This window comes from Ruegeria sp. B10, assembly GCF_056539825.1.
The window spans coordinates 57,672-113,621 of record NZ_JBQFVP010000008.1; the positions used below are offsets into that span (position 1 = coordinate 57,672).

Sequence of the window (55,950 nt, forward strand, 5' to 3'; positions counted from 1 at the left end):
CGAAATCTGTCTCAATAATGCGGCGGGCGTTCGTCTCCGAACACGACCCCGCCCGAGCCTTCCTGCGCCCGTTCGGCCTCGCGCTGCAGCAGCATTTCGACGCGGCGCGTCAGGCGGTCGATCTCGGATTGCTGGCGTGTGACGACGGTGTTCAGCTCTTCGACCGTGCGGGTCAGATGGGCGATCTGTTCTTCTAGATGCTGCATGTTGATTTCCTGTGGGGTCTGCTTCAGGGACGGTCATAGCGGGCCTGCAAAGCCAAGACCAGCGAAAGCGCGCCTTGCCCCGATGCGGGCCATGGGATAGACCGCGCGCGGAACATGACCCGTGAAGGACGCCCCCGATGGCCAAGCCCAAGAAACAGCCCCGCCCCAAGGCCGTAACGCCGAAAGGGTTCCGTGACTATTTCGGCGAGGAAGTCACGCAGCGCACCGAGATGCTGCGGACGATTGCAGGCGTGTATCATCGGTATGGGTTCGACGCTTTAGAAAGCAGCGCGGTCGAGACTGTCGAGGCGCTGGGCAAGTTCCTGCCCGACGTGGACCGCCCGAACGAAGGCGTCTTTGCTTGGCAGGAGTTTGACGAAGGCGGCAACGGCGATTGGATGGCCCTGCGCTATGACCTAACCGCGCCTTTGGCCCGAGTCTACGCGCAGCACCGCAACGACCTGCCGACGCCCTATCGCCGTTATGCGATGGGACCTGTATGGCGGAACGAAAAGCCGGGGCCGGGGCGCTATCGTCAGTTTTATCAGTGCGATGCGGATACGGTCGGCACCGCCTCGATGGCGGCGGACGCCGAGATCTGCGCGATGCTGTCGGACACGCTGGAGACGGTGGGCATTCCGCGCGGCGACTATCTGGTGCGGGTCAATAACCGCAAGGTTCTGAACGGCGTGCTTGAGGCAATGGGGCTGGGTGAAGACGCCGCCGCCCGCGACAACGTTCTGCGCACCATCGACAAGTTCGACAAGGTCGGTGAGGCCGGTGTCCGAGAGCTGCTGACCAAGGGCCGTCTGGACGCCTCTGGCGCGTTTATCGATGGTGTGGGTCTGAGCGACGATCAGGCCGAGCCTGTGCTTGCCTTCCTGACCTCCAAAGCTGCGGATACCGCCGGAACGCTCGCGAACCTGCGTGCGGCGGTTGGCGACAGCAAGATCGGTGCGGATGGCATTGCTGAACTGGAACAGATCGGTTCGCTGCTGGATGCGGGCGGCTACGGTTCGGACCGGATCGAGATCGACCCGTCGGTAGTACGCGGTCTCGGCTACTACACCGGCCCGGTCTATGAAGCCGAGCTAACTTTTGAGATTTTCGACGAAAAAGGCCGCAAGCGTCAGTTCGGTTCCGTCTCAGGTGGTGGTCGTTACGACGATCTGGTCAAGCGCTTCACCGGGCAGGAGGTGCCTGCAACTGGTGTCTCCATCGGTGTCGATCGCCTGCTGGCCGCTTTGCGCGAAAAGGGTCGTCTCAGCGCGCAGGCGACAGGGCCTGTGGTCGTCACCGTTATGGATCGCGACCGTATGGCCGATTATCAGGCGATGGTGGCTGAGCTGCGGAATGCCGGCATTCGGGCCGAAGTCTACTTGGGCAATCCGAAGAACTTCGGCAATCAGCTGAAATATGCAGACAAACGGAATTCTCCCATCGCGGTGATCGAAGGCGGTGACGAAAAGGCCAATGGCATCGTTCAGATCAAAGACTTGATCCTTGGTGCCAAAATCGCCGAAAGTGCCACGCTGGAGGAATGGAAAGAACGCCCCAGCCAGTTCGAAGTGCCGCGCGGTGATCTGGTCGCCAAGGTGCGTGAAATTCTGGACAGTCAGGACTGAGCCATGGCCAACCGTTCCCAGATACAGGCCCGCGCCGCGATGATGCGCGTCCGGTTCGAGGCCGCAGGTGCGCAGGTGGTTGATACACCATTGCTGCAACCGGCCGAGACACTGTTGGACCTCTATGGCGAAGACATCCGCGGACGTGCTTATGTCACGACTGACGCCCTGCGGGGCGAGCAGATGCTGCGCCCGGATTTCACTCTACCAGTGGTGCAGATGCACATGAGCGACGGCGCAGAACCCGCGCGTTATACCTATTCCGGAGAGGTCTTTCGCCGTCAGGAGCATGACCCGGACCGGTCGAATGAATATATCCAGGTGGGCTATGAGGTCTTTGATCGCGACGACCCATCCGGCGCGGATGCCGAGGTGTTTTCGCTGTTTGCGTTGCAGTTGCGGGGCCTGCCTCTGCGGGCGGCGACCGGGGATATCGGAATTCTGACCGCAGCCGTCGAGGGCCTTCGCACGACCGAGCGTCGCAAGACCGCCCTGATGCGGCACCTCTGGCGCCCGCGCCGATTCCGTATTCTTCTGGATCGGTTTGCAGGTCGCAAACCGGGCCCCGAAGGGCGCGACGAGTTGCTGAATGCCGCAGATCCTCTGGACAATGACATTCCGATGATCGGCAAGCGCCGTGCCTCCGAGATCGAGGCGCGGATCGAAGCTTTACGTGAAGATCGCGACACGCCGCCCATCTCAGACAACGAACTGGCCGGGTTGGAGACGCTTTTGAATGTGCGTGAGACCATGCCATTTGCACTGGAACAGCTGCGCGATGTGGCGGTCGACCTGCCTCAGATCACGCAGGCGCTTGATCGTCTTGAAGCCCGGATCGCAGCGATGCAGGCGCGGGGCGTCGATGTTGAAAGGTTGGATTTTGAGGCTGCGTATGGCCGGACCTCGATGGAGTATTACGACGGGTTTGTCTTTGGCTTCTACGCCGAAGGTCGCCCCGACTTGCCTCCGATCGCCACTGGCGGGCGCTATGATGCGCTGACCCGGCAGTTGGGCAGTGGCGAAGAAATTCCGGCTGTTGGCGGCGTCATCCGTCCCGACCTGATGCTCGAGATCGAGGAGGACGCGCAATGAGCCTTAAACTGGGCGTGCCCTCGAAGGGCCGGTTGATGGAAAAGACCTTCTCGTGGTTCGAAAAGCGCGGCATCACTCTGTCGCGCAGCGGGTCGGACCGGGAATATGCGGGCAAGGTCGAGGGGATCGAGGATGTCTCGCTGATCCTGCTGTCGGCGGGGGAAATCCCGCGTGAGCTGGCAGCAGGTCGTATCCAACTAGGGGTCACGGGCGTTGACCTTGTGCAAGAAAAGCTGCCGCGCTGGGAACAGCAGGTTGAAGAAATCGCCGCGCTTGGCTTTGGCAAGGCTGACCTGATCATCGCCACGCCTGCCTGTTGGGTCGACGTGGATACGCTGGACGATCTGGATGCAGCCGCCGCTGCGTTCCGCAGAACACATGGTCACCGGCTGCGGATTGCGACCAAATACCACCGTTTGGTGCGTGAGTTTCTGACCGATGCCGGGGTGGCCGACTATGCTCTGGTCGATAGCCAGGGCGCGACCGAAGGCACCGTGATGAACGAAACGGCTGAGGCCGTTGCCGATATCACCTCGACCGGTGAAACATTGCGGGCCAATCACCTGAAGATTCTGTCGGACGGTCTCATCCTGCAATCGCAAGCGACCCTGTGGCGCAGTCGTGTGGCGAGCTATGAGGCGGGCGACAAAGCGGTTTTGTCCGAGCTGTTGGATCGCCTGCGCTGACTACAATATGCCAATTTCGGCCAGAGCGCGGTTCAGATCGTCTGGCAGGGCGTCGTCCTGCTCACGCGATTTTGGAAGATCGGCTGGGGTGTCTTCGGGTTTCAGATAACGCCAGCCTTGAAAGGGGCGTTTCAACGCGTTCTGGGTGCGATGAACCTCAGGATCGAGAACAATGGCGCAGCGGCGGATGCCGTCCTCACCGCGTACCTCATCAAGGCGCAGGATGCGCTGGCGGCATTGGATCACGCCTTTGATCACCCAATAGATCGAACCTCCGTTCAGGATCTCGGCCTCGCGCTTTGGCCACATGCGCGTCACGTGGCGCGGGCAACCATCCGCGTAAAGCGGCTTGCGGCTGTCCTGCCATGCCATCAGTGTGTCGACGCTCTCCGACCCGACCGAAAGTTTGACGAGATTCACGAATTTATCCACAGTTTACCCACAGAGTCGCCCCAAAGGAATTGGTTAAGAAGGTAGGGTTAACGGGTTATTGCATCAAGTCATAGTAGCGCTACGTGGCCAATTTGGTCTATCTTGTATGCCTCGCAGCTGAATAGGAATCACCAATGAGCCGCTTTGCCGCCCCCATCGCCGAGCAGATCTGGGACATGAAATACCGCTTCAAACAGGCGGATGGCACGCCCATCGACCAGACGGTCGAGGACAGCTGGCGACGTATCGCGCGCGATCTGGCGCGGGTCGAGAAAGACCCAGCCCATTGGGAAGAAAAGTTCTACGCCGCGCTAGAGGATTTCAAATACCTGCCTGCCGGCCGCATAACCGCAGGCGCTGGGACCGCGCGACAGGTGACCCTGTTTAACTGCTTCGTCATGGGCACCGTGCCCGATAGCATGGGCGGCATCTTCGATATGCTGAAAGAGGCCGCGCTGACCATGCAGCAAGGTGGGGGAATCGGCTATGATTTCTCGACCATCCGTCCCCGCGGGGCGGATGTGAAAGGGGTCGCTGCGGATGCATCGGGGCCTTTGTCGTTCATGGATGTCTGGGACGCAATGTGCCGGACGATCATGTCCGCAGGCTCGCGCCGGGGCGCGATGATGGCGACGATGCGTTGCGATCATCCCGATATTGAACAGTTCATCACGGCCAAGTCCGACCCGGCCCGTCTGCGCATGTTCAACATGTCGGTGCTGGTAACCGACCCGTTCATGGAGGCCGTCAAGGCTGAGGGCCCGTGGGAACTGGTGTTCGGTGGCAAGGTCTATCACACCGTTCAGGCGCGGGACCTGTGGAACAAGATCATGCAGGCCACCTATGACTATGCCGAGCCGGGCGTGATCTTCATCGACCGCATCAACGCGGCCAACAACCTGAGCTATGTCGAAACGATTGCCGCGACCAACCCCTGTGGCGAGCAACCTCTGCCACCTTATGGCGCGTGCCTGTTGGGCTCGATCAATCTGGCCCGGTTGGTGGTTGAGCCTTTCGAAGACGCGGCGCATCTGGACGAGGATGCTCTGAAAGAGCTGGTCGCCACTGCTGTGCGCATGATGGACAATGTGGTGGACGCGTCGAAGTTTCCTCTGCCCGAACAGGAGGCCGAGGCGCAGGCTAAGCGCCGCATCGGGCTGGGTGTGACAGGTCTGGCGGATGCGCTTTTAATGTTGGGCCTGCGCTATGGCTCTGACGAGGCGGCGCGTCAGACCGAGCGCTGGTTGCACGCGATCGCCCGCGCCGCGTATCTGGCCTCGGTGCAATTGGCGAAGGAGAAGGGGGCGTTCCCCTTGTTCGATGCCGAGAAGTTCCTTGCCAGCGGCACGATGCAGCAGATGGATGACGATGTGCGCGATGAAATCCGCTCGCATGGGATCCGTAACGCTTTGCTGACCTCGATCGCTCCAACGGGCACGATCTCTCTCTATGCTGGGAACGTGTCGTCGGGGATCGAACCGGTCTTTGCCTATGCCTACACGCGCAAGGTGTTGCAAAAGGATGGCTCGCGCACCGAAGAAGAGGTGGTGGACTATGCCGTGCAGATGTGGCGCGACAAGTTTGGCGAAAAGGACCTGCCGGAGTTTTTTGTGAATGCGCAGACGCTTTCTCCGTCGGATCACGTCAAGATGCAGGCCGCGGCGCAGAAATGGATCGACAGTTCGATTTCGAAGACAATCAACTGCCCCGAGGACATCAGTTTTGATGCCTTCAAGGATGTCTACATGCAGGCCTGGGATCAGGGCTGCAAAGGCTGTACGACCTATCGCCCCAATGATGTGACCGGCTCGGTTCTGACCGTATCGGAAAGTGCAGACACGGCGCCTGGTGAAAGCGCGGCTGCACCGCATGAGGTCGATGGCGGTGACGTCGTATACATGTCCGAGCCGCTGGACCGCCCGCAGTCGCTAGAGGGGTCGACCTACAAGTTGAAATGGCCCGACAGTGAGCATGCGATCTATCTGACGATCAACGATATTGTCATCGGAGGCCGCCGCCGTCCGTTCGAGGTGTTCATCAACTCGAAGAACATGGAGCATTACGCCTGGACGCTGGCGCTGACCCGCATGATCTCGGCCGTTTTCCGGCGGGGTGGGGATGTGTCCTTCGTTGTCGAAGAGCTCAAGGCCGTGTTCGACCCGCGCGGTGGAGCTTGGGTGAAGGGCAAATATATCCCCTCGATCCTGGCAGCGATTGGCGGGGTGATCGAGCAGCACATGGTCAATATCGGCTTTCTCGAGGGAGAGGGGATGGGGCTGAAGTCTGACCCTCAGGCGCAGGTCGTCAACATGGATGCACCGCGCGGCAAGGCATGCCCGTCTTGTGGGCAGTATGACATGGTGATGATAGAAGGCTGCATGACGTGCAGAAGCTGCGGTCACTCGAAATGTGGCTGAGGTGAGGCGCAGAACCCGTTTGTGTGAACGGCAAGGAAAAACGAACCCATACTCGTCAGTATTGCCGCCCATACGCAAGGTCATTTGCGCCCGCAATCCGAAACTCTTGGGTTTGTAGGGATGAAAAAGCGCCGGGTTTTTTGATCGCCGAGACCTTTTTTTGTGAGCTGGGAAGTACACACCGAAATCTCGCGTGGTTTGTACCAACAACAGAACATTGGCCAGCTGCTCGGATCGCATCTGTAGGCATCATTCCCTGACGGACTAGCACGCCAACTTGCGGCAGCTTCTGAACTATTTCCTCTTGCTTGTGTCTCTTGTTCGACATTCGCGGCCGACCGTTTCTCAAACAGAACGGTGGACCAAATCAAACGAAGCACTCCATCGCGTTAATTGTTGAAGAACTCTGCCACTGCATCGGTCGACGCTTTCACGGCCTCGGGCTTGTAGTAAAAGTCTACGTGGCTGAATTCATCGAATGCCAACTCTTTGTGGTCATTGGTCAGTTTTTCGACAAATGCGGTCGAGCAGATCGCTGTGGAGGCATTTGTGCCGTAGATGGTCAGCGACGGCTGCACGATTTTGTCCGCATAGGCTTCACAAATTGAGAACAAAGACTGCATGGGCTGATCAGCAATGTGCATGTTGGTATAGTTGGGAACTGCAACCGGCCCCTTAGCACCATCACGGCCGTAATAGTCATAGGTTTCGCCAGCCATGTCCGGGTAGGCCGCCGCTTCCGTGAACTCTTCACGAGACATTTCGTCGTTCAAGCCGAACGGTGCAACGTAGTCTGGTTCGCCGGTTTCATATTGCTTCTGCATCGAGGCATTTGCTGCGTCGATCATCTGATTGGCCATATCGCGGTCGGTCCACTGGAACGCGTCCGAGGCCATCATGCCCGACACCATAGCAATTTTCTTGATACGGTGGTCTGTCACCGCTGCCGATGCGATGGTCTGACCGCCCTGACAGACGCCCAGGCCATAGATTTCTTCGACGAAGGGTAGCGTACCCAGGTACGAAACCGCGTCCCAGGTGTTTTCGATCAGGCGGAAATTGTAGCGCGATTGTTTGAATTCGCCGGGCAGTGCGGGGCTATCGCCCATCCCCAGATAGTCGAAGCCAAGATAGATGAAGCCACGTGCCGCCATTTCAGGGCCGTAGGTCGCAGGTATTTGATCCTTGACCTGCGGGAACGGGCTGGCTCCCACGATGGCCTTGTAGGCCTTGGTCTCATCAAAACCTTCGGGCAGGTAGAGATCACCGGCCAAATCCACGCCAAAAGATTTAAAGGTCACTGCGTTTTTGCCAGCGATGAAAGTTTGGGGGGTCATGGTTTGGGTCCTTTCGAGGTCAAGCAGGATTGCACCTTGCTAAAGTAAATCGCTTTGTTTACTTATGTTGAGGAGGTGAAGGTTGTAAACACACTTTTTTACTTTTTGAGGCGAAATCCGTGAAACGTACTGAAAAGAAAAGAAAAGATATTATCGATGCAGCAATCGATGAGTTTCGGGAACAAGGATTTCTGGGGGCCAGGACGACCTCAATCGCCCAAAAAGCAAATGTTTCGAGTCGCACGCTCTACAACCACTTCGAAAGCAAAGAGGCCCTCTTCGAAGCAATCTCAGAAATCATGTTGGAGCAGAACAGGAGTATGCAGCCGGTTGCCTATGACCCAAGTCGTGACTTCGTTGAGCAGCTGAAAGACGCTCTTTGGGGGTACATCTCGATCATAACGGAAGAGACAGCAATTGGTCTAAACCGCATGGTCCTTTCTGAGCTGATCCGCGACCTCGATCGTTCTCGGAAATTCTTCACGGAGACAGAAGCGCACGACTACCCGATGACGCAGTTGATCGGCGAAGCCATGGACGCTGGCGTGATCCGAAAAGCCGATCCGGTCTTCGCGACCAACCAACTCTTGGGGCTCGTCAAAAACTTCTTCTTCTGGCCGGAGTTTTTCCTTGGTGAGAACCCGACCCCCGAGGGCGTAATGGACGATTGCATCGCCATGTTTATGGCGCACTACAAAACGGGCAGTTGAACCGCTGGTGAGACGCTTTGCGCTGGTCGTCACAATGGCGAAAGAACCGAAGCCGAAGGTCACCTACTGAAAAGATCGCTTATGTTCCGACTTATTTTGAACGACTGACTGCTTCCGGCATCGACGGCATACCTCCGGTACTCAGAAGTTGCCGCATTCTTCAGTCCAGAACGGTCTTTGGAAAGTAGAATGAGACCGTCCAGTTAGGGATATCCACGATCTCACTGATCCGTAGGTCGCCGCAGACCGAGCAGAGCATGTAGGCATCAAGCGCTGACATCCCCGTCGTGGCCGAGATCCAGTCGACCATGCCCGCCACTGCATCGCGGGCGGCTTGCATGAGATCCTCGCCGATGCCTGTCGTCGCCTTGTAGCCGGAGGTATCGAAATGGCGGGTGACGGGGCCGTTGGTTTCAAACCGGGGGTAGGGCAGGTTTTCGCCTTTAAGAAGGTCGATTTTGATGGCCACGTCCATAGGGCTTTCGATGGCGGTGCCGCAAATCTCGCCATCGCCTTGCGCCGCATGGGTGTCCCCCAGAGACAGCATCCCGCCCGCCACTTCAACCGGGAGGTAAAGCGTTGTGCCCACGCAATTGTCGCGGATGTCCAGGTTGCCCCCAACCCGGCGTGGAGGGACGACGGAGTGCAGGCCCGTCTCGGCCAGCGCCAGTCCGATTGTGCCGACGAACGGTTTGAGCGGCACCTTACCGCCGGGGCCGAACAGGGCAGGGGTCATCGCATTGGCGTCATAGTTCCAGATATGCAGGGCTGCGTCGGGAAATTGATCGGTCAGCAGGCCAAAACCGGGGATGTTGGCGGTCCAACCCCAGCCCGAAGGTTTGAAATCCAGAAAGGTCACGGCAACGGTATCACCGGGCTCGGCCCCTTTGATGTGGATCGGTCCTGTGACCGGATTGACCGCGTCAAAGGACAGCGCACCCAGGTCAGCCACGGTCGAGGAGGCGTTCAACTGCCCGCCCGAGCTGTCGATGGTTTCGACCTCGACGGTCTCGCCGGGGTCGACGCTCAGGACGGGTTCGATGGAGTTGTCCCAGCCGAAATGGTGGTTGTGTTTGTGGATGGTGTGGTTGCAACCCATGACTTACTCCTGTTTTTTCAGAACCAGGTCTTCGATTTCTTGATCACCCATGATCCCTCCGGGGCGCAGGGCCATAGTCAGCACGATGACCGTTCCCAGCGCAATGCCCGACAGGCCCAGCACTTCGGGCAGGTCGATGCCCAGCAGGAGCGGGCCGGTTTCCAGCCAGCGCACGCATTCCAACCCGAACGAGATCAGAAGCGTGCCCAGAACCGCACCTGTGACCGTTCTCATTCCCCCAAGGATCAGCATGGCGAGTGTCAGAAAGACGTGGTTGAAATAAAAGGGCCGTGCGCTGATCGTGCCAAGGAAATAGGCGTAAGCAATCCCGGCGACCGCAAGCAGGATGGCCGACAGGACCCAGGCAATCAGGCGTAACCGGCGAATATTCACACCCATTGCGGCGGCTCCGACCTCATCATCGGCGCAGGCCCTCAGTTGGATACCCCAACGGCTTTCGCGAAACAGGCGCACTACGAAGACAACGAACACGGACAAGATCACGATAGACGTCAATGAAAACACCTGCGGAATGCCGAAAAACGCCTGGTTTCCTTTGAAAATGTCGGTGCGGTACAGGAATACCGAGTGCACGATGACCAGGACGGCAAGGGAAAAGATGGTCACGCCAGACCCTGTCAGGCGCACGACAAACAGTCCTACGATCAGGGCCAGAACCGCGGTGATAGCAATGGCAAGCATGGCTGAACTGACCGGATCCAACGAGAAGGCATTCAACCCCCAAGGCGCATCCGGCAGAGAGATGGATTTGACCGTCACCGGCGTCACGCAAATCGCGGCCACATAGGCTCCGATCCCCATGAAGGCGCTATGGCTGAGGTTGGTCAGGCGCGCATTGCCCATGAACACCTGCATGGCCAGAACAACCAATAGGTTCACGTAGGCGCTGTAGACCAGCCGAAGCTGATAGCGGGAGCCGAAATAGGTCACGATCAGCCCAATCGTGATCAATACGGCGGCCAGGATCGCAGCGCCCACCAGCCCGCGTTTCTGACTGGGGTTCAGGATCATATCTTGTCCCCCTTCTCAGTCGGGGGTGACAGGATGCCATCCGGCCTCCAAACCAGAACAAGGGCTATGATTCCAAAGACAAAGGCGTCTTTCATGCCGCCATATTCCTGCGGCAGAAGGACCAGCATCGCGACCTCGATGGCGCCGAGAAGGAAGCCGCCCAGCACGGCTCCGGGCAGGCTGCCAAACCCTCCGACGACGCAGGCCACAAAGGCCTTGAGAACCGGGTTGAACCCCAGATGAGGATCGACCGACCCGCGCCGCGCCATGATGAAGATACACGCCAATCCGGCCAGCAGGCCCGACACCATGAAGGCCACCGCAAACACCCTGTTGGATTTGACGCCGACCATGCGGACCATCTCAAAATCCAGCGAGGCGGCGCGCATGGCCAGACCCAGCGTCGTGCGTTTTAGAAACAGCATCAGTCCGACGATCACAAGGACTGTCGTCACCGCCTCGAACACTTGAAGGGAGGATACCTGAACGCCGAAAAGCTGCACGGGCCAGTCGAGGAAATACAGCGACGTCACAGCGACGGGGCGTGGTGAGACCGCAAGTAGAAACACGTTCTGGAGTATGATTGAGACACCAAAGGCGGTCAGCAGACCGGTTGTCGGGTCTGCGTATCGCACGGGTCGAAACGCCACGCGTTCAAGCAGAAGGGACATCAGGATCGCAGCCGCGATGGCTCCGCCTATCACGATGAACGGGTTATTCAGCGCCAGTGCGGCAAAGGCTACCATCGTGTAGCCGCCAACCGCGATCACCTCACCATGGGCAAAGTTCACCAGCCCCATGATCGAAAAGACAATCGCCAGACCGAGTGCAATCAGCGCATATTCCGCACCAAAGGCGAGCGCGTTCATCATCTGCTGGGCCACATATTCCATGTCAGGCGATCCCCGTCAGTTCCGCCATAAGCGCGCTGCTTTGGCCCAGTGTTTCCTTGGTTCCCTCGGCCACGATCCGCCCATTATTCAGAAGGTAGGCGTAGTCCGAAAGGCGCAGCGCCTGCGTTGCGTTCTGTTCAACCAGCAGGATCGTCATTCCCTGCGCTTTCAGGTGTTCGATCATCCGGAAAATCTGGCTTACGATCTTGGGGGCCAGGCCCAGGCTCGGTTCGTCCAGTAGTAGGATCTTGGGGCGTGTCATCAAGGCGCGGGAAATAGCCAGCATCTGCTGCTCTCCGCCCGACAAGGTGCCAGCCGGTTGGTCTCTGCGTTCGCCAAGGATTGGAAAGGTCTCAAGCCAGTGGGCGATATCGGTGTCCTTGGCCGCGCGGTCAGAACGTGTGGCGCCGCCGAGAACTAGATTTTCCTCGACGCTCAGGTTCGAGAAGATGCGGCGTCCTTCGGGGGCCACGGACATACCCGCCTGCACGCGTGCTTCCACCGGCAGCGCCGAGATATCGGCCCCGTCAAAAGTGATCCGGCCCGAGGACTTGACCACCCCCATCAGCGCCGAGATGGTCGAGGTCTTGCCCGCGCCATTGGGGCCCAGCAAGGACACACAGCGGCCCTTTTCCACGGCGAAAGAGATGCCGTGCACGGCCTCGATCGGACCGTGAGAAACTATTAGTTTTTCAACATTCAGCATGGGATTTGAAACGGGGGCTGGAACCGCCCCCGTCATTTGGCTCAGTTCCAGTCTTTCGGTGTGTTTTCGGGAATTTCGTTCGAGATCAGAACCCGCTTGCCATCTTTATAGCCAATCACAGGGATCGTGCGCTGGGCATAGGTTTTCGTGTCCTTGAACGAAATGCTGTCGACTGTCAGCACCGGGATCGAGTCGGCTGTACGGATCGTCTCTGCAATCACCGCCGGGTCGCTGCTGCCCGAGGTTTCGACCGCCCAGGCAACGGCCTTGACCGTATCAGCGCCGGTGGCCGGGAACAGGCCGGGCACATCGTGGCCCAACTCCTTGCAGTCTGCCATGAACTTGACCACGGCGCTTTCGTCATGGCTGGGGGCCAGCGTGGCAAAGAACACCTTGTCGAGGATTGCAGGATCATCAGCCGCGACAGCATCCAGGGATGGATCGTCAAACCCATCCGAGCCGACCACCCAGGCGTCGATACCAGCGCTGCGCAGCTGTCGGACCAGCACACCGATATCGGGCATGATCGAGGAAATATAAACGGCGTCGATCTCTTCACCCAGTGCTTTCATGTCAGCGATCTGAGGTGACCAGTCCGATGTGCCAAAGCTGAAGTTCATCTTCGCCAGCACCTTGCCGCCACCCTCTTCGATCACTTGTCCGAACCACAGCGGGGTACGCGCGGACCACGATCCGCCTTCGTCCGAGGTCAGCAGAACCACGTTCTTGACCCCTTCGCTGAGCGCGTAGTTGGCAGCTGCCGTTGCCGTGAACGGATCAGGCGAGACGCCGGTAAAGAAGTTGTTCACGATGCCCGCGTGCATCTCGACTTGAGTGGATTGGGGTTGGAAGATGGAAACGCCGTAAGGTTGGGCGATCTGAGCCACCGGGATCATCGTGTCCGAGAACGGCGTGGTCCCCAGCATCACAACGCCTTCGTCCAGAAACTTCTGCGCCAATGAGATGGCCGCCTGTGTATCACCCGCGGAATCCTGAACCAGAACTTCGATCTTCTTGCCTCCGGCACCGCCATCGGCGTTGATCATGTCGGCCATGCAGCGCGCGCCGAGATATTCGGAATAGATCGCCAGATCTCCGGTCATCGGCACGCCCAGCCCGATCTTGATCGTGTCTTCGGCGACAGCCGGCATCGCCAAACTCATGGCGGTCAGAGTGGTAAGGGTCAACTTCTTCATACTTGTTCTCCTGTTGAAAGCCGCCTGCGTCACGCGGCACGTTCATCGGTTTCGCCAAGATAAGCGTCGATAACCTCTTGGTTCTTGGTTATTTCTTCGGGTGCGCCTTCGGCAATGATGGCGCCCATGTTCAAAACGGTGATCGTGTCGCAGAGCGACATGATGAATTTAAGATCGTGATCAATCACCAAAATCGCGCAGTCCGAATGTGTCCGCACCCATGTCAGCGACCGGCCCAGAGCGTCGGTTTCCTGTTCGTTCATCCCTGCGGCGGGTTCGTCCAGCATCAGGACACGCGGGTTCAGGGCCAGCGCGCGAACGATCTCCAATCGCCGAAGCTGCCCATATGCCAACGACCCGGCATTTTGGTTGAGCTTGTCCGACAGACCGAACTCGGGGATCGCGGCGTCGACGATTTCCGCGCCGCGGCCGGAATAGCGGGCGACGTCGATGTTTTGCGCGACGCTGAGGCTTGGAAAGACCCGCAGGTTCTGAAACGTCCGCGCCACACCGCGCGCCGCGCGTTCGTGGGCGCGCAAGTTGTCCAGCGGCTCGCCATCCAGCGACAAGCTGCCCGCCGAATGGGTCAGCAGGCCCGAAATCAGGTTGACCAACGTTGTCTTGCCCGCCCCGTTGGGGCCGATCAAACCGCGCACCTCGCCCGGTGCGACAGACATGGTCACATCCTCAACGGCGTGTACCCCGCCAAAAGTCTTGGTGATGCCGTTCAGATCAAGCACCGGCCAATTCCTCGACCAGTTCTTTTGTGGTGACCTGTCGGCAATAGCCTTTGATCGCGCGCAGAGAATTGTCGTGCCGGTCCTGCGTATGAGTCAGGCAGGCATCTTCGACCTGAGTGACAAGGTAGCCCAGATCACACGCGTCACGGATGGCGCTTTCGACGCATTGATCCGTCAAAAGACCGGACAAAACAACTTGGCGAACGCCAAGGTTGCGCAGGATGTAGTCAACATGCGTGGACACAAACACCGAAGAGGACGTCTTCGGCAGCACGATCTCATCGCCTTGGGGCGCGATCTGGTCAATGACCTTTCCGTCCCAGCTGCCCTTGGGAACATGAAAACCCGTTATCTTGTAGTCCAGTGACCGGTCCCGCCCGTCGAGCGTCAGGCTTTCGATATTGGTGTACATGACCTCGACGCCGGCAGTGCGGCAGGCGGCCTGTATGGCCTGCATGTTCGGGATCACGCGGTTGTCCAGCTGATCGAAAAACCAGCCGTATTCCTCATTGAATTCGGCCTCAGGCAGTTCTTTGAATTCGGCTCCTTCCCGGTGTGCCGAATAGTTCTGCACGTCAATGAACAACAGCGCGGATTGCGATGGGATAAGTGGAACATTTCGGGTCAAACTCACGTCTTGGTCTCCAATATCCGGGTAAAGGCTTCGGCGAGAAGCTGCGCCCAATCTTCGACGCCTTTTGTATCGCGGATCAGGTCATTGCGGATCTCGACCAGCGAATGTGCCAGTCCGCGCGGTTCGGCGAAATGCGGTATGAACCAGTCGCTTTCACTGTCGATCTGATAGGGCTGGTTCAACGTCATGTGCAGATCGGGACGTAGGGCCGAGATATGGTCGATCGCGGCCTGCCCCGTGGTCGGGTCAACGCGGGTCAGAAATCCGGCGTGCCAAGGCCGCGCCTCACCATCGACCTGTGCGGCGAAGGAATGGATCGACACCGCAAGCACGCGCGGTGCCCTGTCCAGCATATGTTCAATGGCTGCGTTCAGAGGGGCCATGATCTCACGCTGACGCGCCTTGCGATCCTCAACGGTCAAGTTCAGATTGGCTGGGATCTGCTCTCCAAAGCTGTTTGGCGGAATTGAATCCGGGGCTTCGATTGGGCGGTTGCAATCAATCACAAGCCGGGAATAGCGCTGCAAGATCAAAGGGGCCCGTAGCCGGTCAGCCAATTGCCGTGCAACGGCCTCGGCCCCTATATCCCAACCGCGATGGCTGGCCTGCACCTCTTCCGAGACGCCAAGATTGCCCAGCTTTTTCGGGATCGCGCGCCCGGCGTGTTCGCAGAGCAGCGCGATCTTCGCATCACTGTCAGGGTTCACCCATTCCACCGGGGCGGGATCCCCGGCGACCAGCAGTTCTTGGGTCGCGGCTGAAGTTTTCATGTGGTCCAAGTTAGAGAACAAGTTTTTTCAGAGTCAATGAAAAATAGATTGACTGAAATTTTTATTCCATGCGATCCATTCAGATTAGGAGGTGCCGCTTGCTGGTTAGGCAGAGAATTGAAGCGAAGGCGGAGAACATGACCGCGAGCGAGCGCAAGCTGGCCGCTGCTTTGCTCAGCGACTACCCCTATGCGGGGCTGGTCACGATTCAGGAACTCGCTCGCCGGGCCGAGGTCTCGGCCCCGTCGATCTCTCGGTTCGTCACCAAGATCGGATTGGGGGGCTATCAGGAATTCCAACGTGCTCTCTTGTCGGAATTGAAAGAGGGCCAACGTTCACCCACTGATCTGCACGGCGAAGGGCGCAGTGTTGATGGAGGGTTTTTACGTGATTTCATCGCGCGCGCCTCGTCCCAGATGGCGCTGTCGGCAGAAGGCATCACCGAGGCGCAGTTTCAGCGCATATGCTCGGTACTGAGCCAGCCTAAAAGCGATGTCTATATCTTGGGCGGTCGGATCAGTGACACCATCGCGCAGCATTTGTCCTTTCACCTGCGCCAAACCCGCAGCGGCGTGTATCATCTTCCGGCCAACAATGAGGTCTGGCCGGAATACCTGCTGCGGATGAAGCCCGCGGATATCCTGTTTCTCGTCGATTTTCGCCGCTACCAACCCGCGCTGGCGCGATTGGCCGCGACTGCCGCGCAGGACCGAGGGGTTCGCGTTGTCCTCATGACAGACAAATGGCTGTCTCCCATATCCCGCCATGCGGCAGAAATCTTGCCAGTTCCGATCGAAAGCGGCACGCTCTGGGATACGTACACAGCGGCCCTTGCCGTCACCGAGGCGCTGGTGACGCGTATTGCCGAAGACAACTGGGACCAAACGAAATCCCGCATCGAAGCCTGGGATGCCATGCGATCCCACAACCAGGACCCCAACCCATGATGCCGAAAACCCCCTTGATGTTTGTCGCCACCGCTGACCTTGCCGGTAAATTACGGGGCAAGGCCTTTCCGGCGGATCAACTGAACAAGCGGTTGCAACGCGGGGTCGGGTGGACACCAACGAACGTTCAGATCAACTGTTTTGACGGAATTGCCGAAAGCCCGTTTGGCGCGCTGGGCGATCTTCTTCTGATCCCGGACGCCACGGCCGAGGCAAAGGTCGAGTTCGGCGAAGAAACTGGCCTGCACTTTCTTATGGGCGATATCGTCACGCTGGATGGAGACCCGTGGGACTTCTGCACGCGCAGTCTTTTGAGGGCGGCGCTGGAGCGGCTGCACAAGGTCTCAGGCGCAAATTTGCTGGCTGCGTTCGAGCATGAGTTCCAACTGAAAGATCCGCCAAGCCAGGCCAACGAAGCCTATGGTCACCGGGGCTTTGGCCTGCAGCGTGATCTGTGTGAGACCTTGATCAACGCGATTTCTCAGGTCGGTCTCAAGCCGGATTCGATCATGAAGGAATATGGGCCAAACCAATATGAGGTCGTCATCGGTCCCGAGCTGGGTGTTCGCGCAGCGGACGCAGCCATAATGGTGCGCGAACTGACGTATGCGACTGCACAGGCCTATGGCGAGCGGGCTACCTATACCCCTATTCGAGATGTCGCGAGCGTTGGGAATGGGGTCCATATCCATATGAGCTTTGTGGATGATCAGGGCGCGCCGCTAACCCACGCCGAAGACGGGCCCTGCGGCATGTCAGACCTGACAAGCGCCTTCGCCGCCGGAGTTCTGAAATATCTTGATGCGATCCTGGCCCTGACTGCGCCTTCGGTGATCTCGTATGAACGCCTGACACCACATCGTTGGTCTGCGGCTTTCAACAATCTGGGCTTCCGCGACCGCGAGGCTTCCTTGCGGATTTGTCCGGTAACCGCAAAAGACCCCGCCTCTATCGCGGGGCAGTTCAACATCGAATATCGTGCGGCGGATGCTGCAGCTTCGCCTCATCTGGCGCTTGCGGCGGTTGTCATGGCTGGGACACAAGGGATCGAAGAGGGGCTACCCGCGCCCGTTCCAACCGAGGAAGATCTTTCGCTGTTGGACGTCGCAGAACTGAACCAAAGGGGGCTGGTGCGCTTGCCTCAGACCTTGGAAGACGCGCTCGACCGGTTCGTTAACAACCCGGTTGTGACCGGCTGGTTCCCAGAAGGCTTTGCCGAGGTGTACCAAGCCCACAAACAATCCGAGATCGCCACAACTGCACATTTGGACACCGACGCACGCTGCCGATTGTACGAAGAAACATATTGACCTGAGCGGCTCGTCTTGCCGAACCTCGCCCAATGCGACCTTTGGGGCGTCGTTTGGGTAATCTCGCGCGGTATGACGTGGCGCAAGCTGTTTAGCTCAGGATAGGGATGGATCATGAACCGTTCAGAAACCGATGCCATCTTGAATGTGCATAGGCTGGCTTTTGGCGAAGCAGAAGGTGACGAAATCGCTCAACTCGCCGAAGATCTCCTTGAGCATCCGGAAACGATTTCAATCAGTGTGAGGCGTGGGGGGCAGATCGCTGGCAATGTCATGTTCACCCCGTTTGTCTTCCAGGAACACCCGGACGTTAAATGCTATCTTCTGGCGCCCTGCGGTGTCTCGCCCGAGCATCAAGGTCTAGGCGTTGGCAGAGAGATGATGGAGACCAGCATCAAGCACTTGAGGTCTATTGGAACAGACGCAGTATTCGTGCTGGGCGTTCCGACTTTCTATCCCCGATTTGGGTTTGTCCCGACCGATAAAGAGACGCCATATCCGGGCCTTCTGACGATCCCCGAGGCATGGATGGCGCTTGAGCTCACTGCAGGATCGGCTGAAGAGATGGGGGGTAAAACACTTGCAATTGCGCCCTTCATGCACGCGCATTTGTGGGACACATCGCAACACGGGTAAATTTTGTTTTTATCCTTGCTCAAACCACAGCCCTGTTTCAGGTCCCCATTTTGCTGGCCATGTCTGTTTTGTTTCTGGAAATGTCGCAAGGCTTTCAGCCGCGAGTCCTTCCCCGAGTAGGTTGCGCATGTAAGGTGCTGCTGTCTGATTCTCAGGCGGCAGAGAATTGGGAAGCCGGTGCAATTCCGGCGCTGCCCCCGCAACGGTAAGGAAGGTCAGGTTCGACAGGTGACCACTGGGAGGAGGATCCCGGGAAGGTGTCGAAACCGGGCGTAAGCCCCTTTCAAGTCCGGAAACCAGCCTTGCATATATGTCAAACCGCGGGTGGCGGTGGGGGCACAAGTTTCGGACGTGATCCTCGCACGGCTCCGGACTGGCCTCTGATGTCATCTGCCCAAGCTAAGCCGCGGGGCGCGGCAGGAGAGCCAGAAGTGAGCAACGTTCAAAGCCTGTTGGCGCGTCGAAACCCGGCCTATGCCCTTGAACAGGCGTTCTACACCGATCCAGATGTCTTTCAGGCCGATCTTGAGGCCATCCACTACCGCGACTGGCTATTTGCCATTCCGGCATGTGAACTGGTGAAAACAGGCGACTATGTGACCTACACTGTAGGAGCATACCGCGTGATCATCGTGCGCGGTGCGGACAACCAGATCCGGGCCTTCCACAACACCTGCCGCCATCGCGGGTCGATCATCTGCAAGGCCGCCAAGGGTAACTCGCCCAAACTGGTCTGTCCTTATCACCAGTGGACATATGAGCTTGATGGTTCATTGCTATGGGCCCGTGATATGGGGCCTGATTTCGACCCCAAACAACACGGGCTGAAAACCGTTCACTGCCGGGAACTGGCCGGGCTGGTCTATATCTGTCTTGCAGATGAAGCGCCTGATTTCGACACCTTCGCCAACAAGGCGCGCCCCTATCTGGAGCCGCATGATCTGAGCAACGCCAAGGTCGCTTTTGAAAGCACGATCATCGAGAACGGCAACTGGAAGCTGGTTTGGGAAAACAACCGCGAGTGCTATCACTGCGGCGGCAACCACCCCTCGCTGTGCCGGACCTTCCCTGATGATCCGTCGGTAACCGGTATCGAAGGGGGTGAAACCCCGGCCTTCATGCAAACTCACTTCGACCGTTGCGAGGCTGCAGGGATGCCGTCGCAGTTCTATCTGCATGATGACGGGCAATACCGTCTGGCGCGCATGCCGTTGAAGGAAGGGGCGGAAAGCTATACTCTGGACGGTAGATCTGCCGTGCGCCGCTTTCTTGGCCGTTCGCCTTTTGCGGATGCGGGGACGTTGCTAAAGTTCCACTATCCCAGCACGTGGAACCACTTCCTGGCCGATCACTCGATTGTCTTCCGTGTCACTCCGGTCAGCCCGACCGAGACCGAAGTCACCACGAAGTGGCTGGTCAACAAGGATGCGGTCGAAGGGGTCGACTATGATGTCAAACGGCTGACCGAGGTCTGGATGGCCACCAATGACGAAGATCGCCGTGTGGTGGAAGACAACCAGATGGGCATCAACAGCCCAGCCTATGTACCGGGGCCGTATTCGGTGGTCCAGGAATCTGGGGTTCTGCAATTCACCGATTGGTATTGCAACACCCTGGCGCGCCAATTGGCACCTGAAACGATGGCGGCGGAGTGACGGCGATGAAAGACCTAAACGCTGTTGCCTCGATCTGGCAAGATAGTGAGACGCTGGAATGCGTTTCGGTTGTGCCCGAGACGCCAAACACCGCCAGCTTTACGTTCCGCGCCCCTTCAGGCGCCTTGTTTGCCTACCATCCGGGTCAGTTCCTGACGCTGGAAATTCCGGCGCCGGGTCAGTCGGGTGGCGTTGTGCATCGGACCTATACGATCTCGTCATCCCCATCGCGTCCACGGTCCATCACGATCACGGCTAAGGCGCAGTCGGACAGCATCGGTACTCGTTGGATGCTGGACAATCTGCAACAGGGTATGCGTATGCGGGCGATTGGCCCGGCGGGTCTGTTCACCAATGCCGAAAGCGTCGCCGCCAAGTATCTGTTCATCTCGGCGGGGTCGGGCATCACGCCTATGATGTCGATGACAACTTGCATGTGGGACGAAGGCCGCGATCTGGATGTAGTCTTCATCAATTGCGCCAAGCGCCCGTCCGAGATCATCTTCCGCCAACGGTTGGAGCAGATGGCAAGTCGGACGCCGGGTCTGGATCTGAAGTTTGTCGTAGAGGAAGCGGATCGTTACAGCCCCTGGACCGGCTACCAGGGTCAGTTCAACCAGCTGATGCTGGGCCTCATGGCCCCAGACTATCTGGATCGTGAGGTCTATTGCTGCGGTCCGGAGCCGTTCATGCAAGCTGTTCGGGACGCTCTGTCGGGTCTTGGCTTTGACATGGACAACTATCATCAGGAAAGCTTTGGAGCTCCGGTTGAGACCGAAGCGGATCAGCCCGATCTGGATGATACCGTTCCTGACGATGACAGCGCCGCAGAAATCGTGTTTGCGACCTCGGGTGTAACCGCCAAAGTTGCCGAGACGGATACGGTTCTGGCCGCTGCAAGTGCGGTTGGATTGAACATCGCCTCGGGCTGTACTTTTGGCGTTTGCGGCACCTGCAAGGTCAAAAAGACCTCGGGTGAGGTGCACATGGTTCACAACGGCGGTATCTCCGAGGATGACATCGCAGCAGGCTACATTCTGGCATGCTGTTCAAACCCGATCGGCAAGGTCGAAGTTGAGGTGTGAACGGGAAGTCTCATGCTGAAACTGCAGGACGGCTGCGGCCGTCAGCGGTTTCAGAATTTTAAATATTTGCATTGATTTCAGATACTTATCGCCCCAATACGCGCTTCGGGAAGTTTGGATAGCACAGGTTCGATCACGGATAGTTGATTCTATTCGGCAACATTCATGTGATTGCTCAAATTCTGTCTCTTTTCCGCCGGAATCTCCCCTGATAAAGCGGGTTGAGTACTGGGTGGGGTGTTGATAAGTGCGAGCAGGTATATGAGAGCCGGATATAACGGTCGTGTAGCCATTTTATGGAATCAAACTGAGCTTGATGGGCTTGAGGCAGCGCCTTTGGCCTTTTTGGCGGTCGGGTCCGCTTGGTCTTGGCGTGGTCAGGCTCTGGTGTTGGGCGAAGAGGCAGAACAAAGTCTTGAGCAACTGGGACATATGGGTTCTACCGCTATGCGCACCCGCGACGTGTTCTCAGCCCCGCAAGATATCTCGGGCGAGTATTGCGGTACGGTCACATTGACCAATGGGGCGCAACGCTTTGCGGCAGATTTGATCGTAGAAGATGACGAACAATGGCCGACTCTGGTGTTCAACACTGGCTGTCCGCCTCGGGATCAGGATTTCTGGATCAGCGAAGTAACACATGCCGGTGCCGACCTGCAGAGTGTACCGCAGCCAACCGCAAAGGTGGTGGCCTTTCCAGGAAAATCCGCGCCGGGTTACTTTTCATAGGTTTGGTTACCTGGCTGGCGTTGAACCCGCTGGCCTAAAAACCCTTCAAGAAATTTGAGCAGGGCCGTCGGGACGTGTTGACTCTGACAGTTCTGCAGATATAAGCGCGGCTTCATTGGTGTTGGTGGCCCCCGCAAGGGGATGCCTGTCATGGGGGAAACCTCAAGAGGACAACGCCCTTTACAACCCGGCACCACGCCTGGTCTGAACTGGAACTGCCCGGTCCGAGCGGAGACGCTATTTCGGCCCGAAAAGTGGGAACCGGTTTTCGGATCAAGCTGAAATGCCACTTTAAAGGAGATCAGCCGTGACCAAACGCACGTCTGCCAAGTACAAAATCGACCGCCGGATGGGCGAAAACATCTGGGGTCGTCCGAAATCCCCGGTCAACCGTCGTGAATATGGCCCCGGACAGCACGGCCAGCGCCGCAAGGGCAAACTGTCGGACTTCGGTCTGCAGCTGCGCGCCAAGCAGAAGCTGAAAGGCTACTATGGCGACCTGACTGAGAAGCAATTCCGTCGCATCTACGCCGAAGCTGAGCGTGTAAAAGGCGACACCGGTGAAAACCTGATCGGTCTGCTGGAGCGCCGTCTGGACGCCGTTGTCTACCGTGCCAAGTTCGTACCGACTGTTTTTGCTGCACGTCAGTTCGTGAACCACGGCCACGTCAAAGTGAACGGCAAGCGGGTCAACATCCCGTCCTACCGTGTCAAAGAAGGCGACGTAATTGAAGTACGTGACAAGTCCAAGCAACTGGCTGTTGTTCTGGAAGCTGTTGCTCTGGCCGAGCGCGATGTGCCTGACTACATCGACGCCGACCACTCGAAAATGACCGCGACCTTCGTACGCGCACCGGGCCTGAGCGATGTGCCTTACCCGGTCATGATGGAACCGAACCTGGTTGTCGAATTCTACGCGAAGAACTAATCTTCGCTAGTACCCGAGATTACAAAGGCCGCGCTTTCAGCGCGCCCTTTTTAGTTTCTAAGCTATGCATTTTGACCCGATGTCCTGACGAGGCGGCACTCCGAATTTGCGCGAGTATTCCCGACTAAACTGGGTCGGGCTTTCATAGCCAACCTCAAAAGCCGCCTGCGATACACTCAGCGAACCGTGCGACAAAAGCCTTCGGGCTTCCAGTAGCCTAAGGTCTTTTTGGTATTGTAGCGGCGAGGTGGCTGTTACCGTTTTGAAATGGGCGTGAAAGGCAGAAACGCTCATCCCAGCGCTTTGTGCCAGATCGCAGACGGGCAGGGCTGTTCGAAAATCCGCGCGAATGATGTCTATTGCGCGCGCGATACGGCTGGCGGCACTGTCGCGCCATAGCATTTGCCGTAACATGCCACCGTGATCTGCTTGTAGGAGTCGGTAGTGGATTTCACGGCTGATCATCGGTGCGAGAATTTTTGCGTCCGTAGGGTTTTGACTGGCGTGAAACAGGCGAGCCATGGCGTCAATCAGATCGGGCGAGGCTTTTGATGCGGCAAGGCTTTGGACTGTTTCGATTTCAGTAGGTTCTGAGCCGACAGAGTCGTAGAGACCACGTAAGATGGACAAGTCCAACGAGAATACGAGACCGACATAGGGCTTTTCCCGACTTGCTTCGGTGACAGCGGCCAAAACCGGAAGTGAATGGCTGACGATCAGAGAGTCGCCTGCACCGAAGTGAACAAGGCGATCGCCAATACGTGTTTCTTTCTTCCCCTGTAGAACTAGGCAGACAATAGGTTCATACACCTGGGCCTCGACTGACTTCGTCTTGACATCATGAAGCAGTCCGAAACCGTCCAGTGAAGTGGGGTAGAAAGCAGCGTCCTCCGCTTGTCCACTCACAGTCTCGCAGATTTTTTCAACTAAATCATGTTGTGTCATGGTGTCCCCACTGCCTCATTCAGCATATTTTGCGCAAGAGGTCAGTGCTAGCTAGAATCCTGACGGCCAGAGAATTAGGCAGATATTGAGGAGAATTCGGCAGGCGTATCGCAGTTTTCTAACTTATCTAGTGGTCAGGCTAACAATTGCGGAGAATGACCATGGCACAGACTATCCTCATAACTGGCGCTTCATCGGGTATTGGCAGAGTTACGGCTGAGCTGTTTCATAGGCAGGGCTGGAATGTCATTGCCACCATGCGCAACCCCAGCAAGGAAGCTGAGCTTACGCAACTTGAGAATGTTCTGGTCACACGTCTTGACGTCACCGACGAGGGTTCAATTGCAGCCGCAGTTGCCGATGGGATTAAACGCTTTGGTCAGATTGACGTTCTTTTGAACAACGCGGGATACGGCGCGTACGGCCCGCTCGAAGCTTTCCCGATGGAGCGTATCCGGCGGCAATTCGATACCAATGTGATTGGTCTGTTGGCTGTGACGAAAGCCGTTCTACCGCATATGCGCGCAAATGGTTCGGGCTGTATCGTCAATATCTCGTCCATTGGTGGACAAATTACCTTCCCCCTCGGAACGCTCTACCATGGCACAAAATTCGCGGTTGAAGGCCTATCAGAGTCGCTGCACTACGAGCTTGCTGCGGCTGGTATCAAGGTCAAGATTGTCGAGCCTGGTCTGATTGCCACCGATTTTGGTGGCCGCTCGTTTGATTTCGTCAATGACGAGAGCATGGCCGAGTATCAACCTGTCGTGCAGGCCTTGTTCAGCACGTGGGGCTCGGAAGAAATGGCAGCGCGAACGTCGCCGCCAAGTGTTGTCGCCGATGTCATTTTGACCGCGGTGACGGACGACACTGACACTTTGCGCTATCGTGCCGGCGAAGATGCCGTTGAGTACCTGGACAACCGCAAGGCTCTGGATGACGCAACTTTTATCGGCGGCATGAAGGCGATGCTTGGTTTGGCCTGAGTTCAGATCGGAAGTGGTCGCCCTTCGGCGATCGCTTCCATCGCAAAATATGAGGTCACGCTGTCCAGTTCGACCTTCTCGATCAGGCGTTGGTAGACTTTGTCATATGAGGCCATATCCTGGGTCACGACTTTCAGTTGATAGTCATAGTCACCGCCGATCCGATGGAAATCCACAACCTCGGGAATGGTCAGAACATGGCGGCGAAACGCCTGCAGCCACTCGGCTGAATGATGTCGGGTGCGCAGCATGACGAAGACAACGAGGTTCAGCCCCAAAGTCTCGCGCGCGATGCGCGCAGTTGACCCGATCAGAACCCCGTTTTCGTTCAGCGCTTTCAACCTGCGCCAACACGCGTTCTGGGACAGCCCGACCCGATCGGCCAGCTCGCGCTGCGAAAGGGTGGCGTCTTTTTGAAGTTCTCTCAGGATGTGAGTGTCTATTTGATCTAAATTTTGGCTCATACCTAATCATATGACACAAAATTTATGATTTCTACGCAAAGAACGATAATGTTTCCACACTTCGGATGGATCACATTGGACTTACAGTAAGGAGCCAATGCTATGACCCTGTCCAAATTTCGTGCGGATCTCTGTTCCACCACTCACAATTCCCACCTGCGCGACGGGCTGATCGGAGAGAATGTTCTGATCCCGGGTCTGCAGGGGGACGTGCCGCTTGTCTATGCGGATTACGTTGCTTCGGGTCGCGCGTTGCGACAGGTCGAAGACTTTGTGGCCGATCATGTGTTGCCATTTTATGCCAACAGCCACACCGAGGCCTCCTTCTGCGGGTCTTACATGACCCGTCTGCGTCGCGAAGCGCGTGACGAGATAGCCCGCCTTGTTGGCGCGAGGGGAGAAGACGCGGTGATCTTTACCGGGTCCGGTGCCACGGCGGGGCTCAACCGGTTGGTCAGTCTGCTCGGGGTGGCAGAAGCTGATCAACCGGTTGTCCTAATCGGTCCTTATGAGCATCACTCGAACATCTTGCCATGGCGCGAAAGCAAGGCTCTGGTGGTTGAGATTCCGGAAGCGACTGAAGGGGGTGTTGATCTGCGCGCGCTGCAGGAGGCGCTGAACACTTACGCTGATGCGGATCTGTTAGTCGGGTCATTTTCGGCTGCGTCCAATGTGACGGGGATTATCACCGATCCCGATCCAGTGACGCGTTTGCTCAAGTCACATGGCGCTCTGGCCGTTTGGGACTATGCCGGGGGCGGGCCTTACCTGCCGATGGACATGGGGCCCGCAGATGCGCGCAAAGATGCGATCGTGGTGTCTCCGCACAAGTTTCCGGGCGGGCCGGGGGCGTCGGGCGTACTGGTCGTGAACCAGAGTGTTGTACAGCGTCGTTGCCCCAGCTGGCCGGGCGGAGGGACGGTGAGTTTCGTCTCGCCCTGGCGCCACGACTATAGCGAAAACCTGTCAACGCGTGAGGAGGCGGGAACGCCCAATGTGATCGGTGATATCCGCGCCGCGCTCGCCTTCATCGTCAAGGATGTCGTCGGAACGGATGAGATCGCCCGCCGCGAGGCGCAATATAACCAAATGGCGCTGGATGGATGGAAGGACAATCCGAACCTGACCTTGCTGGGGATGGAAAATGCACATCGCCTGCCGATCTTTTCCTTCCTAGTGCGCGACAACGCAGGGCAACCGGTGCATCAGCAACTGTTCACGCGGATGCTCAGCGATATATACGGCATTCAGGCGCGCGGAGGGTGCGCCTGTGCCGGGCCTTACGCACATCGGCTCCTGGGCATAGATCGAGCCGCGTCAGAGGAGCTGCACGCCGCTCTGTCCGCGGGTGAGGAGATGAAGAAACCCGGATGGGTGCGCCTGAACTTCTCGTATCTGATGCGCGAGGAAACGGTCCAGTTCATAATCGACAGCGTCAATGACCTGTCCCGCCGGACCGAAGAATTCGTGCCGTTCTACAATGCCGACCCGGCGACTGCGCGCTTCAAAGCCGCATGATGGAATTGCTGCTTTTCTGAAAGCGTTGAGACAGGTATGAGAGGCCCAATAAACGGAGCCTCTCATGATAAAGATTACCCCTCAACCCGGCATTATGGACATCGCGCTGTATCAAGGCGGCCAGTCGCATGTGGCGGGTGTTGAGCATGTGATCAAGCTGAGCTCCAACGAAAACCCGTTTGGTCCAAGCCCCAAAGCGATTGAGGCGGTGCGCGACAGCGCCGCCACCTTGCATCGCTATCCCAGCACCGACCACGCCAGCCTGCGCAAAGCGGTGGGCGCTCGTCACGGTCTGGACCCGGCGCGGATCATATGCGGTGTGGGCAGTGACGAAGTGCTGCAATTCATCGCTCAGGCCTATGCAGGGCCGGGGGATGAGGTGATCTATACGGAACATGGGTTTTCCATGTATCCGATCATCGCACGGATGGCGGGCGCCACGCCGGTCATGGTGGCCGAGCGCGAGCGCAAGGTCGATGTGGATGCCATTTTGGCAGCCATTACAGCGCAGACGCGGATCGTGTTTGTTACCAACCCCGGCAATCCAACCTCAACCATGATCTCGCAGCATGAACTTGAGCGTTTGGCGCAAGGTCTGCCGGATAGTTGTCTGATGGTAATCGACGGGGCCTATGCCGAGTTTGTCGACGGGTTCGATGGCGGGGCGTCTCTTGTGGATGACCATGAGAACGTCATCATGACCCGGACCTTCTCAAAGGTTTATGGGCTGGGCGGAATGCGCGTGGGCTGGGGTTATGCGCATCAGTCGATCATCGACGTGCTGAACCGGGTGCGCCAACCGTTCAACCTGTCTTTGACCGCGCTGGCTGCGGCCGAAGCGGCTGTGAATGATGTCGAATTCCTGTCCTTCTGTCAGGCTGAGAACGCGCGCCTTAGGGTGTGGTTGTCGGATGAGCTGGCCAAGATCGGTGTCCCGTCCGACCCGTCTTATACCAACTTCATCCTCGCGCGCTTTGCCGGTCAGGCCGAGGCTGAGGCTTGCGATGACTACCTCAAGTCGCAGGGTTTGATTGTGCGGCGCGTTGCGGGCTACAACCTGCCAAACGCGTTGCGGATTACCGTGGGCGATGAAGAAGCCTGTCGCCGTGTCGTCGCGGCCATCACCGCATTCAAAGAGGGCGCAGCATGAGCCAGATTTACGACCGTGTTGCGCTGATCGGGCTGGGCCTGATCGCCTCCTCCATGTTCTGGGCCATCAAACGCGCAGGTCTAGCTGGTGAAGTCACCGGCTACGCACGCTCTGAGGTTACCCGCGACACAGCCCGCAGGATCGGCTTGTGTGACTGGGTTTGCGACACCGCGCAAGAGGCGGTCGAGGGTGCGGATCTGGTCGTCCTCTGTGTGCCGGTCGGCGCGATGGGCGCGGTCGCGCAGGACATCGCCCCAATGCTGAAGCCGGGGGCAACGGTGACGGATGTCGGCTCGGTCAAACGCAGCGTGATCGAGGCCGTTTCGCCTCATATCCCTGAAGGCGTTCATTTCATCCCGGCGCACCCTTTGGCCGGGACCGAGCATTCGGGGCCTGAGGCCGGGTTCGCCGAGCTTTTTGACAATCGCTGGTGTCTACTTGTGCCGGTCGAAGGATCGGACCCCGAGGCCATCGCCCAGTTGCGGTCCTTGTGGGAAGGCATGGGAGCCAATGTCGATGAGATGGACGCGGACCATCATGATCTGGTTCTGGCCGTGACCTCTCATGCGCCGCACCTGATTGCCTATACGATGGTCGGTGTTGCCGATGACCTGCGGCGGGTGACCGATAGCGAGGTCATCAAGTATTCGGCTGCGGGCTTTCGGGATTTCACCCGCATTGCGGCCTCGGACCCAACCATGTGGCGCGACGTGTTCCTGACCAACAAGGACGCGACGCTTGAGATTTTGGGCCGCTTCACCGAAGAACTGTTCGCCCTGCAGCGTGCGATCCGCACCGGGGACGGAGAGCATTTGTTCGACTATTTCACCCGCACCCGCGCTATCCGGCGTGGGATTATTGATGCGGGTCAGGATACCGACGCGCCGGACTTTGGCCGGGGGAAGGCAGGGTCATGAAACAGGTTTTGCGATACGCGTTTGTGGCCGCGCTTTGGGCTACATCCACCCAAGCCGCCGCGCCCGAGCAATCGCTGTATCCAATTGCGCGCCCTGGCGCAGCCGTCGAAACTGCTGGCATCGTCGCGATCTCCAGCCGGGCCGCGACGCCTCTGACCATTCCGAACCTGCGCCCCGAAACACGGCCCGAGTCGCCTCAGCTTATCGCTGTAGCAGCGCGCCCAGCGGATTTGCCGCTGCTGGGGCCTGATACCTCTTTGATGCCCTACCTCAGACCCAAATCTCTGGAGCAGGAAGTGCTGTTCAAAAAGCGCAAGCTGCGCAAGGGGTCGGTTTGCGGTGACATCGCGATACAGGGCAAACCAGTCGGGCGTGTCTCCAGCAAAACGAAGGCCTGCGGGGTCAAGGATGCGGTTCAGATCACCTCGGTCTCAGGTGTGACGCTCAGTCGAGCCTCGACGATGGATTGCGGGACAGCCATTGCGCTGAACAAATGGGTCGACAAAACCGTCAAGCCCACGTTCAAACGCCGTGGTCCTGTGGTGCAGCTGCAGGTTGCCGCGCACTATGCTTGCCGCACGCGTAACAACCAGAAAGGCGCGCGAGTCTCTGAGCATGGCAAGGGCCGCGCCATCGATATTTCCGGCTTTGTCATGGCGGACGGAGAGGTCGTGACCGTCCTGAACGGATGGCGCAAGAACCCCTCGCAAAAGCAACTCAAGAAGATCTGGCGCGGGGCCTGCGGGCCGTTTGGCACCGTGTTGGGACCCAATTCAGACAGGTATCATCGGGACCATTTTCATCTGGATACGGCGCGGTATCGCACCGGGTCCTATTGCCGTTAACGCAGGATCAGACGTGGGGCTGGGCCAAGAGGGAGCGGCCCCAGAGCCACGAACCCGTCGCGAAAATTCAATTGCAGGTCCAGCGCGTTCGGGTTGCCGCCCAGTCCGGCCAGAAAGTTGAGCGCGCGGGTCACCGGATCAACGGCTTGATCGGGCAGGGCACCGGCTGCATTCGCCATCGCGATCATGTCACGCCAATTCTCGGCCTTTATCGCAATCTCTCCGGTCGGGATACCCTGCGAGTCTACCTCCAGCTCACCGGCGGCAAACAGGCGCAACTCGCCCCATTTGACCTCGGCCAGGTTCAGGTCGATGGCGACGGGCTGAGGGCGGCTGTCCTCTAGCGCGGTTCGGTCCCAAGGCTTGTCGAAAGTGGTCAACATATCCAACTGCAACGTCTCGAACCGCTGGGGAAGCGAGGTCGCGGATTGCATCAGCGCACGCAAGTCTTCACCGGGGGTGAACCCGTCAATTTGTGCCGTGACGGCATAGGCTTCGGGCGCAGTGGTTTGCTCCATGATGACGCTGAGGGTGCCACCGCCCGCCAGCGCCTCATTCTCTTCGCTGATCAGCCAAGGGCCAGCCGTCAGTGCCATCTTCTCAAGCACCAATGCGACACCGGGTTGTAGTTCCAACTCGGCTTGCAAAGCCTTGGCCTCGATCGTCGCGGTCTGGTCGAAATAGGATAGGCGCTGAGGCGTATCGGCAAAGCTCAGGGTTTGACGACCGGGCCAGATTGCGGGGCTTTGAAACTCGATCCAATCGGCGCTCCAGGCGGTGCCGTTGACCGGATCGGCCAGCGCCGGGTTGTTCAGACGGGTGGTGTGATGTGTCGGGTAGCCCGCCGTTTCAACGCCCGAGAATTCGGCCTGCCAGCCGCGCGCCTGCTGGGCATCGAACCAGCTGGTGATCGCATTGCGCAGACCATAGCCTGCGACAAACCAATAGGCGCTCCATGCGATGGCGATAAAAATGAACACTCGTATCAGGCGACGCATGAGCATTGGCCCTTTTTCCTGCCTCGGATTTGATGTTTATAGGCCCAAACGGGCAAGGACCAGAGCAATGACGATGTGGGTTTTCGGATATGGATCGCTACTGTGGAACCCGGGCTTTCCCGTGGCACGCACCGAGCTTGCGATGCTGCACGGATATGCGCGCTCTTTCTGCATGAGTTCGATCCACCATCGCGGCACCGAGGACCACCCCGGCCTTGTGCTGGCTTTGGACGAACAGCCTGAGGCGCAGTGCAAAGGTTTGGCGCTGGCCGTGGAAGCTGGGCATGAGGACCGCACCCTACACGAACTGCGTGAGCGCGAGCTGATTTCGTCGGCCTATGTCGAAAAGATGCTGGACGTGCATTTGGACAATGGTGAGGTCGTAAATGCCGTGACCTATGTTATTGATGCAGATCACGTTCAATATTGCGGCGGCATGCCCTTGGAAGAACAGGCGCAGATCATCGCTCATGCCGTTGGCGGGCGCGGTCCCAACACTGAATATCTGTATAACACCACCGAGCATCTGGCCGAGATCGGCCTGCACGATCCCGATCTTGAGTGGTTGTCGCAACGGGTGCGCAGCATCACCGCATAAACCCTTGGCGTAATCGGCGTCTTTTCGCTAGATTCAGGCCAGAGCAGGCAGAACCAGGAATAACGCGCATGGCGCAGGCACAACAGGGCGCGAGACCGCATTTCTCGCAACCGATCAGGCAGATTCTTCTGATGCTGATCGCAATCGGCCTGTCGGGCCTCGGGGTGTTTCTTGCGCTGCCCTATGTGCTGCCGGTCTTCTTTGCGAATCCCTATCTGAACGGCTTCATCTTGCTGGTGTTCATCATCGGCGTGTTTGCCTGTTTCTATCAGGTCGCGCAGCTGATCGGCTCGGTTCGCTGGATCGAGGCCTTTGTGGGCGGCGTGGTGCATGAGGATGCGCGCACCCCTCAATTGCTTGCGCCATTGGCCTCGCTGCTGCGGGAACGCGGTGCGCGGTCGCAGATCAGTTCCACCTCGACCCGGTCCATTCTGGATTCGGTGGCGGAACGGGTAGAAGAAGAGCGTGAGATCACGCGCTACATCACCAACGTTCTGATCTATCTAGGCCTCTTGGGCACGTTCTTTGGCCTCGCTACCACGGTGCCCGCAATTGTCGACACCATCCGCAGCCTGAACCCGCAAGAAGGGGAAGAGGGGCTGGCCGTCTTCAACCGTTTGATGACGGGCCTCGAGGCGCAGCTGCAGGGGATGGGCGTTGCGTTTGGCTCCTCCTTGCTGGGCCTTGCCGGGTCATTGATTGTGGGCTTGTTGGAGGTCTTCGCCGGCCACGGACAGAACCGTTTCTACCGCGAGCTTGAGGAATGGCTGTCGGGCATCACCCGGGTCGGATTCGCCTCAGGCGAGGACGGTGGGGCTGAGGTCGCCGTTCTGGCGCCCGTTCTGGACGCAATGTCGGATCAAATGAACGCGCTACAGGATCTGTTCTCGGCTCAGGAGGAAGAGCGGGCCGACGTGTCCAACAAGCTTGGTCAATTGGTCACTGTCATCGGGCAGATGAACCAGCGTCAGGCGGACAACGAAGGCGTTGCCGCCGCGTTGGAGCGTGTTGCTTTGGGGCAGGACGCCTTGCTGGATCACATGCGCGAACACGGGGCGGGCGAGGGCATCGATGCAGAAAGTCGGATGCGCCTGCGGTCGATGGATGTTCAGTTGCTGCGCATCCTCGAAGAGATCTCCGCCGGTCGTCAGGACAGCATGAACGAATTCCGCAAGGATATCGAACTGCTAGTGAAGGCTCTGACCCTGCCACGCGGCGCGGTTCGAACCACGCACGAGGGGGAATAACCCATGGCCCTCTCCCGCCGCACCGGTCAACGGTTCCAGGGCTCTGTCTGGCCCGGTTTCGTCGATGCGATGACGGGTCTGTTGATGGTTCTGACCTTCGTGCTGACCATCTTCATGGTCATCCAATTCGTGCTGCGTGAGACGATCTCGGGTCAGGAGGATGAGCTGACGACCCTCGCGGATGAAGTTGCTGCGCTGGCTGGTGCTTTAGGGTTGGAAGAGCGTGAGAATAGCCGCCTGCAAGCGCGGTTGGGGGCCTTGAATGCCACACTGACCGAAACGGAAGATAGTCTGGCTGAGGCGCAAAGCCAGATTACCGGATTTGAGGCTCAGGTTGCGGCGCTGTTGGCTGACCAGGCGCGGGCGCAAGACGCGATTGCGGCGCTTGAGACGCAACGGGCGGATCTTTTGGGCGAACGCGAAAGCCTGAATCAGGCCTTGGCGCAAAGCCGCGAAGAAATCGACGCCCAAGCCGAAGCCGCCCGCCTTGCTGCAGCCCGCCGTGAGGCGCTGGAGGCTCTGGTCGCAGATTTGGAACAAAGCGGTGAGGAACGCGCGGCGCAGATTGCTCAACTCGAAGATCAGCTAAGTGCAGAAGAGGCTGGCAGGCTGGCAGAGGCCGCCGCTGCCGAAGCTCTTAGGGATCGCCTGCAGAACGCTGATGCGGAACTGACCGCCATGACCCTAGCGCTTGAGGCGCAGCGCAAGGAGGCTGAGGATACCCTGACCCTTTTGGCCGCAGCAAATGCAGCCCGCGCAGAACTGGAACGACAGTTTGGTGAGTTGAATGCGGAAGAGCTGGAAGCCCAATTGGAGGCCGCTCTGGCAGCGCAGGCCGAGGCGCAGGAAGACGCAGCATCCCAGCGTTCCCTGGCCGAACAGCGCGATGCGTTGCTGGCCGTGGCCCGCGAGACGCTTTCGGCGGAACAGGCGGTCTCAGAAAAGGCGCAGCGCGAGGCCGCTTTGTTGAACCAGCAAATCGCAGCATTGCGCGGGCAGTTGGGATCGTTGCAGGCGCTGCTGGATGACTACGAGGACCGCAATACGGCCGCCGAAATTCAAATCCAGTCACTGGGGCAAGACCTGAATGCGGCTCTGGCCCGCGCCGCATCCGAGGAACGCCGCCGCCGCCTGCTGGAAGAGGCCGAGCGTCAACGCCTTGAGGCTGAGGCCGAAGCACTGGCCGGACAGAATGAGGAACTCGCGGCGCAGGCCGAGGATTTGCAGCGCTATCGGTCGGAATTCTTCGGCCGCCTCCGTGACGTGTTGGGCGATCAGGATGGTGTGCGGATTGAAGGCGACAGGTTCGTGTTTTCCTCTGAGGTACTGTTTGCCACAGGCTCTGCCGTATTGTCGCTGGAAGGCCGGCAAGAGGTCGCAAAGGTCGCTGAGATCCTCCGCACAGTTGCTGCCGAAATCCCGGAAGGTTTGAACTGGGTGATCCGGGTGGATGGCCACACCGACAACGTGCCCTTGGCCGGGTCGGGCCGGTATCGCGACAACTGGGAACTGAGCCAGGGGCGGGCGCTCTCCGTCGTGCGCTATATGGTCGAAGCGCTGGGCATTCCACCCAATCGCTTGGCCGCCAACGGGTTCGGAGAGTTCCAGCCTGTCAACCCGGAAGACACGCCCGAGGCGCGAGCACAGAACCGGCGAATTGAGTTGAAATTGACCGAGCGCTAAACCCCTCGCGTGGCGAAAAACCGCCTTTGCGATCTGGATTTGCCGCCTGCACCCGATGAAACACACCCACCTCAAACCTAGATTACTGTCATAGGTTGAGAGGAGACGCGCGTGGCCCATAGGGTAGCAGACCTGTACCAAACGGTTGAAACGGTTTTGCGAGCTTCATACCGACGGGTGGTGTTGTGCCAGACCGCGGGCGGAGACAAGTTCTGGCTTAAACGGGTTGAGCGCTTTGCACCCCTTCTCTGGCTGGTCAAAGGCTGCCCTCAGGCGGCGTTTGCCAGGGATCGGACGTCGCATCGCTATTTGTGGAACAAAGGCGTGCCGGTGCCGCGCATCTTGGCCGAGGGTTCGGATTTCATCGCCGTCGAGGATGCGGGTCTCAGCCTGACCCGGTTTTGCGGTGATCGTTCCCGTAAGCTTTTCAAAAAACAAACAGCCTGTCGCGCCGCAGGCCGGGCCTTGGCGCGGCTTCATGCGTCAGATATTGCCCATGGCCGCCCTGCCTTTCGCGATATGTGCTGGGACGGGCAGCAGATCAGGTTCATCGATTTTGAGTACTTTAGGCCGACCAAAGCGGGGAGGCTGCGTAAAGCCCGCGATCTGAGCATCGCTGTGCTGTCGGCGTTGTTTCAAGGTCAGCTAGGAATGCGCTATGCGTCCAGCCTGCTATCCGGCTATTGGGCGGTTCGGGGAAAATGGGCCGTCGCCAATACTGCTTCAGCGCGTCAAATCCAAACTGGGCTGTGACAAACGGACTTTGACCACAAGGGTTTTCGACATGAAAAAACCCGCCAAACACTGGAGGGTTTTTCTGATTCGTTGAACTGCGATCAATCCGCCGTCAAAAGCGGAGGCTTGTTGCCCGGAATGCGCGGCTGATCGGGGCCGAGGATATCCAAGTGCAGATCGCCTTTCTTGACCGAGACACGAACAACACCGCCCTTGGCGAGTTTGCCAAACAGCAACTCCTCTGCCAGAGGCTTTTTGATGTGTTCCTGTATCACGCGGCCCAGAGGGCGCGCGCCCATCTTGTCGTCATAGCCTTTGTCGGCCAGCCATGCGGCAGCTTTGGGCGTCAGGTCGATGGTCACGCCGCGATCCAGAAGTTGAGCCTCAAGCTGCAGAACGAACTTTTCTACCACCTGCAGGATGATCTCTTTCGGTAGCGGCGCGAACGAGATCACCGCGTCCAGACGGTTGCGGAATTCCGGCGTAAAGGTCCGCTCGATCGCGGCGGTATCTTCGCCCTCGCGACGGTCGCGGCCAAAGCCGATCGCGGCCTTTGCCTGTTCCTGCGCGCCCGCATTCGAGGTCATGATCAGGACCACGTTGCGGAAGTTCACCGTACGGCCGTTGTGATCGGTCAGCTCGCCATGGTCCATGACCTGCAGCAGGATGTTGAACACATCCGGGTGCGCTTTCTCGATCTCATCCAACAGCAAGACGCAGTGAGGATGCTGGTCGACGCCATCGGTCAACAGACCGCCCTGATCAAACCCGACATAGCCCGGAGGTGCACCGATCAGACGGCTGACCGCGTGTTTCTCCATGTATTCCGACATGTCAAAGCGCAGCAGTTCCACGCCCAGATTGTCGGCCAGCTGTTTCGCCACCTCGGTCTTACCCACACCGGTCGGACCGGCAAATAGGTAGTTTCCGATGGGCTTTTCAGGCTCCCGCAGTCCGGCGCGCGCCAGTTTGATCGCGCTGGCCAAGGCCACAATGGCGTCATCCTGACCAAAGACCACACGCTTGAGAGAGGCTTCGAGGTCTTTCAGAACCACTGCATCGTCTTTGGTGACGTTCTTCGGCGGGATACGGGCGATCTTGGCGACAACGGCCTCAATCTCCTTCACACCGATTGTCTTGCGGCGCTTGCTTTCGGCCAGCAAATGCTGCGCGGCCCCGGCTTCGTCGATGACGTCGATCGCCTTATCCGGCAATTTGCGGTCATTGATATAGCGCGCCGACAGTTCCACAGCGGTTTTGATCGCATCCGCGGTGTATTTGATGGCGTGATGCTCTTCGAAATAGGGCTTCAGACCGCGCAGGATCTTCACGCTGTCTTCGACCGAAGGCTCGTTCACGTCGATCTTCTGGAACCGACGGCTGAGCGCGCGGTCTTTTTCGAAATGCTGACGGAATTCTTTGTAGGTGGTCGACCCCATGGTGCGCAGCTTGCCGCCCTGAAGCGCAGGCTTCAGCAGGTTGGACGCGTCCATGGCCCCGCCTGAGGTCGCTCCGGCACCAATCACGGTGTGGATTTCGTCGATGAACAGCACCGCATCTGGGTGATCTTCCAACTCGGTCACGACCGCCTTGAGACGTTCTTCGAAATCGCCGCGGTAGCGGGTTCCGGCCAGCAGAGCGCCCATGTCGAGCGAGTAAATGGTGGTGTTCGAAAGTACATCCGGGGCTTCGCCAGCAACGATCTTATGCGCCAGACCTTCGGCAATCGCCGTCTTGCCCACGCCGGGGTCGCCTACTAACAGCGGGTTGTTCTTGCGCCGGCGGCACAGCACCTGAATGCAGCGCTCGACCTCATCGGCGCGACCGATCAGCGGGTCCACATCGCCTGCGCGCGATTTGGCGTTCAGATCGACGCAATATTTGCCCAGGGCGCTTTCTTTTTGATCTTCGTCGCTGGCGGTGGCCTGCACTTCATCTTCGACCTGATCCGCGCCCGAAACTGAGCGGCTTTCGCCATAGGCCGGGTCTTTCGCGACGCCGTGCGCAATGAAATTGACCGCGTCATACCGGGTCATGTCCTGTTCCTGCAGGAAATAAGCGGCGTTGCTTTCGCGTTCGGCGAAGATGGCGACCAGTACGTTCGCGCCTGTGACCTCAGTCCGGCCCGAGCTTTGCACGTGAATGGCCGCGCGCTGGATGACGCGCTGGAATGCTGCCGTTGGTACGGCCTCGGACCCGTCGATATCGGTGACGAGGTTCGACAGATCCTCATCAATGAATTCGACCAATGTGCTGCGCAATTCGTCCAGATCGACGCTGCAGGCTTTCATGACCCGGATTGCGTCAGGCTCTTCCAATAGCGCCAGTAGTAGATGCTCTAACGTAGCAAACTCATGTCGCCGTTCATTCGCCGCTGCCAGAGCTGCGTGAATGGCTTGTTCCAAAGTGCTCGAGAATGAAGGCACGCGGGTGCTCCTCTGTCTTGGGTCAGAAGGGGGCAGGCTTGCGGCCGGATCCCCATCCCAACCATGTCCTCATACTATTAGAGTTTGGTTGATCGACGCCCGGCTTCAAGGGTTTTCTTTCACTTGACAGTCACATTTGTTGTGAGAGTGGCCGTGAGGATGGTCAAATAGGCATCAGAAATTGTCTTTTCTACCCCTGATCTCGGCAAAAACAGCAACCGGGTCCGCGCCTTCCATGCCCAAATGGGCTAGAATCGCCGGATCATCGGCGCGCAGGAACGGGTTGGTTGCCTTTTCCAGGCTCAGTTTCGACGGCACCGTGGGCTGCCCTGCGGCCCGCGCGCGGTCGATATCGACGACGCGCTGTTGTAGCGCCGTGTTGGTTGGGTCGACGGTGACGGCGAATTTGGCGTTAGACTGGGTGTACTCGTGGCCCGAACAGACCAGCGTGTCATCTGGCAGCGCCGCAAGCTTGCTGAGGGAGCGCCACATCTGCTCTGGCGTGCCTTCGAATAAGCGCCCGCATCCCAGCGCCATCAGGCTATCCGCAGTGAAGACAGCGGCACTTTGCGGCATGTAATAGGCGACGTGACCCAAAGTGTGCCCCGAGACATCTATTACCTGAACTGGCTCACCTGCGATCTCAAAGTTCTCACCGTCGCTGACTTGTTGGTCGAGCGGGGGCAGGCGGTGTGCATCAGCTGCTGCTCCGATCACCTTGGCCGGGTGTTTTTCAAGAATTCCGGGCAGCCCATCGACGTGATCCCAGTGGTGATGGGTCAGCAAGACATGGCTGAGGGCCCAGCCGCGCGCCTCCAACTCGGCCAGGATGGGCCCGGCTTCGGGTGCGTCGATCAGCGCGGTCGCGCCGCTCTGGGCATCATGCGCAAGAAACGCGTAATTATCGCTGAGACATGGGATGGTTACGATCTCAAGAGGCATGGCCTTTTGCCCTTTCGTTGCTAGACTGCGCCTCAGCTAAGCCGATTGACCGGGTGTCCGCAATGCATCTTGATGTGCAGGATCTGAGGAATTTCTACTATCGCAGCACGCTGGGCCGTGCGGCGCAGGCTGCGATTCGTGGTCGGCTGATCGACCTCTGGCCCGAGGCGAAGGGCCAGACGGTGGCCGGATTTGGCTTTGCGGTCCCTCTTCTGCGGCCCTACCTCGCCGATGCGCGGCGGGTTATCGGTTTGATGCCCGGCCCTCAGGGGGTGATGCCCTGGCCTGCCGGGATGCCCAATGTGTCCGTCCTGACCGAAGAAACGCTCTGGCCGATTGAGACGGGCCACGTGGACAAGCTGGTGGTGATGCACGGGCTTGAGACCTCGGAACAGCCCAGCAAGGTGCTTGAGGAATGCTGGCGCGTGTTGGGGCCGGGGGGGAGGGCGCTTTTTGTAGTGCCGAACCGGGCGGGGCTGTGGTCGCGATCCGACCGGACACCGTTCGGATTTGGTCACCCATATTCGGCCACGCAACTTGAGAACCTTCTGCGCAGTCATCATTTCGTGCCTGAAAACCACTGTTCCGCGCTGTATCTGCCGCCCTCGTTCCGACGGTTCTGGCTAAAATCGGGTAGCCTGATCGAAAAAACCGGCCAGCGTATTCCCACCATTATGGCCGGAGGCGTGCTAATGGTTGAGGTCAGCAAGCTGATCCGCCCGCCAAGCGGTACGGTCACCAAGGACAAGGTGAAACGTCCGATCAAGGCGCTGGACGGTTTGCTGAAGCCGGCGTGACGATTCCGCGCAGTCATTGGGAAAAAATGCGGGAAAAAGGTCACAGGAATCGCAAAAACCTGCAAATCAGTAACATTTTTCAACTGCGCCAAGGGGTCCAAACGGTCGCACTTGGGTTAAGCCTATGAAAACTAACGTTTTGTGGATAATTCAGTTACCGCTATCGCGTATTGCTTGGTGGAAGCACCTCTGATACATCCCCGGTGATTTTGATCCCCGCCCTTCAAGGACGGGGTATCTTCACGCCCCCGGGTTGGCTGCGCGCGCGGTTTTCGGGGCCTAAGTATCGGAAGGGTGGACGTGTCCGAACCAGCTTCGATTTCCACAGGCATCGCCGAGCGCTATGCCACCGCGATTTTCGAGATCGCAAAAGAGAACAAAGACCTTGCAGGTCTGGAATCCGGCATCAATGATCTTGCAGCAGCACTGGGCGAAAGCGCCGATCTGCGCGACCTGATCGCATCTCCGCTGGTTTCCCGCGCCGAACAGGAAAACGCCATTGCCGCTGTTGCTGACAAGATGGGCCTGAACGCCATCCTGCGCAACACGCTGGGTCTGATGGCACAGAAGCGTCGCCTGTTTGTGGTGCCGCAGCTGGTGCAAGTCCTGCGCGATATGCTGGCCGAAGAGCGCGGCGAAGTGACCGCCGATGTCGCCTCGGCCAAGGCGCTGACCAAGACGCAAATGGAAAAACTGTCCAAGACGCTGTCCGAGCGTGTGGGCAAGACCGTGACTATCAATGCGACCGTGGATGAAAGCCTCATCGGCGGTCTTGTCGTTAAAGTGGGCTCGAAAATGATCGATAGTTCGATCCGTTCGAAGCTGAACTCCCTACAGAATGCAATGAAAGAGGTCGGATAAATGGGAATCCAAGCTGCAGAGATTTCTGCAATCCTGAAGGACCAGATCAAGAATTTTGGTCAGGAAGCCGAAGTGGCCGAGATCGGCCGCGTGCTGAGCGTCGGTGACGGGATTGCCCGTGTATACGGCCTGGACAACGTGCAAGCGGGTGAAATGGTCGAATTCCCCGGTGGCATCATGGGCATGGCGCTGAACCTGGAAAGCGACAACGTTGGTGTCGTTATCTTCGGTTCTGACCGTGATATCAAAGAAGGTGACACTGTTAAGCGCACCAACTCGATCGTGGACGTTCCGATCGGTGACGAGCTGCTGGGCCGCGTTGTTGACGGTCTGGGCAACCCGCTGGACGGCAAAGGCCCGATCAACGCAACCAAGCGTGGCGTTGCAGACGTTAAAGCCCCCGGCATCATCCCGCGTAAATCGGTGCACGAGCCGATGGCAACCGGCCTGAAATCGGTTGACGCGATGATCCCGATCGGCCGCGGCCAGCGGGAACTGATCATTGGTGACCGTCAGACCGGTAAAACCGCTGTGGCCCTAGACACCATCCTGAACCAGAAAGTTTACAACGACGCAGCAGGCGACGACGAGTCGAAGAAACTGTACTGCATTTACGTGGCTGTTGGTCAGAAGCGTTCGACCGTTGCACAGCTGGTGAAGAAACTGGAAGAGTCCGGCGCGATTGAATACTCGATCGTTGTTGCCGCAACCGCGTCCGACCCGGCGCCGATGCAGTTCCTGGCGCCATACTCGGCGACCGCGATGGCTGAATACTTCCGCGACAATGGCCGCCATGCTCTGATCATCTATGATGACCTGTCGAAACAGGCTGTGTCCTATCGTCAGATGTCGCTGCTGCTGCGCCGTCCGCCCGGACGTGAAGCCTATCCGGGTGACGTTTTCTACCTCCACTCCCGTCTGCTGGAACGTTCGGCGAAGCTGAACGAAGATTTCGGTGCAGGCTCGCTGACCGCTCTGCCGGTTATCGAAACGCAGGGTGGTGACGTTTCGGCGTTTATTCCGACCAACGTGATTTCGATCACCGACGGTCAGATCTTCCTGGAAACCGAACTGTTCTACCAAGGTATCCGTCCTGCTGTGAACACCGGTCTGTCGGTTTCGCGTGTGGGCTCCTCGGCTCAGACCAACGCGATGAAATCGGTTGCTGGTCCGGTTAAACTGGAACTGGCTCAGTACCGCGAAATGGCTGCGTTTGCGCAGTTTGGTTCGGACCTCGACGCCGCAACCCAGCAGCTGCTGAACCGTGGTGCGCGTCTGACCGAGCTGATGAAACAGCCGCAGTACTCGCCGCTGACCAACGCGGAAATCGTCTGCGTCATCTTCGCTGGTACCAACGGTTACCTCGACAAGATCGACGTATCGGATGTTGGCCGCTATGAGGCCGGTCTGCTGGCGCACCTGCGCGGTAAGCACGCTGACCTGCTGACATGGCTCACCGACGAAGATCCCAAGATCAAAGGTGACGCGTCCGACAAGATCAAGGCAGCGATCGACGAATTTGCCGCGACCTTCGCTTGATAGGAGGTTCCGATGCCTAGTCTGAAGGACCTTAAAAACAGGATCGAGTCGGTCAAATCGACCCGCAAGATCACCAAGGCCATGCAGATGGTCGCGGCCGCAAAACTGCGCCGCGCCCAGGAATCTGCCGAAGCCTCGCGCCCCTATGCCGAGCGGTTCAATGCCGTGATGGCGGGGTTGGCGGCTTCGGTCGGGGGTAGCGACAGCGCCCCCAAGCTGCTCCGTGGTACGGGCAGTGATGATGTCCATCTGCTGGTTGTGATGACAGCTGAACGCGGCCTGTGTGGCGGCTTCAACGCGAACATCGCCAAGCTGGCCCGCGCCAAAGCTGAAGAGCTGCGCGGCAAAGGCAAAACGGTCAAAGTTCTGACCGTTGGCAAAAAAGGCCGCGACGCGCTCAAGCGCGATCTGGGCGATTTGTTCGTAGGTCATGTCGACCTGAGCGAAGTCAAACGTATTGGCTACACCAATGCGCAAGACATCGCGAAGGACGTCCTGTCTCGCTTCGATGCGGGTGAGTTCGATGTTGCCACGATCTTCTACTCGAAGTTCGTCAACGTTGTGACCCAGATCCCGACGGCACAGCAGGTTATCCCCGCCTCGTTCGAAGACGAAGCGGCAGGTGACGACAGCGGTGCAATCTTCGACTACGAGCCCAGCGAAGAGGCCATTCTGGCCGACCTGCTGCCCAAGGGGGTTGCGACCGCGATCTTCTCGGCTCTGCTCGAAAACGGAGCGTCTGAACAGGGTGCACGGATGTCCGCGATGGATAACGCGACACGCAACGCGGGTGAGATGATCGACAAGCTGACGATTCAGTTCAACCGCTCGCGTCAGGCCGTGATCACCAACGAGCTGATTGAAATTATTTCCGGCGCCGAAGCGCTGTAAGAAAACCGGAGACGAAACATGGCGAATGCAAAAGGCAAAGTCACACAGATCATCGGGGCCGTCGTCGACGTGCAGTTCGAAGATCAGTTGCCTGAAATTCTGAACGCGCTGGAAACCACCAACAACGGCAAGCGCCTGGTGTTGGAAGTTGCTCAGCACCTGGGTGAAAACACCGTCCGTACCATCGCGATGGACGCGACCGAAGGTCTGGTCCGCGGCGAAGTTGTAACCGACACTGGCGCACCGATCTCGGTTCCGGTTGGTAACGCGACTCTGGGCCGCATCCTGAACGTTGTTGGCGAACCGATTGACGAAAAAGGCCCGGTTGAAGCAACTGAAGCCCGCGCAATCCACCAGCCCGCACCCGAGTTCGACGAACAGTCGACCGAGTCGGAAATCCTGGTCACCGGCATCAAGGTTGTTGACCTGCTGGCCCCCTACGCCAAAGGCGGTAAGATCGGCCTGTTCGGCGGCGCCGGAGTTGGTAAAACCGTTCTGATCATGGAACTGATCAACAACATCGCAAAAGTGCACTCGGGTTTCTCGGTGTTCGCGGGCGTTGGTGAACGGACCCGTGAAGGGAACGACCTGTACCACGAGATGATCGAATCGAACGTTATTAAGCCGGACAACCTGTCGGAATCGCAGGTTGCTCTGGTTTACGGTCAGATGAACGAACCTCCGGGTGCGCGTGCGCGTGTTGCTCTGACCGGTCTGACCCTGGCCGAGCAGTTCCGCGACCAGTCCGGTACCGACGTTCTGTTCTTCGTCGATAACATCTTCCGCTTTACGCAAGCGGGCTCCGAGGTTTCGGCTCTGCTGGGTCGTATTCCTTCGGCGGTGGGCTACCAGCCGACACTGGCGACCGACATGGGTGCTCTGCAAGAACGCATCACCTCGACCAAGTCGGGCTCGATCACCTCGGTGCAGGCGATCTACGTTCCTGCGGACGACCTTACCGACCCCGCGCCGGCCACCTCGTTTGCTCACTTGGATGCGACCACCGTTCTTAACCGTGCGATCTCGGAAAAGGGTATCTACCCGGCTGTTGACCCGCTCGACTCGTCGTCGCGTCTGCTGGACCCGGCCATCGTTGGTGAAGAGCACTACGCGGTTGCGACCGACGTTCAGCAGATCCTCCAGCGCTACAAGTCGCTGCAGGACATCATCGCCATCCTCGGCATGGACGAACTGTCGGAAGAAGACAAACTGACCGTTGCCCGTGCCCGAAAGATCGAGCGCTTCCTGTCGCAGCCGTTCGATGTTGCCGAAGTCTTCACCGGTTCGCCCGGCGTTCAGGTTCCTCTGGACGTGACCATCGCATCGTTCAAAGCTGTTGTGGCTGGCGAATACGATCACCTGCCCGAAGCGGCCTTTCTGATGGTTGGCGGCATCGACGAAGTGATCGCCAAAGCGGAGAAGATGGCCGCAGAAGCCGCCTAAGGAGTATCCCTGATGGCAAACACAATGCAATTCGACCTCGTCAGCCCCGAGCGGAGCCTCGCTTCGCTCGCGGCCACCGCGGTCCAGCTACCCGGCGCGGACGGGGACATGACGGCAATGCCCGATCATGCCCCTACGATCACGACGCTGCGCCCGGGCATCCTGAAGGTCGACGCGCCCGAAGGCACCAGTGAATATCTGGTGACCGGCGGGTTTGCTCAGATCAACGGTGATGGCCTGTCGGTTCTGGCCGAAAAGGCCATTCCGGTTGCCGAAGTGACCCGGTCGCATCTCGATGACTTGATCGCCGACGCGCGTGCCTCGCATGATGCGGCCAAGGAAGGCGATGATCAGTCCATCGTCGACGAAGCCGCCAAGCTGCTGGCCGATATGGAAGCCCTTGGAACGCATATGAGCCTGTAACAGGTTCACCTGCAGAAGAATTGAACGGCCTCGCTTTTGCGGGGCCGTTTTTTTGTCGTGATTGTGAGATAACTGTGGAATAAGTTCCGGTAATTACGAGTTAAAGACATAATAATATGAAGACTTTTCGCACCCATCCTATAGGTATTGACCAAGGCGAGACGGTTCTGTTCTCAGACTTTTCCAACGGCGGCGACATGTGGACAGGCAACGGCCCGCGTGAGCGTCGTTCCCCGGTGAAATTCAGCCAGTCGTTCCGGTCAGCTCCGTTGATCCAGATCGGAGTGTCTTTGTGGGATGTGGATACTTCCTCGGCTCTGCGCGCCGAGGTGCAGGCCGAAGAGATCACGGCCGAAGGGTTCACGGCTGTGTTTCGAACATGGTCCGACACGAAGATCGCGCGTATCCGCGCCTCATGGACGGCTATTGGTGAAGTTGCCCATGAGGATGATTGGGATATCTCCTAAGGCCGGTGCCATGGCCCGCAGCCCATGCGGGCCAGTGCTTTGGTCAGTCTTCGATCATGTCCACGCGTGTTGCGTGGCGGCCGCCTTCGAACTCAGCCGCCAGAAACGCATCCACGATGTCGAGCGCCTGACCTTCGCCAATGACCCGTGCGCCGATCGACAGCATGTTGGCGTTATTGTGCTGGCGGATCATCCGGGCCGAAAACGTGTCCGAGCAAACGCCACAACGGATACCTGGAACCTTGTTTGCGGCCATCATGATCCCCTGACCCGTGCCACACAGCAGAATACCCAGATTGCAATCGCCCGAGGCAACGCGTTCGGCCGCAGCCTTGCCGTGCAGTGGGTAGTGCGTGCTTTCAGGCGTGGTGGGGCCGATATCGACGACCTCCCACCCGGCTTGGGCGATATGTGCGGCAAGGGTCTGGCGCAGGTCGATGGCGGCGTGGTCGCTGGAAAGAACGACGCGTTTGGTTTCAGTCATGAGAACGCTGTCCCGCTGTATGGTGGTAGAGATAGGGCAGGGGCGTCCTAATCCGCCGCTGCTGAAAAGAAAAGGGCGGCTATCGCAAGCCGCCCTGTCAGATTAGTCCATCTGGTACATGGATTCGTAGATCGGGGTCAGTGTCTTGTCCTCGAACAGGGACGAGACGCTGGTGCCGTTCCAGATGTTCAGGATAGCCTGGGTAAAGATCGGTGCGGTCGGCACGATGCGGATATTCTTGGCTTTCAGGATCGCATCAGTCGGCTGGATCGTGTCGGTCAAAACCAGAGATTTCATCACCGAATTCGTCACACGCTCAACCGCGGGGCCGCTCATGACGCCATGGGTGATGTAGGAGTGGACCTCTTTCGCGCCGTTATCCAGCAACACCTGCGCTGCTTTGCACAGGGTGCCGGCGGTGTCGCACATGTCGTCAACGATCAGGCAGATCTTGTCTTTGACATCGCCGATGACGGTCATCTCGGCCACTTCACCGGCCTTTTCGCGGCGTTTGTCGACGATCGACAGGGGGGCTTCGATCCGCTTGGCCAGTTCGCGCGCGCGGGCCACACCGCCTACATCGGGTGAGACCACCATGATCTCGTCCATATTGTCTTTGAACTGGTTTTTCACATCCAATGCAAAGATTGGCGAGGCATAAAGGTTGTCTACCGGGATGTCGAAAAAGCCCTGAATCTGGGCCGCGTGCAGGTCCATGGTCAGAACCCGCTCGATCCCTGCGCCGGTCAGCATGTTGGCGACCAGCTTGGCCGAGATCGGTGTGCGCGCCTTGGTACGGCGGTCCTGACGGGCGTAGCCAAAGTAAGGGATCACGGCGGTGATGCGCTGCGCGGACGAGCGGCGCAGCGCATCGGCGATGATCAGCAGTTCCATCAGGTTGTCATTCGCCGGGTTCGAGGTCGGCTGGATGATGAACATATCCTCGCCACGGACGTTCTCGAACACCTCGACGAAAATCTCGCCGTCGTTGAAGCGCTCGACGCGGGCATCGACCAGGCCCTGATCAACGCCACGATACAGGCTCATGCGGCGTGAAATGGTTTCGGCAAGCGGAAGGTTAGCGTTCCCAGCAATCAGCTTGGGTTCGTGGAGTGTCGGCATCGGCTGGAGTCCCCGGGCAGCGTTGGCAATGTGACAGATTCGTGATGTTGACACCGCTTAGCATGGCCTTACCGTTCCGCAAAGACAACGCAGCGGAGAAAGTGCATATGACCCAGATTGACTACTATTTTGCGACAATTTCACCCTATACCTATCTGGCGGGCACACGGCTGGAGGAGATCGCAGCCAAGCATGGCGCGACGATCAATTACAAACCGCTGGACATCATGGCGCTGTTCGGGCGCACGGGCGGGACGCCACCAAAAGACCGGCATATTTCCCGTATTGAATACCGCGCACAGAATTTGGTGCGGGTCGCGAAAAAGTTAGGCGTACCGTTCAACCTGAAACCGGCGCATTGGCCGACCAATATGGCTCCGTCCTCGTATGCCGTGATTGCAGCAGCCAAGGATGGATCGGGGGATGTGGGTAAACTATGCCATTCGCTGCTGCGGGCCTGTTGGGCCGAAGAGAAAGACGTTGCGCAGGACAACGTGATCCGTGATTGCCTGACGCAAGCCGGGTTCGATGCCGATCTGGCCGATAGCGGCCTGTTGGTGGGGGCCGAGACCTACGCTGCCAATCTGGAAGAGGCCGTGGAGAGCGGTGCTTTCGGCGCGCCCTTCTACATCACACCAGATGGTCAGCGGTTCTGGGGGCAGGACAGTCTGGACGACCTCGACCAACATTTGGCCGAGTTGAAAGGCTGAGCCTACAGATGGGATAGAAACTGGTTGATCTGTTCGTGGCTGATCGACCAGTCACAGACCAGACGGCAGGGCAGAGGCTCTGCCTCATCCGCACCTTCCAACTGCGCCCCCCACAGGTGATAGACCGCGCCCGCCGCGTGAAGCTGGCGGTGCTTGGCGCGCGGGAAGGAGGCGAAAATCATGTTGGCCTGTGGCTCATGCAGGAAATCGGCTCCTTTGGCGCGTAAACCCTCGGCCAAACGGGCGCAGTTGGCATTTGCCTGACGTGCCGATGTCAGCCAAAGATCGTCTTCCAGATAGGCTGCCATCTGGGCAGACAGATACCGATGTTTCGAGAACAAATGCGCCCCGCGTTTGCGGCGCAGCTCGAATTCCCATGCTTTGGATTCGTCGAAGAAGATCACCGCCTCGACCCCCATCAGCCCGTTCTTGGTCCCACCAAAGCTGACCGCATCCACGCCCGCCTTCCATGTCATCTCGGCCGGTGAACATCCCAACGCGACAAGAGCATTCGTAAACCGCGCGCCATCCAGATGCACCGGCAGGTCATACTCCTTCGCAACCAAACACAGCGCTTGCAATTCTTCCAACGAATAAACCGACCCTCGCTCGGTCACTTGTGTGATGGAAACAGGCCCGCGTTGAGGTCCATGAACACCACGCGTTTCTTCAACGGAAATCGTCCGGCGCAGCGCCTCGGGGGTCATCTTGTCAGTGCCCGGCACTAGGGTCAGCTTGGCGCCACTGTAGAATTCGGGCGCATTGCATTCATCCTCGTGGATATGCGCGACCGGAGAGCAGAAGATCGTCTCCCACGGGTTGGAGAGGGTGGCCAGCGCCAGTGAATTCGCTGCCGTTCCGGTCGCCACCAGATAGACCGCCGCGCCGGGGGCTTCGAAAATGCTGCGAAGGCGGTCTCGGACCTCATTCATCAGCGCGTCAGCCCCATAGGCCATCTGATAGCCCTGATTGGCCTCGGCCAGTTTTGCCAGTACCTGCGGATGGACAGGCCCGGAATTATCGGAAGCGAAATACATCAGGTCGGCTCCTCAATGATATAGTCTTCCCACTCTTCCATGGGGGTCTCGAACTCGGACACGGTACGCCCCTGAACCGAGACGCCGGCGGCATGAACGCTATCGGCTGTGCCAGACAGCAAGGGGTGCCAATCATAGAGAGGCTTACCCTCCCACAGTAGGCGATAGGCGCAGGTTTGGGGTAGCCAGTAGGCGTGTGAGTCGATGTTTTCTGGCGTCATGACGATGCATTCGGGCACGAACTGGTGCCGGATGTCATACTGGGTGCAACGGCAGCTTTCATCGTCCAAAAGGCGGCAGGCGACGCAGGTCAGCGCGACCTCGCCAGTGTCTTCGTCTTCCAGCTTGTTCAGGCAACATTTGCCGCACCCATCGCAGAGCGCCTCCCACTCGCGCTTGTTCATCTTGCGCAGGGGTTTGCGTTCCCAAAAGCGCGGGGGCAGGCCCGCGCGGTTGATCGGATCCACGCTCATCGCGCGGCCAGAATGTCGCGTGATTTCGCGCAATCGGCATCCATCTGGGCGATCAGCCCGTCCAGACCATCGAACTTCATTTCAGGGCGCAGGAACTCGACCAACCCGACCGAGAGGGTTGCACCGTATAGATCGCCGGAGAAATCAAACAGGAAGGTCTCGATATTGGGGACCTCACCATTGAACATGGGGCGTACGCCAATCGACGCCGCGCCTTGGTAGGAGCCCTTGTTTGGGCCGTCCAGCACATCCACCAGAACGGCATAGACGCCGAACTTTGGTGGGTGCAGGCCCTCGATCGACATATTAGCGGTGGGAAAGCCCAGCTCGCGTCCGCGCTGCTCGCCGCCGATGACCTCGCCTTCGATGCGGTGCCAATGGCCCAGCATGGTCGCCGCATCGCCGGGGCGGCCTTCGCTGAGCGCGGTTCGGACCGCGGTCGAAGAGACGACGTTTTCGGAACGCTCCATCAAAGGGGCGATGGTCACGCCGAACCCCATTTGCTCGCCAAAGCGGACCATGTCCTGCGCCGTTCCAACCCGCCCTTTGCCAAAGCAGAAATCGGCACCCACAACGATATGAGACAAGCCCAAACCGTCGCAGATCACATTGCGCGCGAATTCCTCGGGGGTCAGCCCGGCCAAAGCGGCATTGAAGGGCAGTTCGTAAAGCTTTTGTACGCCCAGCTTCTCAAGCCGGTGTGCCCGAGCGTTTCCGCGCATCAATCGAAACGGAGGCGCATCGGGTGCAAAATACTCACGCGGATGCGGTTCAAACGTCAGCACGCCCAGAGGCGCATTCGGAGCCGCATTGCGCGCCAGCTCGATAACCGACTGATGCCCCACATGGACGCCATCGAAGTTCCCGATCGCCACGCTGGCGCCGCGATCTTCTGGCTCGATATACTGGAAGTCCCGGATGATCTGCATGCGCTTTGGGTACTGTTCATCAACAGTATGTTCAAGCGTGACCTTCGAGAATTTCGGACAATTCGACCCGCTCGGATGGTGAGTGGCAGTGTGTCGTTCGGTTCAGCAATGACCGTTGCAGCGCGCCGGTCATTGCTGCAGGGATTAAACCCCTCTGTGGCAGGGGTGCGTGTCTACTCGCTCAGTCGAACTTACGCGATGGGGCAAGGACCATGGCTTCGCCGACCAGAACCTTCTTACCATCGACTGCGCAGTGACAGTCCAGCTTCACGCGGCGTTTGGCAAAATCAATGTCGATCACCTTGACCTCGGCATAGACCATGTCGCCGGGGCGGACCGGAGCTAGGAACTTCAGTGACTGGCCCATGTAGACCGTCCCATGACCGGGCAGTTGCTCGCCGATCACGGCCGAGATCAAACCGGCCGTGAGCATCCCATGCGCAATGCGGCCCTCAAAGATCGTATCGCGGGCGTAGTCATCATCCAGATGCACAGGGTTCCGGTCAGTCGAGACCTGCGCGAACATCTCGATATCTTCATCCGTCACCACTTTGCGCAGGTGGCGGGACATGCCCATCTCGATGTCTTCAATACAGATCGTTCCGCGTGGAAGATTGTCCAACATGGTGCCCTCACTTGAATTCTGCCGGGTAATAAAAGTCTACTGCCGGCCATCCGCTGGCAACTTTATTACTTCGCAACTGCAGAAAATCAAGTGAAAAATGACTAGCGCAAACGCCCGATTGTATAGGTGGGATTGATCTTTTCCCTTTCGATATAGTCGCTTAGGGATTCTGCGTGGGGGTGGTGCGACGTTTTCGTCTCAGCTGCGGCCAACCCGCCTGAGATAAAGAGCGTATCGATTCCCTCCCCCATGCCGCCAAGGATGTCGGTATGCGGGCCGTCGCCGATAGCCAGAATGTCGCTGTCCGAGACGTCAACATCCATTTCCTGCACACGCCGACGCGCCAGATCATAGATCGGAGGATGGGGTTTGCCGAAATACAGGCTCTCGCCACCCATCTCGGTATAGAGCTTCGCCAAAGCGCCCGCGCACCATTCCCTAACTTCGCCCCGATCGACCACTATGTCAGGGTTCGCACATAGCAGCTTCATGCCTTTTTGCTTGGCATAGAGGAAGTCCGGGCGATTGACGCCGGGATCCGCCATCGTATCAAACGGCCCACAGCAGACGATCCCCTCGGCCTGATCCAGAGGGACGCGCTCGATATGAACGGGATGGTCCAACAGCTTCAGCGGCTCAAAAAACCCCGCATCGCGTTCCCATTCGCCCATGAAGTAAACTTTTTCGCCGACTGTCCCGCGGAACATGGCTGAACGGGCTGAATCTCCGCTTGTGGCGATCGTGTCATAGGCGTCGGCAGGGACGTTGAACTGCGATAACTGCGTGGCGACGCCCGCGCGCGGTTTTGGTGAGTTTGTCACCAGAACAACGAAACCGCCCTTCGAGCGGTAGGTCTGCAGTGCGGCTACCGCTTCTGGATATGCAGTGATCCCATTGTGAACACAGCCCCAAAGGTCGACGAAAAGCACTTTGTAGCGATCGGAGATCTCGTGGAGGGCGGAGATGATCTGGGTCATGGGATTCCCTTTGGCATGGTCTGCGGACAGCAAAGCCTATGGCAGAGCTTGGCGGGTTTTGCCAGAGGGGGCGCTGCCCCCGCCGCGGCAAGCCGCGACTCCCCCGAGGTATTTTGAAACAGAAGAAGCAGGGGATCCGCACTTCATCTGGCTAAAAATATCCCGAAGCGCGAGGCAGAGCCTCGCACAAAGAAAAAGGCGCCCGCTTGGGGCGCCTTAGAGTAAGGTCTCAGACCTTGAGGTTCGGAATGATCTGCTTTTTCCGGCTCATGATGCCGGGCAGGACCACAGCGTCACCGTCGACCGATGCACCGAAGCTTTTCTCGGCGACGGTTTTGACCAAATCATTTGGCACCAGCAGGGTGGCTTCTTCGTTCAGGATGTCCACGACGAACAGCAGCACCTGATCGACGCTGTCTTCCTTTGCTACGTCAACCATCGACGCGGCCAGGCTTTCCTTGCGGTCCAAAACAACGCCCGGGGCGGTGGTTTCCAGAACCGAGACACGGAACTTGGTGCCCTCGACTTCGTATTCCTTGCTGTCCATACGGATCAGTTCGGCATCCGAGAACGAGGATACATCTGATTTTGCCGCGAACATGTCGGCTGCATAGGCCGAAACGTCCAGACCCAACTCAGCCGCCAGTTTCTCAGCCACTTCGCGGTCATGCGCGGTGGTGGTGGGCGAGCGGAATTCGAGCGTGTCGGACAGGATGCAAGTCAACGCCGCGCCTTTGATGGCCTCGGGCATCTTGGCGGCGTCGTCACCCATCAGGTCAACCATGATGGTCGCTGTGCAGGCCAGAGGGCGCACAGTGATATTGATCGGACCTTTGGTTTCCAGACCGCCGACCAGCTTGTGGTGATCGATGATGGCGCGGATATCAGCGCTGTTGACGCTGGCGGGCAGCTCGGCCGGGTTATTGGTGTCGACGATAACAACCGGAGCGTCCGCTTCAACGTCTTCGATGATGCGCGGCTTGGGCAGGTCCCAGCGCTGCAGCATGAAGGCGGCTTCGGTGTTGGGCTCGCCCAGTAGCACGGGTTCAGCCTGCTCGCCTTTGACCTCGTTGAGATACCACGACCACAGGATCGGAGAGCCGGTGGAATCGGTGTCGGGGGATTTGTGACCAAATACTAGGGTTGTCATGTCAGCGTCCTGCGGATTGGAAATTTGCGCGCCTTATAGGGCGCATGACATGGCTTGTCACCCGCTTGCGGGCCGCTGCGACTGTTGGTCTGACATGCCGAGACATCAGAACGGCGCGCGCGTCAGCGTGTAGCCTTCCTTTTCCAGAAGCGAGAGCAAACCGTATGTCTGACTGAGATGCCCGGCGCCTACCGCGATGACTGCCGTCTGATCCTGAATACTCAGGATGTGGTCCATCCAACTGTTATTGCGATCCACCAACAATTGCTGTTCGAACTGCGCCCATTCTGCGTCGTAATCCTCTTGCGACAGGCCCGAGGCCTCGAACCCCTGTATCCGGGCCAGTTGCAGGATTTGCGCGTGCTTTTCCTCGAGATACGCATTGGCCATCGTGGCGAGGTGGTTTGCATCGGCCTGCATCGCTCCGGACAAGCGGACCAGCGAGTCGACCTGTTGTTCCAGTGAAAGCGTGTCGAACATCGCCATCAGGTCTTCGATCCGCTCCAGCGAGTGTTGGGGAATCCCGTGCGCCTCGGCCACGTCTGTCAGGCGGGCATCCATGCCATGGTTCGCATCCGGGTTCTGCATCAGGCAGGGCGGGATGCCCAGCATCATGCTCAGAAACCAGGGCCGCATTTTGGCTGCCATCCAGCTGGGAATGCCGCGCTCGGCCAAAGAAGTCGAAAGGGCCGCCCAGTCCTCGGCGCTCATCAGGTCGATCAGGGTGGGACCCTCGGTGATCATCACGGGGCTCAGGTCATTGGCCAGGCCTTGCTCGAACGCTTCCATTTTGGCCTCGGTGACCTCGAAATAGATCGCGTCTGCTTGGGCTACGATGGGTGTCAGCCGTTCGACGACCGGCCCCATCCGTGCATCGTTGGTGTGCAGTGTTCCGATCAGGTGCAGGGTCGTGTCGCCCTTGGTGGCGATCCAGTGATTGCCCTCGGGGTAGGGGACCGAGGCAAGGGATTGTTGCAGGGCGGCCTGATCCTCTTCCGACATCAAGGGCCGCAGGTCGTGACCTTCGCAGGCGGCATGTGCGGTCAGGGGCAGAAGCAATAGTCCAAAAAGGGCCATCAGGCGCATAGGCGGTCCTTCCTCGGTTGGTCAAACAGACGACATAAGATTTAGGCATCCAAATACAGCATATTCAAGGCGACCCATCTGGTATTTCGACACGAAACGCATAGCATTGGGCCATGGAGCGCGAGCAGGATCTTTATCCCCCCATCAAGGCATTGTTCGAGAGGCAGGGCTATACCGTAAAAGGTGAGGTTGGCGCAGCCGACATCATGGCCGTGCGCGACGGGTCCGAGCCGGTGATTGTCGAGCTGAAACTGCGCTTTTCGCTGGCTTTGTTCCATCAGGCCGTCGCGCGGCTCAGGATCACGGATCAGGTCTATCTGGGGGTCGGCAAGCCAACCGGACGCACTGCGCGTCGAGCGTTGCGGGACAATCTGGCGCTCTGCCGCAGGTTGGGCTTGGGCCTGATCACCGTGCGCGCGGACGGAGCGGTCGAGGTGCAGTGCGATCCCGGCCCCTATGCCCCGCGCAAGAACAAGGTCAAAGCAGGCCTGATGCTGCGAGAGTTTGATCGGCTGCAAGGCGACCCGAACTCTGGCGGCGCAACGCGGCACGGCATTGTCACCGCTTATCGTCAGGATGCTTTGAAATGCGCGGCGCATCTTGCCGAACATGGCGCCTGCAAAGGGGCCGAGGTCGCGAAGTCGACAGGCGTAGCCGAGGCCACTCGGCTGATGCGCACCAATCACTACGGCTGGTTCGACAAGGTTGAAAAAGGTGTTTATGCCCTGACGGATGCGGGGCAGGAGGGCTTGAAGCACTGGGCCTATAGTTGGGACCAGCCTGATTGAGGGTCTGGGTCGAAAAAAATCCATCACAGCTTGTTGACTCGGGGATTTGCACCCCCTAGCTATGCGTCGTTATCACTCTTTACCCTTGAGTGCTAACGCCTCGCCAGTCGGCGGGGGGAGGATAGATAAACTTTGAGCCCAAGGAGCTACAAAGATGGCATTGAAACCGCTTCATGACCGTGTGCTGGTTCGCCGTACAGAAAGCGAAGAGAAAACCGCAGGCGGCCTGATCATTCCTGATAGCGCAAAAGAAAAGCCCAGCGAAGGCGAAGTCGTCGCAACTGGCGAAGGCGCACGCAAGGACAGCGGCGAGCTGATCGCGATGGCGGTCAAAGCTGGCGACAAGATCCTGTTCGGCAAATGGTCGGGCACCGAGGTTCAGGTCGACGGCGAAGAGCTGTTGATGATGAAAGAAAGCGACATCATGGGGATCATCGAGTAAGCCGCCGCGCTTCACTCTGATCTTCATTTACAACTTATTTCTCAAGGAGAAACGACATGGCTGCAAAGGACGTCAAGTTCGACACCGATGCCCGTAACCGCATGCTGGCAGGTGTGAACATCCTGGCCGACGCTGTTAAAGTGACCCTGGGCCCCAAAGGCCGCAACGTGGTTCTGGACAAATCCTTCGGCGCACCGCGCATCACCAAAGACGGTGTATCGGTTGCCAAGGAAATCGAACTGGAAGACAAGTTCGAAAACATGGGCGCGCAGATGGTGAAAGAAGTCGCCAGCCGCACCAATGACGAAGCCGGCGACGGCACCACCACGGCAACCGTTCTGGCTCAGTCCATCGTCAAAGAAGGTCTGAAACAGGTTGCAGCGGGCCTGAACCCGATGGACCTGAAGCGCGGCATCGACCTGGCAACTGCCAAGGTTGTTGAAGGCATCAAGGCAGCGTCGCGCGAAGTTAAAGACTCGGCCGAAGTTGCTCAGGTTGGCACCATCTCGGCCAACGGTGAAGCTGAAATCGGCAGCCAAATCGCAGACGCGATGCAGAAGGTTGGCAACGAAGGCGTTATCACCGTCGAAGAAAACAAAGGTCTGGAAACCGAGACTGACGTTGTCGAAGGTATGCAGTTCGACCGTGGCTACCTGTCGCCTTACTTCGTCACCAACGCAGACAAGATGATCGCAGAGCTCGACGACTGTATGATCCTGCTACACGAAAAGAAACTGTCTTCGCTGCAGCCGATGGTTCCGCTGCTCGAGCAGGTGATCCAATCGCAAAAGCCTCTGCTGATCATCGCGGAAGACGTTGAAGGCGAAGCGCTGGCAACTCTGGTTGTCAACAAACTGCGCGGCGGCCTGAAAATTGCTGCTGTCAAAGCACCGGGCTTCGGCGATCGCCGCAAAGCCATGCTGCAGGACATCGCGATCCTGACCGGCGGTCAGGTCATCAGCGAAGATCTGGGCATGAAGCTCGAGTCCGTCACCATGGACATGCTGGGCACCGCCAAGAAGATCGAGATCACCAAAGACGAAACCACCATCGTTGACGGTGCAGGCGAGAAAGCTGAGATCGAAGCACGTGTTGCTCAGATCCGCACTCAGATCGAAGAAACCTCGTCGGACTACGACCGCGAGAAGCTGCAAGAGCGCGTTGCCAAACTGGCGGGCGGTGTTGCTGTTATCCGCGTTGGCGGCATGACCGAAGTTGAAGTGAAAGAGCGCAAGGACCGTGTGGACGATGCTCTGAACGCGACCCGCGCTGCTGTGCAGGAAGGCGTTGTCGTGGGCGGTGGTGTTGCTCTGGTTCAGGCCGGCAAAGCACTGGAAACTCTGGAAGGTGCAAACGCTGACCAGAACGCCGGTATCAACATCGTTCG

The 55,950-nt window shown here is 58.5% G+C and carries 57 protein-coding genes and 1 riboswitch (1 of these 58 cut by a window edge); of the genes, 32 read left to right on the plus strand and 25 right to left on the minus strand.

All coding sequences use genetic code 11. The features are described 5' to 3' along the window. Positions 1-11 precede the first annotated feature (11 nt). Positions 12-206, minus strand: a complete 195-nt coding sequence (locus ACR0J4_RS12355) for a SlyX family protein (RefSeq protein ID WP_170440680.1) — start codon at positions 204-206, stop codon at positions 12-14. 137 nt (positions 207-343) lie between these two features. Here ACR0J4_RS12355 and hisS point away from each other — a divergent pair, with 137 nt between their 5' ends. Genes hisS through hisG form a run of 3 tightly spaced genes read left to right on the plus strand, consistent with a single transcriptional unit; the run spans position 344 to position 3,609 of the window. Continuing rightward, positions 344-1,831, plus strand: coding sequence for a histidine--tRNA ligase (hisS, locus tag ACR0J4_RS12360; protein WP_170480563.1), 1,488 nt, complete (start codon positions 344-346; stop codon positions 1,829-1,831). 3 nt (positions 1,832-1,834) lie between these two features. Further along, positions 1,835-2,923, plus strand: coding sequence for an ATP phosphoribosyltransferase regulatory subunit (locus ACR0J4_RS12365; RefSeq protein ID WP_170643172.1), 1,089 nt, complete (start codon positions 1,835-1,837; stop codon positions 2,921-2,923). Further along, complete coding sequence (gene hisG, locus ACR0J4_RS12370; RefSeq protein ID WP_170643171.1) at positions 2,920-3,609, plus strand: ATP phosphoribosyltransferase; 690 nt, start codon at positions 2,920-2,922, stop codon at positions 3,607-3,609. The genes ACR0J4_RS12365 and hisG overlap by 4 nt, the downstream gene beginning before the upstream one ends. Here the strand turns inward: hisG and ACR0J4_RS12375 are convergent, their stop codons facing one another. Further along, positions 3,610-4,041 (minus strand): DUF1489 domain-containing protein, encoded by a 432-nt coding sequence (locus tag ACR0J4_RS12375; RefSeq protein WP_170374510.1) that lies wholly within the window; start codon positions 4,039-4,041, stop codon positions 3,610-3,612. It lies immediately after the preceding gene. Positions 4,042-4,175: 134 nt separating this feature from the next. Here ACR0J4_RS12375 and ACR0J4_RS12380 point away from each other — a divergent pair, with 134 nt between their 5' ends. Further along, the gene (locus ACR0J4_RS12380; RefSeq protein WP_170555895.1) at positions 4,176-6,458 is read left to right on the plus strand and encodes an adenosylcobalamin-dependent ribonucleoside-diphosphate reductase; all 2,283 of its coding nucleotides are present in this window, start codon (positions 4,176-4,178) and stop codon (positions 6,456-6,458) included. A 389-nt stretch (positions 6,459-6,847) separates the two neighbouring features. On the opposite strand, the gene ACR0J4_RS12385 is transcribed toward ACR0J4_RS12380, so the two are convergent. Next, the gene (locus ACR0J4_RS12385) at positions 6,848-7,795 is read right to left on the minus strand and encodes an alpha/beta hydrolase (RefSeq protein ID WP_170643170.1); all 948 of its coding nucleotides are present in this window, start codon (positions 7,793-7,795) and stop codon (positions 6,848-6,850) included. 119 nt (positions 7,796-7,914) lie between these two features. On the opposite strand from ACR0J4_RS12385, the gene ACR0J4_RS12390 reads away from it, so the two are divergent. Beyond that, positions 7,915-8,505: a TetR/AcrR family transcriptional regulator gene (locus ACR0J4_RS12390; RefSeq protein ID WP_170643169.1), complete on the plus strand. Its 591-nt coding sequence runs from the start codon at positions 7,915-7,917 to the stop codon at positions 8,503-8,505. A 160-nt stretch (positions 8,506-8,665) separates the two neighbouring features. On the opposite strand, the gene ACR0J4_RS12395 is transcribed toward ACR0J4_RS12390, so the two are convergent. The 8 genes from ACR0J4_RS12395 to ACR0J4_RS12430 are packed head-to-tail and all read right to left on the minus strand — an operon-like array spanning position 8,666 to position 15,575. Beyond that, on the minus strand, positions 8,666-9,604 hold the full coding sequence (locus ACR0J4_RS12395; RefSeq protein WP_170643168.1) for an acetamidase/formamidase family protein: 939 nt from the start codon (positions 9,602-9,604) through the stop codon (positions 8,666-8,668). Between the two features lie 3 nt (positions 9,605-9,607). Further along, the gene (locus ACR0J4_RS12400) at positions 9,608-10,636 is read right to left on the minus strand and encodes a branched-chain amino acid ABC transporter permease (protein WP_170643167.1); all 1,029 of its coding nucleotides are present in this window, start codon (positions 10,634-10,636) and stop codon (positions 9,608-9,610) included. Further along, a complete protein-coding gene (locus ACR0J4_RS12405) occupies positions 10,633-11,529 on the minus strand; it encodes a branched-chain amino acid ABC transporter permease (RefSeq protein ID WP_170643166.1) in 897 nt (298 codons plus the stop codon). The genes ACR0J4_RS12400 and ACR0J4_RS12405 overlap by 4 nt, the downstream gene beginning before the upstream one ends. Position 11,530: 1 nt before the next feature. Continuing rightward, positions 11,531-12,235 carry an ABC transporter ATP-binding protein gene (locus ACR0J4_RS12410; protein WP_170374553.1) on the minus strand — a complete coding sequence of 235 codons (705 nt, stop codon included), beginning with the start codon at positions 12,233-12,235 and terminating at the stop codon, positions 11,531-11,533. A 41-nt stretch (positions 12,236-12,276) separates the two neighbouring features. Beyond that, complete coding sequence (locus tag ACR0J4_RS12415; protein WP_170643165.1) at positions 12,277-13,431, minus strand: ABC transporter substrate-binding protein; 1,155 nt, start codon at positions 13,429-13,431, stop codon at positions 12,277-12,279. A 29-nt stretch (positions 13,432-13,460) separates the two neighbouring features. Next, on the minus strand, positions 13,461-14,171 hold the full coding sequence (locus tag ACR0J4_RS12420) for an ABC transporter ATP-binding protein (RefSeq protein WP_170643164.1): 711 nt from the start codon (positions 14,169-14,171) through the stop codon (positions 13,461-13,463). After that, a complete protein-coding gene (locus ACR0J4_RS12425; protein ID WP_170643163.1) occupies positions 14,164-14,805 on the minus strand; it encodes a cysteine hydrolase family protein in 642 nt (213 codons plus the stop codon). Before ACR0J4_RS12425 ends, ACR0J4_RS12420 begins: the two co-directional genes overlap by 8 nt. Further along, positions 14,802-15,575 carry an N-formylglutamate amidohydrolase gene (locus ACR0J4_RS12430; RefSeq protein ID WP_170643162.1) on the minus strand — a complete coding sequence of 258 codons (774 nt, stop codon included), beginning with the start codon at positions 15,573-15,575 and terminating at the stop codon, positions 14,802-14,804. The genes ACR0J4_RS12425 and ACR0J4_RS12430 overlap by 4 nt, the downstream gene beginning before the upstream one ends. Positions 15,576-15,643: 68 nt before the next feature. Here ACR0J4_RS12430 and ACR0J4_RS12435 point away from each other — a divergent pair, with 68 nt between their 5' ends. From ACR0J4_RS12435 to rpsD, 7 genes are all read left to right on the plus strand, one after another. Next, the gene (locus ACR0J4_RS12435) at positions 15,644-16,522 is read left to right on the plus strand and encodes a MurR/RpiR family transcriptional regulator (protein WP_371811947.1); all 879 of its coding nucleotides are present in this window, start codon (positions 15,644-15,646) and stop codon (positions 16,520-16,522) included. After that, complete coding sequence (locus ACR0J4_RS12440) at positions 16,522-17,832, plus strand: glutamine synthetase family protein (protein WP_170643209.1); 1,311 nt, start codon at positions 16,522-16,524, stop codon at positions 17,830-17,832. The genes ACR0J4_RS12435 and ACR0J4_RS12440 overlap by 1 nt, the downstream gene beginning before the upstream one ends. A gap of 114 nt (positions 17,833-17,946) precedes the next feature. Next, the gene (locus tag ACR0J4_RS12445) at positions 17,947-18,468 is read left to right on the plus strand and encodes a GNAT family N-acetyltransferase (protein WP_170643161.1); all 522 of its coding nucleotides are present in this window, start codon (positions 17,947-17,949) and stop codon (positions 18,466-18,468) included. A gap of 115 nt (positions 18,469-18,583) precedes the next feature. After that, positions 18,584-18,787: riboswitch (cobalamin riboswitch) on the plus strand. A gap of 64 nt (positions 18,788-18,851) precedes the next feature. Further along, positions 18,852-20,123, plus strand: a complete 1,272-nt coding sequence (locus ACR0J4_RS12450; RefSeq protein ID WP_170643160.1) for an aromatic ring-hydroxylating oxygenase subunit alpha — start codon at positions 18,852-18,854, stop codon at positions 20,121-20,123. A gap of 5 nt (positions 20,124-20,128) precedes the next feature. Continuing rightward, a complete protein-coding gene (locus tag ACR0J4_RS12455) occupies positions 20,129-21,208 on the plus strand; it encodes a hybrid-cluster NAD(P)-dependent oxidoreductase (RefSeq protein WP_170643159.1) in 1,080 nt (359 codons plus the stop codon). A 261-nt stretch (positions 21,209-21,469) separates the two neighbouring features. Continuing rightward, positions 21,470-21,937, plus strand: coding sequence for a hypothetical protein (locus ACR0J4_RS12460; protein WP_170643158.1), 468 nt, complete (start codon positions 21,470-21,472; stop codon positions 21,935-21,937). Positions 21,938-22,244: 307 nt separating this feature from the next. Next, a complete protein-coding gene (gene rpsD, locus ACR0J4_RS12465) occupies positions 22,245-22,865 on the plus strand; it encodes a 30S ribosomal protein S4 (protein ID WP_170374584.1) in 621 nt (206 codons plus the stop codon). Positions 22,866-22,922: 57 nt separating this feature from the next. Here the strand turns inward: rpsD and ACR0J4_RS12470 are convergent, their stop codons facing one another. Further along, positions 22,923-23,810 carry an AraC family transcriptional regulator gene (locus ACR0J4_RS12470; RefSeq protein ID WP_170374586.1) on the minus strand — a complete coding sequence of 296 codons (888 nt, stop codon included), beginning with the start codon at positions 23,808-23,810 and terminating at the stop codon, positions 22,923-22,925. 161 nt (positions 23,811-23,971) lie between these two features. Between ACR0J4_RS12470 and ACR0J4_RS12475 the strand changes: the two genes are divergently transcribed. Then, complete coding sequence (locus ACR0J4_RS12475) at positions 23,972-24,796, plus strand: SDR family oxidoreductase (protein ID WP_170374588.1); 825 nt, start codon at positions 23,972-23,974, stop codon at positions 24,794-24,796. Positions 24,797-24,798: 2 nt separating this feature from the next. Here the strand turns inward: ACR0J4_RS12475 and ACR0J4_RS12480 are convergent, their stop codons facing one another. Then, a complete protein-coding gene (locus tag ACR0J4_RS12480; RefSeq protein WP_170374590.1) occupies positions 24,799-25,260 on the minus strand; it encodes an Lrp/AsnC family transcriptional regulator in 462 nt (153 codons plus the stop codon). A gap of 102 nt (positions 25,261-25,362) precedes the next feature. On the opposite strand from ACR0J4_RS12480, the gene ACR0J4_RS12485 reads away from it, so the two are divergent. From ACR0J4_RS12485 to ACR0J4_RS12500, 4 genes are all read left to right on the plus strand, one after another. Then, positions 25,363-26,778, plus strand: a complete 1,416-nt coding sequence (locus ACR0J4_RS12485) for an aminotransferase class V-fold PLP-dependent enzyme (protein WP_170374592.1) — start codon at positions 25,363-25,365, stop codon at positions 26,776-26,778. Between the two features lie 64 nt (positions 26,779-26,842). Beyond that, the gene (gene hisC / locus ACR0J4_RS12490; RefSeq protein ID WP_170555877.1) at positions 26,843-27,928 is read left to right on the plus strand and encodes a histidinol-phosphate transaminase; all 1,086 of its coding nucleotides are present in this window, start codon (positions 26,843-26,845) and stop codon (positions 27,926-27,928) included. Next, on the plus strand, positions 27,925-28,845 hold the full coding sequence (locus ACR0J4_RS12495) for a prephenate/arogenate dehydrogenase family protein (RefSeq protein WP_170555876.1): 921 nt from the start codon (positions 27,925-27,927) through the stop codon (positions 28,843-28,845). Before hisC ends, ACR0J4_RS12495 begins: the two co-directional genes overlap by 4 nt. Continuing rightward, a complete protein-coding gene (locus ACR0J4_RS12500; protein WP_170555875.1) occupies positions 28,842-29,690 on the plus strand; it encodes an extensin family protein in 849 nt (282 codons plus the stop codon). The genes ACR0J4_RS12495 and ACR0J4_RS12500 overlap by 4 nt, the downstream gene beginning before the upstream one ends. On the opposite strand, the gene ACR0J4_RS12505 is transcribed toward ACR0J4_RS12500, so the two are convergent. Next, positions 29,687-30,688: a DUF2125 domain-containing protein gene (locus tag ACR0J4_RS12505; protein WP_170643157.1), complete on the minus strand. Its 1,002-nt coding sequence runs from the start codon at positions 30,686-30,688 to the stop codon at positions 29,687-29,689. The genes ACR0J4_RS12500 and ACR0J4_RS12505 overlap by 4 nt on opposite strands. A gap of 67 nt (positions 30,689-30,755) precedes the next feature. Here ACR0J4_RS12505 and ACR0J4_RS12510 point away from each other — a divergent pair, with 67 nt between their 5' ends. The 4 genes from ACR0J4_RS12510 to ACR0J4_RS12525 all read left to right on the plus strand — a co-directional run bounded on the left by ACR0J4_RS12510 (position 30,756) and on the right by ACR0J4_RS12525 (position 34,969). Further along, on the plus strand, positions 30,756-31,286 hold the full coding sequence (locus ACR0J4_RS12510; protein ID WP_170643156.1) for a gamma-glutamylcyclotransferase: 531 nt from the start codon (positions 30,756-30,758) through the stop codon (positions 31,284-31,286). 68 nt (positions 31,287-31,354) lie between these two features. Next, positions 31,355-32,533 carry a biopolymer transporter ExbB gene (locus tag ACR0J4_RS12515; protein WP_170374604.1) on the plus strand — a complete coding sequence of 393 codons (1,179 nt, stop codon included), beginning with the start codon at positions 31,355-31,357 and terminating at the stop codon, positions 32,531-32,533. A gap of 3 nt (positions 32,534-32,536) precedes the next feature. Continuing rightward, entirely contained in the window at positions 32,537-34,216 is a 1,680-nt protein-coding gene (locus ACR0J4_RS12520) for a peptidoglycan -binding protein (RefSeq protein ID WP_170643155.1), read from the plus strand. Between the two features lie 111 nt (positions 34,217-34,327). Continuing rightward, on the plus strand, positions 34,328-34,969 hold the full coding sequence (locus tag ACR0J4_RS12525) for a protein kinase family protein (RefSeq protein ID WP_170747274.1): 642 nt from the start codon (positions 34,328-34,330) through the stop codon (positions 34,967-34,969). 83 nt (positions 34,970-35,052) lie between these two features. On the opposite strand, the gene clpA is transcribed toward ACR0J4_RS12525, so the two are convergent. Further along, positions 35,053-37,377 (minus strand): ATP-dependent Clp protease ATP-binding subunit ClpA, encoded by a 2,325-nt coding sequence (clpA, locus tag ACR0J4_RS12530; RefSeq protein WP_170643153.1) that lies wholly within the window; start codon positions 37,375-37,377, stop codon positions 35,053-35,055. A gap of 174 nt (positions 37,378-37,551) precedes the next feature. Then, on the minus strand, positions 37,552-38,319 hold the full coding sequence (gloB, locus tag ACR0J4_RS12535; protein WP_170643152.1) for a hydroxyacylglutathione hydrolase: 768 nt from the start codon (positions 38,317-38,319) through the stop codon (positions 37,552-37,554). Positions 38,320-38,381: 62 nt separating this feature from the next. Here gloB and ACR0J4_RS12540 point away from each other — a divergent pair, with 62 nt between their 5' ends. The 7 genes from ACR0J4_RS12540 to ACR0J4_RS12570 all read left to right on the plus strand — a co-directional run bounded on the left by ACR0J4_RS12540 (position 38,382) and on the right by ACR0J4_RS12570 (position 44,740). After that, positions 38,382-39,116, plus strand: a complete 735-nt coding sequence (locus ACR0J4_RS12540) for a class I SAM-dependent methyltransferase (protein ID WP_170374614.1) — start codon at positions 38,382-38,384, stop codon at positions 39,114-39,116. A 300-nt stretch (positions 39,117-39,416) separates the two neighbouring features. Beyond that, a complete protein-coding gene (locus ACR0J4_RS12545) occupies positions 39,417-39,977 on the plus strand; it encodes a F0F1 ATP synthase subunit delta (protein ID WP_170374616.1) in 561 nt (186 codons plus the stop codon). Next, the gene (gene atpA, locus ACR0J4_RS12550) at positions 39,978-41,516 is read left to right on the plus strand and encodes a F0F1 ATP synthase subunit alpha (RefSeq protein ID WP_170643151.1); all 1,539 of its coding nucleotides are present in this window, start codon (positions 39,978-39,980) and stop codon (positions 41,514-41,516) included. Positions 41,517-41,528: 12 nt separating this feature from the next. Next, a complete protein-coding gene (locus ACR0J4_RS12555) occupies positions 41,529-42,407 on the plus strand; it encodes a F0F1 ATP synthase subunit gamma (protein WP_170374620.1) in 879 nt (292 codons plus the stop codon). Between the two features lie 18 nt (positions 42,408-42,425). Further along, positions 42,426-43,850, plus strand: coding sequence for a F0F1 ATP synthase subunit beta (gene atpD, locus ACR0J4_RS12560; protein WP_170460468.1), 1,425 nt, complete (start codon positions 42,426-42,428; stop codon positions 43,848-43,850). A gap of 12 nt (positions 43,851-43,862) precedes the next feature. Beyond that, positions 43,863-44,273, plus strand: a complete 411-nt coding sequence (locus ACR0J4_RS12565) for a F0F1 ATP synthase subunit epsilon (RefSeq protein WP_170374624.1) — start codon at positions 43,863-43,865, stop codon at positions 44,271-44,273. 116 nt (positions 44,274-44,389) lie between these two features. Then, positions 44,390-44,740, plus strand: coding sequence for an H-type lectin domain-containing protein (locus ACR0J4_RS12570; protein WP_170374626.1), 351 nt, complete (start codon positions 44,390-44,392; stop codon positions 44,738-44,740). Between the two features lie 43 nt (positions 44,741-44,783). Here ACR0J4_RS12570 and rpiB read toward each other — a convergent pair whose 3' ends face one another. Together rpiB and ACR0J4_RS12580 are read right to left on the minus strand one after the other, a co-directional pair. Continuing rightward, positions 44,784-45,224: a ribose 5-phosphate isomerase B gene (rpiB, locus tag ACR0J4_RS12575; protein ID WP_170643150.1), complete on the minus strand. Its 441-nt coding sequence runs from the start codon at positions 45,222-45,224 to the stop codon at positions 44,784-44,786. A 102-nt stretch (positions 45,225-45,326) separates the two neighbouring features. Further along, complete coding sequence (locus tag ACR0J4_RS12580; RefSeq protein WP_170637503.1) at positions 45,327-46,346, minus strand: ribose-phosphate pyrophosphokinase; 1,020 nt, start codon at positions 46,344-46,346, stop codon at positions 45,327-45,329. Between the two features lie 107 nt (positions 46,347-46,453). Here ACR0J4_RS12580 and ACR0J4_RS12585 point away from each other — a divergent pair, with 107 nt between their 5' ends. After that, positions 46,454-47,056 carry a 2-hydroxychromene-2-carboxylate isomerase gene (locus ACR0J4_RS12585; protein WP_170555863.1) on the plus strand — a complete coding sequence of 201 codons (603 nt, stop codon included), beginning with the start codon at positions 46,454-46,456 and terminating at the stop codon, positions 47,054-47,056. Positions 47,057-47,058: 2 nt separating this feature from the next. Here the strand turns inward: ACR0J4_RS12585 and ACR0J4_RS12590 are convergent, their stop codons facing one another. The 7 genes from ACR0J4_RS12590 to ACR0J4_RS12620 form a co-directional block, all read right to left on the minus strand. Then, the gene (locus ACR0J4_RS12590; protein WP_170643149.1) at positions 47,059-48,093 is read right to left on the minus strand and encodes a threonine aldolase family protein; all 1,035 of its coding nucleotides are present in this window, start codon (positions 48,091-48,093) and stop codon (positions 47,059-47,061) included. After that, the gene (locus ACR0J4_RS12595) at positions 48,093-48,566 is read right to left on the minus strand and encodes a YcgN family cysteine cluster protein (protein WP_170555861.1); all 474 of its coding nucleotides are present in this window, start codon (positions 48,564-48,566) and stop codon (positions 48,093-48,095) included. The genes ACR0J4_RS12590 and ACR0J4_RS12595 overlap by 1 nt, the downstream gene beginning before the upstream one ends. Continuing rightward, positions 48,563-49,495, minus strand: a complete 933-nt coding sequence (locus ACR0J4_RS12600; protein WP_170643148.1) for a bifunctional riboflavin kinase/FAD synthetase — start codon at positions 49,493-49,495, stop codon at positions 48,563-48,565. The genes ACR0J4_RS12595 and ACR0J4_RS12600 overlap by 4 nt, the downstream gene beginning before the upstream one ends. A 181-nt stretch (positions 49,496-49,676) precedes the next feature. Further along, complete coding sequence (locus ACR0J4_RS12605) at positions 49,677-50,120, minus strand: MaoC family dehydratase (RefSeq protein WP_074736482.1); 444 nt, start codon at positions 50,118-50,120, stop codon at positions 49,677-49,679. A 101-nt stretch (positions 50,121-50,221) separates the two neighbouring features. Beyond that, the gene (locus ACR0J4_RS12610; RefSeq protein ID WP_170643147.1) at positions 50,222-51,097 is read right to left on the minus strand and encodes a TIGR01459 family HAD-type hydrolase; all 876 of its coding nucleotides are present in this window, start codon (positions 51,095-51,097) and stop codon (positions 50,222-50,224) included. A gap of 229 nt (positions 51,098-51,326) precedes the next feature. Further along, on the minus strand, positions 51,327-52,247 hold the full coding sequence (locus ACR0J4_RS12615) for a manganese-dependent inorganic pyrophosphatase (protein WP_170643146.1): 921 nt from the start codon (positions 52,245-52,247) through the stop codon (positions 51,327-51,329). Positions 52,248-52,352: 105 nt separating this feature from the next. Next, positions 52,353-53,324 carry a TraB/GumN family protein gene (locus ACR0J4_RS12620; RefSeq protein ID WP_480668668.1) on the minus strand — a complete coding sequence of 324 codons (972 nt, stop codon included), beginning with the start codon at positions 53,322-53,324 and terminating at the stop codon, positions 52,353-52,355. A 122-nt stretch (positions 53,325-53,446) separates the two neighbouring features. On the opposite strand from ACR0J4_RS12620, the gene ACR0J4_RS12625 reads away from it, so the two are divergent. The 3 genes from ACR0J4_RS12625 to groL all read left to right on the plus strand — a co-directional run. Continuing rightward, positions 53,447-54,121: a DUF2161 family putative PD-(D/E)XK-type phosphodiesterase gene (locus ACR0J4_RS12625; RefSeq protein ID WP_170643144.1), complete on the plus strand. Its 675-nt coding sequence runs from the start codon at positions 53,447-53,449 to the stop codon at positions 54,119-54,121. Positions 54,122-54,275: 154 nt separating this feature from the next. Continuing rightward, positions 54,276-54,563 carry a co-chaperone GroES gene (gene groES / locus ACR0J4_RS12630; protein WP_170352338.1) on the plus strand — a complete coding sequence of 96 codons (288 nt, stop codon included), beginning with the start codon at positions 54,276-54,278 and terminating at the stop codon, positions 54,561-54,563. 56 nt (positions 54,564-54,619) lie between these two features. Then, positions 54,620-55,950: the 5' portion of a chaperonin GroEL gene (gene groL / locus ACR0J4_RS12635; RefSeq protein WP_170643143.1), read on the plus strand. 313 nt of this gene lie beyond the right edge of the window; only the first 1,331 of its 1,644 coding nucleotides appear in the window; it begins with the start codon at positions 54,620-54,622; the stop codon falls past the right edge of the window.

Bases quoted from the DNA above. Each gene is read 5' to 3' on its own strand.
- ACR0J4_RS12355 (WP_170440680.1), bottom strand. From the start codon at position 206: ATGCAGCATCTAGAAGAACAGATCGCCCATCTGACCCGCACGGTCGAA.
- hisS (WP_170480563.1), top strand. From the start codon at position 344: ATGGCCAAGCCCAAGAAACAGCCCCGCCCCAAGGCCGTAACGCCGAAA.
- ACR0J4_RS12365 (WP_170643172.1), top strand. From the start codon at position 1,835: ATGGCCAACCGTTCCCAGATACAGGCCCGCGCCGCGATGATGCGCGTC.
- hisG (WP_170643171.1), top strand. From the start codon at position 2,920: ATGAGCCTTAAACTGGGCGTGCCCTCGAAGGGCCGGTTGATGGAAAAG.
- ACR0J4_RS12380 (WP_170555895.1), top strand. From the start codon at position 4,176: ATGAGCCGCTTTGCCGCCCCCATCGCCGAGCAGATCTGGGACATGAAA.
- ACR0J4_RS12385 (WP_170643170.1), bottom strand. From the start codon at position 7,795: ATGACCCCCCAAACTTTCATCGCTGGCAAAAACGCAGTGACCTTTAAA.
- ACR0J4_RS12395 (WP_170643168.1), bottom strand. From the start codon at position 9,604: ATGGGTTGCAACCACACCATCCACAAACACAACCACCATTTCGGCTGG.
- ACR0J4_RS12400 (WP_170643167.1), bottom strand. From the start codon at position 10,636: ATGATCCTGAACCCCAGTCAGAAACGCGGGCTGGTGGGCGCTGCGATC.
- ACR0J4_RS12405 (WP_170643166.1), bottom strand. From the start codon at position 11,529: ATGGAATATGTGGCCCAGCAGATGATGAACGCGCTCGCCTTTGGTGCG.
- ACR0J4_RS12410 (WP_170374553.1), bottom strand. From the start codon at position 12,235: ATGCTGAATGTTGAAAAACTAATAGTTTCTCACGGTCCGATCGAGGCC.
- ACR0J4_RS12415 (WP_170643165.1), bottom strand. From the start codon at position 13,431: ATGAAGAAGTTGACCCTTACCACTCTGACCGCCATGAGTTTGGCGATG.
- ACR0J4_RS12430 (WP_170643162.1), bottom strand. From the start codon at position 15,575: ATGAAAACTTCAGCCGCGACCCAAGAACTGCTGGTCGCCGGGGATCCC.
- ACR0J4_RS12435 (WP_371811947.1), top strand. From the start codon at position 15,644: ATGCGATCCATTCAGATTAGGAGGTGCCGCTTGCTGGTTAGGCAGAGA.
- ACR0J4_RS12440 (WP_170643209.1), top strand. From the start codon at position 16,522: ATGCCGAAAACCCCCTTGATGTTTGTCGCCACCGCTGACCTTGCCGGT.
- ACR0J4_RS12445 (WP_170643161.1), top strand. From the start codon at position 17,947: ATGAACCGTTCAGAAACCGATGCCATCTTGAATGTGCATAGGCTGGCT.
- ACR0J4_RS12450 (WP_170643160.1), top strand. From the start codon at position 18,852: ATGTCATCTGCCCAAGCTAAGCCGCGGGGCGCGGCAGGAGAGCCAGAA.
- ACR0J4_RS12455 (WP_170643159.1), top strand. From the start codon at position 20,129: ATGAAAGACCTAAACGCTGTTGCCTCGATCTGGCAAGATAGTGAGACG.
- ACR0J4_RS12460 (WP_170643158.1), top strand. From the start codon at position 21,470: ATGAGAGCCGGATATAACGGTCGTGTAGCCATTTTATGGAATCAAACT.
- ACR0J4_RS12470 (WP_170374586.1), bottom strand. From the start codon at position 23,810: ATGACACAACATGATTTAGTTGAAAAAATCTGCGAGACTGTGAGTGGA.
- ACR0J4_RS12475 (WP_170374588.1), top strand. From the start codon at position 23,972: ATGGCACAGACTATCCTCATAACTGGCGCTTCATCGGGTATTGGCAGA.
- ACR0J4_RS12480 (WP_170374590.1), bottom strand. From the start codon at position 25,260: ATGAGCCAAAATTTAGATCAAATAGACACTCACATCCTGAGAGAACTT.
- ACR0J4_RS12485 (WP_170374592.1), top strand. From the start codon at position 25,363: ATGACCCTGTCCAAATTTCGTGCGGATCTCTGTTCCACCACTCACAAT.
- hisC (WP_170555877.1), top strand. From the start codon at position 26,843: ATGATAAAGATTACCCCTCAACCCGGCATTATGGACATCGCGCTGTAT.
- ACR0J4_RS12495 (WP_170555876.1), top strand. From the start codon at position 27,925: ATGAGCCAGATTTACGACCGTGTTGCGCTGATCGGGCTGGGCCTGATC.
- ACR0J4_RS12500 (WP_170555875.1), top strand. From the start codon at position 28,842: ATGAAACAGGTTTTGCGATACGCGTTTGTGGCCGCGCTTTGGGCTACA.
- ACR0J4_RS12505 (WP_170643157.1), bottom strand. From the start codon at position 30,688: ATGCGTCGCCTGATACGAGTGTTCATTTTTATCGCCATCGCATGGAGC.
- ACR0J4_RS12510 (WP_170643156.1), top strand. From the start codon at position 30,756: ATGACGATGTGGGTTTTCGGATATGGATCGCTACTGTGGAACCCGGGC.
- ACR0J4_RS12515 (WP_170374604.1), top strand. From the start codon at position 31,355: ATGGCGCAGGCACAACAGGGCGCGAGACCGCATTTCTCGCAACCGATC.
- ACR0J4_RS12520 (WP_170643155.1), top strand. From the start codon at position 32,537: ATGGCCCTCTCCCGCCGCACCGGTCAACGGTTCCAGGGCTCTGTCTGG.
- gloB (WP_170643152.1), bottom strand. From the start codon at position 38,319: ATGCCTCTTGAGATCGTAACCATCCCATGTCTCAGCGATAATTACGCG.
- ACR0J4_RS12540 (WP_170374614.1), top strand. From the start codon at position 38,382: ATGCATCTTGATGTGCAGGATCTGAGGAATTTCTACTATCGCAGCACG.
- atpA (WP_170643151.1), top strand. From the start codon at position 39,978: ATGGGAATCCAAGCTGCAGAGATTTCTGCAATCCTGAAGGACCAGATC.
- ACR0J4_RS12555 (WP_170374620.1), top strand. From the start codon at position 41,529: ATGCCTAGTCTGAAGGACCTTAAAAACAGGATCGAGTCGGTCAAATCG.
- atpD (WP_170460468.1), top strand. From the start codon at position 42,426: ATGGCGAATGCAAAAGGCAAAGTCACACAGATCATCGGGGCCGTCGTC.
- ACR0J4_RS12565 (WP_170374624.1), top strand. From the start codon at position 43,863: ATGGCAAACACAATGCAATTCGACCTCGTCAGCCCCGAGCGGAGCCTC.
- ACR0J4_RS12570 (WP_170374626.1), top strand. From the start codon at position 44,390: ATGAAGACTTTTCGCACCCATCCTATAGGTATTGACCAAGGCGAGACG.
- rpiB (WP_170643150.1), bottom strand. From the start codon at position 45,224: ATGACTGAAACCAAACGCGTCGTTCTTTCCAGCGACCACGCCGCCATC.
- ACR0J4_RS12580 (WP_170637503.1), bottom strand. From the start codon at position 46,346: ATGCCGACACTCCACGAACCCAAGCTGATTGCTGGGAACGCTAACCTT.
- ACR0J4_RS12585 (WP_170555863.1), top strand. From the start codon at position 46,454: ATGACCCAGATTGACTACTATTTTGCGACAATTTCACCCTATACCTAT.
- ACR0J4_RS12590 (WP_170643149.1), bottom strand. From the start codon at position 48,093: ATGTATTTCGCTTCCGATAATTCCGGGCCTGTCCATCCGCAGGTACTG.
- ACR0J4_RS12595 (WP_170555861.1), bottom strand. From the start codon at position 48,566: ATGAGCGTGGATCCGATCAACCGCGCGGGCCTGCCCCCGCGCTTTTGG.
- ACR0J4_RS12600 (WP_170643148.1), bottom strand. From the start codon at position 49,495: ATGCAGATCATCCGGGACTTCCAGTATATCGAGCCAGAAGATCGCGGC.
- ACR0J4_RS12605 (WP_074736482.1), bottom strand. From the start codon at position 50,120: ATGTTGGACAATCTTCCACGCGGAACGATCTGTATTGAAGACATCGAG.
- ACR0J4_RS12610 (WP_170643147.1), bottom strand. From the start codon at position 51,097: ATGACCCAGATCATCTCCGCCCTCCACGAGATCTCCGATCGCTACAAA.
- ACR0J4_RS12615 (WP_170643146.1), bottom strand. From the start codon at position 52,247: ATGACAACCCTAGTATTTGGTCACAAATCCCCCGACACCGATTCCACC.
- ACR0J4_RS12620 (WP_480668668.1), bottom strand. From the start codon at position 53,324: ATGGCCCTTTTTGGACTATTGCTTCTGCCCCTGACCGCACATGCCGCC.
- ACR0J4_RS12625 (WP_170643144.1), top strand. From the start codon at position 53,447: ATGGAGCGCGAGCAGGATCTTTATCCCCCCATCAAGGCATTGTTCGAG.
- groES (WP_170352338.1), top strand. From the start codon at position 54,276: ATGGCATTGAAACCGCTTCATGACCGTGTGCTGGTTCGCCGTACAGAA.